This is a genomic window from Cellvibrio sp. (assembly GCF_039207905.1).
Taxonomy (GTDB): Bacteria; Pseudomonadota; Gammaproteobacteria; order Pseudomonadales; family Cellvibrionaceae; genus Cellvibrio.
Genome location: NZ_JBCECX010000002.1, coordinates 115344 through 173014, shown reverse-complemented (window position 1 = coordinate 173014; position 57671 = coordinate 115344). Strand labels below are relative to the sequence as shown.

54 protein-coding genes (2 of these 54 cut by a window edge) are annotated in these 57671 nt (G+C 49.7%); 28 read left to right on the top strand and 26 right to left on the bottom strand.

The window, feature by feature from the left end; translation table 11 throughout:
• The 7 genes from aroB to AAGC78_RS01735 form a co-directional block, all read right to left on the bottom strand.
• Positions 1 to 484 carry the 5' end (the start) of a 3-dehydroquinate synthase gene (gene aroB, locus AAGC78_RS01765; RefSeq protein ID WP_435782308.1) on the bottom strand. It extends 599 nt beyond the left edge of the window, so 484 of the gene's 1083 nt are visible here — the first part of the coding sequence; its start codon is at positions 482 to 484; its stop codon lies off the left edge, out of view.
• A 163-nt stretch (positions 485 to 647) separates the two neighbouring features.
• On the bottom strand, positions 648 to 1163 hold the full coding sequence (gene aroK / locus AAGC78_RS01760; protein ID WP_435782307.1) for a shikimate kinase AroK: 516 nt from the start codon (positions 1161 to 1163) through the stop codon (positions 648 to 650).
• A complete protein-coding gene (locus AAGC78_RS01755) occupies positions 1163 to 3316 on the bottom strand; it encodes a type IV pilus secretin PilQ (protein ID WP_435782306.1) in 2154 nt (717 codons plus the stop codon). Before AAGC78_RS01755 ends, aroK begins: the two co-directional genes overlap by 1 nt.
• A 36-nt stretch (positions 3317 to 3352) precedes the next feature.
• On the bottom strand, positions 3353 to 3877 hold the full coding sequence (locus AAGC78_RS01750; protein WP_435782305.1) for a pilus assembly protein PilP: 525 nt from the start codon (positions 3875 to 3877) through the stop codon (positions 3353 to 3355).
• Positions 3874 to 4494 (bottom strand): type 4a pilus biogenesis protein PilO, encoded by a 621-nt coding sequence (locus tag AAGC78_RS01745; RefSeq protein ID WP_435782304.1) that lies wholly within the window; start codon positions 4492 to 4494, stop codon positions 3874 to 3876. Before AAGC78_RS01745 ends, AAGC78_RS01750 begins: the two co-directional genes overlap by 4 nt.
• Positions 4495 to 5082 carry a PilN domain-containing protein gene (locus tag AAGC78_RS01740; RefSeq protein ID WP_435782303.1) on the bottom strand — a complete coding sequence of 196 codons (588 nt, stop codon included), beginning with the start codon at positions 5080 to 5082 and terminating at the stop codon, positions 4495 to 4497.
• Positions 5082 to 6149 (bottom strand): pilus assembly protein PilM, encoded by a 1068-nt coding sequence (locus AAGC78_RS01735; protein WP_435782302.1) that lies wholly within the window; start codon positions 6147 to 6149, stop codon positions 5082 to 5084. Before AAGC78_RS01735 ends, AAGC78_RS01740 begins: the two co-directional genes overlap by 1 nt.
• Before the next feature lie 155 nt (positions 6150 to 6304).
• Between AAGC78_RS01735 and AAGC78_RS01730 the strand changes: the two genes are divergently transcribed.
• Positions 6305 to 8719, top strand: coding sequence for a penicillin-binding protein 1A (locus AAGC78_RS01730; RefSeq protein ID WP_435782301.1), 2415 nt, complete (start codon positions 6305 to 6307; stop codon positions 8717 to 8719).
• A 5-nt stretch (positions 8720 to 8724) separates the two neighbouring features.
• Here the strand turns inward: AAGC78_RS01730 and AAGC78_RS01725 are convergent, their stop codons facing one another.
• Complete coding sequence (locus AAGC78_RS01725; protein ID WP_435782300.1) at positions 8725 to 9564, bottom strand: thermonuclease family protein; 840 nt, start codon at positions 9562 to 9564, stop codon at positions 8725 to 8727.
• Between the two features lie 5 nt (positions 9565 to 9569).
• On the bottom strand, positions 9570 to 9794 hold the full coding sequence (gene rpmE, locus AAGC78_RS01720) for a 50S ribosomal protein L31 (protein ID WP_435782299.1): 225 nt from the start codon (positions 9792 to 9794) through the stop codon (positions 9570 to 9572).
• 225 nt (positions 9795 to 10019) lie between these two features.
• Here rpmE and AAGC78_RS01715 point away from each other — a divergent pair, with 225 nt between their 5' ends.
• The 5 genes from AAGC78_RS01715 to AAGC78_RS01695 all read left to right on the top strand — a co-directional run bounded on the left by AAGC78_RS01715 (position 10020) and on the right by AAGC78_RS01695 (position 15319).
• The gene (locus tag AAGC78_RS01715; protein ID WP_435782298.1) at positions 10020 to 12257 is read left to right on the top strand and encodes a primosomal protein N'; all 2238 of its coding nucleotides are present in this window, start codon (positions 10020 to 10022) and stop codon (positions 12255 to 12257) included.
• Positions 12258 to 12366: 109 nt separating this feature from the next.
• Positions 12367 to 12921 (top strand): SPOR domain-containing protein, encoded by a 555-nt coding sequence (locus AAGC78_RS01710; protein WP_435782297.1) that lies wholly within the window; start codon positions 12367 to 12369, stop codon positions 12919 to 12921.
• Between the two features lie 89 nt (positions 12922 to 13010).
• Complete coding sequence (gene hslV, locus AAGC78_RS01705) at positions 13011 to 13535, top strand: ATP-dependent protease subunit HslV (RefSeq protein WP_435782296.1); 525 nt, start codon at positions 13011 to 13013, stop codon at positions 13533 to 13535.
• 63 nt (positions 13536 to 13598) lie between these two features.
• On the top strand, positions 13599 to 14921 hold the full coding sequence (gene hslU, locus AAGC78_RS01700) for an ATP-dependent protease ATPase subunit HslU (RefSeq protein WP_435782295.1): 1323 nt from the start codon (positions 13599 to 13601) through the stop codon (positions 14919 to 14921).
• Between the two features lie 17 nt (positions 14922 to 14938).
• Entirely contained in the window at positions 14939 to 15319 is a 381-nt protein-coding gene (locus tag AAGC78_RS01695; RefSeq protein WP_435782294.1) for a gamma-butyrobetaine hydroxylase-like domain-containing protein, read from the top strand.
• 63 nt (positions 15320 to 15382) lie between these two features.
• Here AAGC78_RS01695 and AAGC78_RS01690 read toward each other — a convergent pair whose 3' ends face one another.
• Positions 15383 to 16201, bottom strand: coding sequence for an undecaprenyl-diphosphate phosphatase (locus AAGC78_RS01690; protein WP_435782293.1), 819 nt, complete (start codon positions 16199 to 16201; stop codon positions 15383 to 15385).
• A 135-nt stretch (positions 16202 to 16336) separates the two neighbouring features.
• Between AAGC78_RS01690 and AAGC78_RS01685 the strand changes: the two genes are divergently transcribed.
• Complete coding sequence (locus AAGC78_RS01685) at positions 16337 to 16882, top strand: DUF4136 domain-containing protein (RefSeq protein WP_435782292.1); 546 nt, start codon at positions 16337 to 16339, stop codon at positions 16880 to 16882.
• A 160-nt stretch (positions 16883 to 17042) separates the two neighbouring features.
• Positions 17043 to 17849, top strand: coding sequence for a DMT family transporter (locus AAGC78_RS01680; RefSeq protein ID WP_435782291.1), 807 nt, complete (start codon positions 17043 to 17045; stop codon positions 17847 to 17849).
• On the opposite strand, the gene sfsA is transcribed toward AAGC78_RS01680, so the two are convergent.
• Entirely contained in the window at positions 17846 to 18568 is a 723-nt protein-coding gene (gene sfsA, locus AAGC78_RS01675; protein WP_435782290.1) for a DNA/RNA nuclease SfsA, read from the bottom strand. The two genes, AAGC78_RS01680 and sfsA, sit on opposite strands and share 4 nt — an antisense overlap.
• Positions 18569 to 18830: 262 nt before the next feature.
• On the opposite strand from sfsA, the gene dksA reads away from it, so the two are divergent.
• The 9 genes from dksA (at position 18831) to panB (ending at position 29398) form a co-directional block, all read left to right on the top strand.
• Entirely contained in the window at positions 18831 to 19274 is a 444-nt protein-coding gene (gene dksA / locus AAGC78_RS01670; RefSeq protein WP_007645291.1) for an RNA polymerase-binding protein DksA, read from the top strand.
• Between the two features lie 41 nt (positions 19275 to 19315).
• Entirely contained in the window at positions 19316 to 20266 is a 951-nt protein-coding gene (gene gluQRS / locus AAGC78_RS01665; protein ID WP_435782289.1) for a tRNA glutamyl-Q(34) synthetase GluQRS, read from the top strand.
• Between the two features lie 43 nt (positions 20267 to 20309).
• A complete protein-coding gene (locus tag AAGC78_RS01660) occupies positions 20310 to 20492 on the top strand; it encodes a hypothetical protein (protein WP_435782288.1) in 183 nt (60 codons plus the stop codon).
• 48 nt (positions 20493 to 20540) lie between these two features.
• The gene (locus tag AAGC78_RS01655) at positions 20541 to 23510 is read left to right on the top strand and encodes an ATP-binding protein (protein WP_435782287.1); all 2970 of its coding nucleotides are present in this window, start codon (positions 20541 to 20543) and stop codon (positions 23508 to 23510) included.
• A 117-nt stretch (positions 23511 to 23627) separates the two neighbouring features.
• Complete coding sequence (locus tag AAGC78_RS01650) at positions 23628 to 25043, top strand: sigma-54-dependent transcriptional regulator (protein ID WP_435782286.1); 1416 nt, start codon at positions 23628 to 23630, stop codon at positions 25041 to 25043.
• 888 nt (positions 25044 to 25931) lie between these two features.
• Complete coding sequence (gene pcnB, locus AAGC78_RS01645) at positions 25932 to 27320, top strand: polynucleotide adenylyltransferase PcnB (RefSeq protein WP_435782285.1); 1389 nt, start codon at positions 25932 to 25934, stop codon at positions 27318 to 27320.
• Positions 27321 to 27323: 3 nt separating this feature from the next.
• Positions 27324 to 27809: a 2-amino-4-hydroxy-6-hydroxymethyldihydropteridine diphosphokinase gene (folK, locus tag AAGC78_RS01640; protein ID WP_435782284.1), complete on the top strand. Its 486-nt coding sequence runs from the start codon at positions 27324 to 27326 to the stop codon at positions 27807 to 27809.
• A gap of 23 nt (positions 27810 to 27832) precedes the next feature.
• Complete coding sequence (locus AAGC78_RS01635) at positions 27833 to 28516, top strand: deoxynucleoside kinase (protein ID WP_435782283.1); 684 nt, start codon at positions 27833 to 27835, stop codon at positions 28514 to 28516.
• 42 nt (positions 28517 to 28558) lie between these two features.
• The gene (panB, locus tag AAGC78_RS01630) at positions 28559 to 29398 is read left to right on the top strand and encodes a 3-methyl-2-oxobutanoate hydroxymethyltransferase (protein ID WP_435782282.1); all 840 of its coding nucleotides are present in this window, start codon (positions 28559 to 28561) and stop codon (positions 29396 to 29398) included.
• A gap of 23 nt (positions 29399 to 29421) precedes the next feature.
• On the opposite strand, the gene AAGC78_RS01625 is transcribed toward panB, so the two are convergent.
• Both AAGC78_RS01625 and AAGC78_RS01620 read right to left on the bottom strand, forming a co-directional pair.
• Positions 29422 to 29871, bottom strand: a complete 450-nt coding sequence (locus tag AAGC78_RS01625; protein ID WP_435782281.1) for a nuclear transport factor 2 family protein — start codon at positions 29869 to 29871, stop codon at positions 29422 to 29424.
• A gap of 358 nt (positions 29872 to 30229) precedes the next feature.
• Complete coding sequence (locus tag AAGC78_RS01620) at positions 30230 to 30568, bottom strand: hypothetical protein (RefSeq protein ID WP_435782280.1); 339 nt, start codon at positions 30566 to 30568, stop codon at positions 30230 to 30232.
• A gap of 103 nt (positions 30569 to 30671) precedes the next feature.
• On the opposite strand from AAGC78_RS01620, the gene AAGC78_RS01615 reads away from it, so the two are divergent.
• The 4 genes from AAGC78_RS01615 to AAGC78_RS01600 all read left to right on the top strand — a co-directional run bounded on the left by AAGC78_RS01615 (position 30672) and on the right by AAGC78_RS01600 (position 34483).
• Positions 30672 to 31286, top strand: a complete 615-nt coding sequence (locus tag AAGC78_RS01615; RefSeq protein WP_435782279.1) for a LysE family translocator — start codon at positions 30672 to 30674, stop codon at positions 31284 to 31286.
• Between the two features lie 112 nt (positions 31287 to 31398).
• Positions 31399 to 32004 (top strand): RBBP9/YdeN family alpha/beta hydrolase, encoded by a 606-nt coding sequence (locus AAGC78_RS01610; RefSeq protein ID WP_435782278.1) that lies wholly within the window; start codon positions 31399 to 31401, stop codon positions 32002 to 32004.
• Positions 32005 to 32068: 64 nt separating this feature from the next.
• Positions 32069 to 32959: a substrate-binding periplasmic protein gene (locus AAGC78_RS01605; RefSeq protein WP_435782277.1), complete on the top strand. Its 891-nt coding sequence runs from the start codon at positions 32069 to 32071 to the stop codon at positions 32957 to 32959.
• Positions 32960 to 34483 (top strand): sensor histidine kinase, encoded by a 1524-nt coding sequence (locus AAGC78_RS01600; protein WP_435782276.1) that lies wholly within the window; start codon positions 32960 to 32962, stop codon positions 34481 to 34483. It begins immediately after the preceding gene.
• Between the two features lie 138 nt (positions 34484 to 34621).
• Here the strand turns inward: AAGC78_RS01600 and ahpF are convergent, their stop codons facing one another.
• The 4 genes from ahpF to AAGC78_RS01580 all read right to left on the bottom strand — a co-directional run bounded on the left by ahpF (position 34622) and on the right by AAGC78_RS01580 (position 38408).
• Positions 34622 to 36178, bottom strand: coding sequence for an alkyl hydroperoxide reductase subunit F (gene ahpF / locus AAGC78_RS01595; RefSeq protein ID WP_435782275.1), 1557 nt, complete (start codon positions 36176 to 36178; stop codon positions 34622 to 34624).
• 141 nt (positions 36179 to 36319) lie between these two features.
• Positions 36320 to 36883, bottom strand: coding sequence for an alkyl hydroperoxide reductase subunit C (gene ahpC / locus AAGC78_RS01590; protein WP_435782274.1), 564 nt, complete (start codon positions 36881 to 36883; stop codon positions 36320 to 36322).
• Positions 36884 to 37141: 258 nt separating this feature from the next.
• Positions 37142 to 37594, bottom strand: a complete 453-nt coding sequence (locus AAGC78_RS01585) for a tetratricopeptide repeat protein (protein ID WP_435782273.1) — start codon at positions 37592 to 37594, stop codon at positions 37142 to 37144.
• Between the two features lie 52 nt (positions 37595 to 37646).
• Complete coding sequence (locus AAGC78_RS01580; RefSeq protein ID WP_435782272.1) at positions 37647 to 38408, bottom strand: ParA family protein; 762 nt, start codon at positions 38406 to 38408, stop codon at positions 37647 to 37649.
• A gap of 221 nt (positions 38409 to 38629) precedes the next feature.
• Between AAGC78_RS01580 and AAGC78_RS01575 the strand changes: the two genes are divergently transcribed.
• The 4 genes from AAGC78_RS01575 to AAGC78_RS01560 all read left to right on the top strand — a co-directional run bounded on the left by AAGC78_RS01575 (position 38630) and on the right by AAGC78_RS01560 (position 42118).
• On the top strand, positions 38630 to 39613 hold the full coding sequence (locus tag AAGC78_RS01575) for a serine/threonine protein kinase (RefSeq protein ID WP_435782271.1): 984 nt from the start codon (positions 38630 to 38632) through the stop codon (positions 39611 to 39613).
• An 84-nt stretch (positions 39614 to 39697) separates the two neighbouring features.
• On the top strand, positions 39698 to 40495 hold the full coding sequence (cysE, locus tag AAGC78_RS01570; protein WP_435782270.1) for a serine O-acetyltransferase: 798 nt from the start codon (positions 39698 to 39700) through the stop codon (positions 40493 to 40495).
• Positions 40496 to 40667: 172 nt separating this feature from the next.
• Positions 40668 to 41084, top strand: coding sequence for a hypothetical protein (locus tag AAGC78_RS01565; protein WP_435782269.1), 417 nt, complete (start codon positions 40668 to 40670; stop codon positions 41082 to 41084).
• Between the two features lie 134 nt (positions 41085 to 41218).
• Positions 41219 to 42118, top strand: a complete 900-nt coding sequence (locus AAGC78_RS01560; RefSeq protein ID WP_435782268.1) for a hypothetical protein — start codon at positions 41219 to 41221, stop codon at positions 42116 to 42118.
• A 16-nt stretch (positions 42119 to 42134) separates the two neighbouring features.
• Here the strand turns inward: AAGC78_RS01560 and mscL are convergent, their stop codons facing one another.
• The 7 genes from mscL to AAGC78_RS01525 form a co-directional block, all read right to left on the bottom strand.
• Entirely contained in the window at positions 42135 to 42533 is a 399-nt protein-coding gene (gene mscL / locus AAGC78_RS01555; RefSeq protein WP_435782267.1) for a large-conductance mechanosensitive channel protein MscL, read from the bottom strand.
• Between the two features lie 102 nt (positions 42534 to 42635).
• Positions 42636 to 42833 (bottom strand): CPXCG motif-containing cysteine-rich protein, encoded by a 198-nt coding sequence (locus AAGC78_RS01550; RefSeq protein ID WP_435782266.1) that lies wholly within the window; start codon positions 42831 to 42833, stop codon positions 42636 to 42638.
• Between the two features lie 15 nt (positions 42834 to 42848).
• Complete coding sequence (gene ubiD, locus AAGC78_RS01545; protein WP_435782265.1) at positions 42849 to 44330, bottom strand: 4-hydroxy-3-polyprenylbenzoate decarboxylase; 1482 nt, start codon at positions 44328 to 44330, stop codon at positions 42849 to 42851.
• Between the two features lie 175 nt (positions 44331 to 44505).
• Positions 44506 to 45765, bottom strand: coding sequence for a transcription termination factor Rho (rho, locus tag AAGC78_RS01540; RefSeq protein ID WP_435782264.1), 1260 nt, complete (start codon positions 45763 to 45765; stop codon positions 44506 to 44508).
• Positions 45766 to 46182: 417 nt separating this feature from the next.
• Positions 46183 to 46512 carry a thioredoxin TrxA gene (trxA, locus tag AAGC78_RS01535; RefSeq protein WP_435782263.1) on the bottom strand — a complete coding sequence of 110 codons (330 nt, stop codon included), beginning with the start codon at positions 46510 to 46512 and terminating at the stop codon, positions 46183 to 46185.
• 152 nt (positions 46513 to 46664) lie between these two features.
• The gene (locus AAGC78_RS01530; protein WP_435782262.1) at positions 46665 to 49070 is read right to left on the bottom strand and encodes a response regulator; all 2406 of its coding nucleotides are present in this window, start codon (positions 49068 to 49070) and stop codon (positions 46665 to 46667) included.
• A 129-nt stretch (positions 49071 to 49199) separates the two neighbouring features.
• The gene (locus AAGC78_RS01525) at positions 49200 to 49493 is read right to left on the bottom strand and encodes a hypothetical protein (protein ID WP_435782261.1); all 294 of its coding nucleotides are present in this window, start codon (positions 49491 to 49493) and stop codon (positions 49200 to 49202) included.
• A 452-nt stretch (positions 49494 to 49945) separates the two neighbouring features.
• Between AAGC78_RS01525 and AAGC78_RS01520 the strand changes: the two genes are divergently transcribed.
• Together AAGC78_RS01520 and mdoH are read left to right on the top strand one after the other, a co-directional pair.
• Positions 49946 to 51574, top strand: a complete 1629-nt coding sequence (locus AAGC78_RS01520; RefSeq protein WP_435782260.1) for a glucan biosynthesis protein — start codon at positions 49946 to 49948, stop codon at positions 51572 to 51574.
• 1 nt (position 51575) lies between these two features.
• Entirely contained in the window at positions 51576 to 53525 is a 1950-nt protein-coding gene (gene mdoH / locus AAGC78_RS01515) for a glucans biosynthesis glucosyltransferase MdoH (protein ID WP_435782259.1), read from the top strand.
• An 83-nt stretch (positions 53526 to 53608) separates the two neighbouring features.
• Here mdoH and AAGC78_RS01510 read toward each other — a convergent pair whose 3' ends face one another.
• Positions 53609 to 55243: a glycosyl hydrolase family 18 protein gene (locus AAGC78_RS01510; RefSeq protein WP_435782258.1), complete on the bottom strand. Its 1635-nt coding sequence runs from the start codon at positions 55241 to 55243 to the stop codon at positions 53609 to 53611.
• Positions 55244 to 55817: 574 nt separating this feature from the next.
• Here AAGC78_RS01510 and AAGC78_RS01505 point away from each other — a divergent pair.
• On the top strand, positions 55818 to 56546 hold the full coding sequence (locus tag AAGC78_RS01505; RefSeq protein ID WP_435782257.1) for a PEP-CTERM sorting domain-containing protein: 729 nt from the start codon (positions 55818 to 55820) through the stop codon (positions 56544 to 56546).
• A gap of 40 nt (positions 56547 to 56586) precedes the next feature.
• Here the strand turns inward: AAGC78_RS01505 and AAGC78_RS01500 are convergent, their stop codons facing one another.
• Positions 56587 to 57671 carry the 3' portion of a DUF3570 domain-containing protein gene (locus AAGC78_RS01500; RefSeq protein ID WP_435782256.1) on the bottom strand. It continues 76 nt past the right edge of the window, so 1085 of the gene's 1161 nt are visible here — the last part of the coding sequence; its start codon lies off the right edge, out of view; the stop codon is at positions 56587 to 56589.

Genomic DNA, 57671 nt, shown 5'->3' with positions numbered 1-57671 from the left:
GCACACACTGCGGCTGATAAAAAGCGCCTATCATATTTTTGCCGAGCGGATGATTTACACCGGTTTTACCACCAACCGATGAGTCCACCATCGACAACAAGGTTGTCGGAATCTGGATAAAATCAACACCGCGCTGATAGCAGGCTGCAGCAAACCCTGTCATATCCCCCACAACACCACCACCTAATGCGATCAAGGTTGTGGTGCGGTTATGACGGGCACTGAGCAACTTGTCAAAAATACTGCCCCACACTTCCAGGGTCTTATAACTTTCGCCATCCGGCAATATCACGCTATCGACTTGATATTTGCTGAGCACATTACACAGCTTATCAAGATATAGCGGCGCTACAGTCTCATTGGTAACCACGCAAACTTGTCGACCGCGAATGTGCTGCCCAAGCAAATCCGGCTGGGACAATAATTGTTCGCCAATATAAATTGGATAACTGCGGTCATCCAGATTAACGGTTAAAACCTGCATAAAATGAGCCTTTTACGAAGACATACGAAATCAGCCGCACTTTATCACAAAGCACGAACTGATATCAGAGAGGAAGAGTTATGAGGTGTTATGCGCTCTTTAGCTACGCAATATGAACGAGGTAAAATTAGCGAATCACTAACTAAAGAATTAGCGCACTAGACTAGGCATCTTGCACCAAGGATGCAATTTCTTGAGCAACCGCCTTGGGTGAGCGACGATCAGTATTAACGACAAAATCAGCCGCATCTTGATAAAGGGGATCGCGCAGGGCAACTAGATCAATAATTTTTTGGCGCGGATTATCCACCTGCAGCAACGGGCGTTTTTTATCACGGGCAGTACGCTCGACCAACTGATCGATAGATGCTGTGAGATAACAAACAAAACCTGAAGCCTTCATTATTTCCCGGTTTTGCGGACGCAGTACAATTCCACCACCAGTCGCAATGACAGCATCACGCTCGTTGGCCAGCTCTGACAATACAGCAGTCTCTCGCTCACGAAAGCCCTCTTCACCTTCCATATCAAAGATCCACGGAATATCCGCCCCCGTGCGCTCTTCAATAACACGATCACTATCGCGAAAACTGAGATTTAATTCGGCAGCCAACAATCGGCCTATTGTAGATTTGCCGGCCCCCATGGGGCCGACAAGAAAGACATTGGGTTTACGCATTAGTTTGAAAGAGTTTCCGACATCAACTTGGGAGTAACAAAAATCAACAATTCAGTTTTGAATTGGCTATCTACAGTACGCTTGAAGAGACGACCGAGATAAGGAATATCACCTAACACAGGCACTTTAGTTTCGCCTTTTGTTCCCTCAAGAGAGAACACGCCACCGAGAACAACCGTTTGACCATTATTAACCAAAACCTTAGTCTCCAAGCGAGTAATATCTACCGTAGGAACACCCGTCTCCGTAACTTGACCGATAGAGTCTTTCCAAACGATCAAATCCATAATGATGCGATTATCTGGAGTGATTTGCGGGGTAACCTCTAACTTCAAAACCGCCTCACGGAAACCGGTTGTCGTGCCGCCGCTAGGAGCAGTTTCCTGATAGCCAATCTCTTTACCTGACTTAATTATCGCCAACTGCTTATCACTAGTAATAACTTTTGGCTGAGACACGATTTCAGCGTAACCCGATGTTTCCAGCGCACTCAACTCCAAATCAAGATAAGTGTTATCAGTAAGAATACCAATTGCAGCTGTAGCGGCATTAGTATTATTGACAGCAAAATCAACCGCATTATTTTCAGTGATATTTAGAGAATTATCAGTGTCGCCGGGTGCAGGATGCCACCATGAATATGGACTGGTTCCATCCTCATCATCCAAGCCTTCCTGAGAACCTGCAAAATCAATAATTCTATTATTGTTAGCATTAAAACCAACGCCACCCCACCGAACTCCGAGCTCTCGCTCAAAATCGGTATTGGCGATGACAATGCGTGCTTCAATCATCACTTGGCGAATTGGAATATCAATCTGATCAACCAATCGCTTAAACGCTTCAATACGCTCAGCTGTATCTGTAATAATGATTGAGTTAGTGCGTTCATCAACCACACCTTGTCCACGCTCAGACAGCACACTACCAGTAGCACGACTACCACCTTGCCCGCCACCTGTGCCGCCGCTACCGCCGTTACTTTCACCACGAAACAGTTCAAACATCTCTTTGGCATTGGCATAGCGAACACGAATGTATTCAGTTCTTAAGGGTGCCAGCTCTTCTAGTTGCTTTTTAGTGGTAATTTCCTGGCGCTCACGCTCTGCAATTTCTGCAGCAGGGGCGACCATTAACACATTACCTACCTGCCGCTTATCAAGCCCTTTGTTTTTAAGCACCATCTCCAACGCTTGATCCCAAGGGACATTTTGCAGCCTCAAAGTGATGCGCCCTTGAACAGTGTCACTAGCTACTAAATTCAGCTCAGTAAAGTCTGCAATAATTTGCAATACTGCGCGCACTTCAATGTCTTGGAAATCCAATGAAAGTTTTTCACCTGTATATTCGAAATCCTTTTTCTTCTCTTGCTTCTCCTGCTCCGTAAGTGGTTTGATACTTACTACATATTCATTATCAGTTTGATAAGCAAGGTAGTCGAAGTCCCCTCCTGCACTAATATTCAATACCGAGTTTTCACCCTCTTGAGTTGCACTTACCAAAGATACAGGCGTCGCAAAGTCGACCACATCAAGACGACGACGCAACTCCGGAGGTAGCCATGCATCTCTAAAGGATAATTTAACACCCGCACCAGTTCCCACCATGTCCGCACTAACTTTAGGGTTAGACAAAGTTACTATGACACGCCCTTCACCCGTAGTGCCACGCCGAAAATCAATGTTGGTAATTTTGGTCTGATTTCCGATAGCATCATGGTCTTTGAGAGGGGACTTGGTTGCAACCTCTACGGCTGGACGCATAGGGTGACTGCTATCGCCACCTTTGGCTGCACCCACCTCAACAATAAAACTGTTACCGTCTGTGCGAGTAGTGTAAGAGGCCAAATCATTAAGATTCAATATGAGACGAGTACGCCCTTCACTAGTCAAAACCATTGCACTCTGACCATTATCAACAGCCAGAGGAAAACGGCGCTCTTTCAATCCGCTTACTACCTCCGGAAAATCCAACACTATACGCGCCGGTTTTTCTATAGTGTATCCTTTGGGCTCAAGAGGCGGAGAATCAAATGCCATACGCACTTCAAAGCGCTCACCTGGCAATTGAAAAAAATTAATTTCTTTTAGCGTGCTGGCAGACGCTAAGGGCGACAAAACAAAACTGATCAATGCCACAACAAATTTACGCATATTCAACCCCGGAGTGAATAGAGCACGCATGTCCGCTTATTCCTTCTCTTCTAATTTAATAATTCTGGGACGTTCAACCCAACCATTGGAACCATCACCCACAATCTCCATCACTTCGATTTGAGATGAACTGGTAGATATGATTTTGCCGTGGTTCATCCCCAAGTAATTGCCAATCGTTGCAGGTACAACGCTATTCGCACCGTCATCAATAAGCGCCCACAACTGACCGCCTTTACTAATCGTACCGACCATTTTTAGTGAGGTAATATTAAATCCCTCAAGAAATTCTTTCTCTCTGGTTAAATCTGGCGCAACCGCTCGCCCCCCTTTTGCAGCGGACTCATCCGCTGGAATTGGTTTTTCAAATGGGCTACGCAATGTCATAGCACTGTATGTAAACGGCTGATATGGACTAAATGTCGGCAAAGGTTCAATTTGCCCCTTCGGACGACGCTTGGTCTCCTCCATAAAATTAACCAAATCCTGTTGTGATGACTGACCACAACCAACAAGCAGCAACATACAAATTAACTGTGAAATTAACAGTGACCGTTTCATTTTGTCGCGGCCTCCTGTGATTTATAGCGATACGTCTTAGCCAATATCTTCATACTTAATATTTTATTTTCTTTGGAAGATGTAATGGAAAAATCATGTAGAGTGACAATGCGAGGCATACCTGCCACTCCACTCACAAACCCACCCATATCGTGATAGCCACCTTCGGCGGAAATATTAATCGGGACCTCAATGTAATACTCTGCAACAACATCAGGCTGGAAATTTATATTAATATTAGTAAGGCCACTTTCACTCCCTCTGGTACCGATATCCTCCAACAACCCCGGCACCTCAGTCTTGGCAGGCAATCGAGACAACAAAGAATCAAAGGTAACTTTCATCTCTTCCATCTGAGCCTTGTATGCATCCAAGTTCGCAGCTTCAAAACTGCGTTTTTCAAAGGTTCCTCGAAGAGCTGTCTCCTCAGCGGTTACTGATTCCAACTCAAGATTCAAATCACTGATTTTAAAATAATAGGTTCCTGCAAAAACCAGAATAACAAGGAGCAGGCACACAAACACTTTGGCAGGCCAAGGCCAAACGCCGATTTTTTCAAAATCAATATTATTAACATCAAACTCTTTCAGCTGCTCAAGAGAGTCTTGTAATGACATTTATTTAGCCCCCGCTGCAGATTTTGCGGATTCAGCAGCCATATCAACTGGCGCAGATGTCTCAACTGTCATCTTGAATTTACTAGCATCCTCACCTTCTTCAGGCGCGGCATCAACTGATATTAAATTATGCGATGCATACCAATCAGAGGCCTCTAGATTACGCAAGAAACTCGCAATACGATTGTAAGATTCCGCAACGCCTTCAATAGTCACTATATTGCCTTTACGCTCCGCCAAATTAATCCAGACCCCATCAGGTATTGCTCTAGCCAACTCATCGAAATAGCGAACAATAACCGGACGAGTTCCTTCCAAATCAGTGATAACTTTAATTCGCGCTAGCAAATCATCACGTACTTTTTTAATTTCACTAATTTCTTTTACCTGGGCATCCAGCTTGGCAATTTCCTGTTTCAGCAACTGATTGCGCGCAGTCTGGTTTTCAATTGCAGATTGCACACTCGACACCCAAAGATATGCACCAAAAACAGCAACCAATCCAACACCGGCAATAATGCCGAGGAACTCACGTTTTTTCTCTTGCCGATAGGCCTCGCGCCAAGGCAATAAGTTAATCTTGGCCATTAATCAAAACTCCTCATCGCCAAACCGGTAACAATCATTAACGCGGGAGCATCATTGGCAAGCGACACCGCATTGACTCGTGATGAGACCGACATGCGCGCAAAGGGATTTGCAACTACCGTTTGGGTGCCCAACTTTTCTTCGATCAAACCAACCAATCCCTCTAATGAGGCGACACCGCCAGCGAGAATAATGTAATCAACATCATTGTATTGGCTGGCAGAAAAGAAGAATTGGAGCGAACGAGTAACCTGCTGAACCACAGCATCTTTAAAAGGTGTCAGCACTTCCATTTCGTAATCGTCTGGTAAGCCGCCCTGCTTCTTGGCAAGACCCGCTTCTTCGCGAGAAAGGCCATAGCGACGCTGGATTTCCTCGGTTAGCTGGCGACCACCAAATAATTGCTCACGGGTGTATACAGTTTTGCCATCCACCAGCACACTGAGAGTGGTCATGGTGGCGCCTATATCGATAATCGCTACCACTTGCCCTTCTTGATCCTCCAATTGCTCAGCGATCAACTCAAAGGCGCGCTCCATACAATAAGCTTCGATATCTACTTTTTCGGCGATTAAATCGGAATCTGCCAACACCTGCTGGCGAACCTCAACGTTTTCGCGGCGGCATGCGGCGAGCAGCACTTCAACCTGATCCGGATTACGCGGAGAAATGCCCTGCACTTCAAAGTCCAGCGCAACCTCTTCGAGGGGGAAGGGAATATATTGATCTGCTTCGGCAGCGATCTGGCTTTCCATGGCGTCGTCATTCAAGTCGATAGGCATGTCGATCATTTTGGTGATCACCGCCGAACCGGCAACAGCAACAGCGGCATGCTTCAACTTGGTCTTGGATTGCTTAACCATAGACTTAACGACCTCCGCCACGGCGACGGGGTCAGCAATGTTTTTTTCCACCACCGCGTTGGGCGGCAGGGCTTTTACGGTATAGGACTCAACACGATAGCGGTCGCCGCTACGGCTCAGTTCAAGCAATTTCACCGAGGTGGAGCTGATATCCAGCCCGACAACCGGCTTTGCCTTCTTTTCCAGGAAATTTAAAATGCCCATTTTTCTATCTATATCCGTAACTTAGACGTTGTTTATGTTATAGCACTTTAACTTAAGCCTGCAACAAACCGATGAATATGTAAACAGGCAAAAAGCCCGTATAATGCCCGCCACCTGCGGCGACCCGCGCTAACTCATTAATTCACATAGAAAAAATGTTCAGTAAAAAATCCTTCTTCGGCATTATTTTCTGGCTGTTACTGGCCGGCTTCAGCGTTACCTTGGTGACATTCGCCGGACTCTATCTTTATTTAAGCCCTAAGTTGCCATCAGTCGAATCATTAAGAGAGGTTAAATTACAGACCCCTTTGAGGGTTTATTCAAGCGACGGCAAGCTGATTGGTGAATTTGGAGAACAGCGTCGCACTCCGCTGACCTATAACCAGATACCGCCTCTTTATATAAAAGCACTCCTCTCCGCCGAAGATGCAGAGTTCTTCGAGCATCATGGAGTTTCTCTAAAAGGCATGTTGCGCGCCGCATCACAAATTCTGAAGTCAGGCGCCATCCAATCTGGCGGAAGTACTATCACTCAACAGTTGGCGCGTGATTTCTTTCTCACTCGCAAGCAAATCTTCTCACGCAAGTTTAACGAAATCCTCTTATCCCTTGAAATTGAAAGAAAATTCACCAAGGAAGAAATTCTTGAATTGTTCAACAACAAAATGTTCTTTGGCAACCGCGCCTACGGTCTCCAAGCGGCCGCACAAATCTATTACGGCAAGGACATCCATCAACTGAGTGTCGCCCAATACGCCATGATCGTCGGCGTGCTAAAAGCACCTTCTGCCTACAATCCGCTCGCCAACCTCAAGCGGGCGATGATTCGCCGCAACTGGATCATCGGGCGTATGTACGAGTTGCGCCATATCGACCAAGCAACCTACGAAGCGGCGATCAACGAACCCAACACCGCCAGCTACCACGGCACCACGCTGGATGTACAAGCACCTTATATTTCCGAGATGGCGCGTCAGGAAGTGCTTGATCGCTTTGGCGACAAGGCTTACACCGACGGCTACAAGGTGTACACCAGTGTTGATAGCGCCATGCAAGCAACCGCGCAGGCTGCGGTGTTAAAAGGTCTATTGAGTTATGACCAGCGGCACGGGTATCGCGGCCCCGAGTTACGCCTCAAACCTTCCGCTGATACCGACCTGCTCGATTGGCAAGATCAGCTACAAGACATCACCCCCTTAGGCGGGCAAGAGCCGGCAGCAGTGGTGGATGCGGGTGAAAAATCCCTGCGGGTGCTATTAAGTAATGGGGATTTTGTGGAGCTGGGCTGGGAGCAAGGTCTATCCAGTGTCCGCCCTTACATTACCGAAGACAGCCGCGGCGCAGCCTACAAGACAGTTAGCGAGTTTTTAAAGCCCGGTGATGTAGTGCGCATCACCAAAGATAACGACGACCAGTGGCACTTTAGCCAAGTACCGGCCATTCAGGCGGCACTGGTATCGCTTGATCCTATGGATGGCGCCATCCGCTCATTGGTTGGCGGACTGGACTTCAACCAAAGTCACTACAACCGCGCAACCCAAGGCTCGCGCCAGCCAGGTTCCAGCTTCAAGCCACTGATCTACACAGCTGCATTGGAGAATGGCTTTACACCGGCTTCTATTATTAATGATGCTCCGATCGTAATCGAAAACACCGGTACCGGCGTCGCTTGGCGACCAGAGAATGACGATGGCAAATTTACCGGCCCGATGCGCCTGCGCCAAGCGCTCTATCGCTCGCGAAATCTGGTATCGATTCGTCTGTTACGCAGCATCGGCATGCAAACGGCACTCGATAGCCTTGCCCGCTTTGGCTTCAATCCCAAGGAATTCCCACGCGACCTGACACTGGCGCTGGGCACCCATGCGCTCACCCCCATCCAAATGGCAACCGCATACGCCAGTTTTGCTAATGGCGGTTTCAAAGTTGACCCTTATTTGGTTACCCGCATTGAAGATGGTACAGGCAAGGTTGTTTATGAGGCCACTCCAAAACGGGTGTGCAAAGAGTGTGATAACAATCAGGTTCGCTACGCCGAAGATGGTTCCATCTTGCCATCAACTCCCAGTATGGACAGCAGCCAGCGTGCACCGCGCATTATCGACGCCCGTATCGCCTACTTAATCGACTCAATGCTGCGCGATGTTGTCGATAAAGGTACCGGACGCCTGGCAAAACAACTGGGACGCAACGATATCGCCGGTAAAACCGGTACCACCAACGGCCCGCGCGATAGCTGGTTCTCCGGCTATAACCCCAATATCGCCACCAGCGTATGGGTTGGCTTTGATGCGAACACCCTGTTGGGGCGCAAAGAATTCGGCAGCTCGGCGGCATTGCCAATGTGGATCGACTTTATGCGTATCGCGCTGGAAGGCGTGCCCGACCAACTCGCACGCCAGCCAGAGGGCATAGTGACGGTTCGCATCAATTCCGATACAGGCAAGCCAGCAATGCCGGGCGATCCGGATGCAATCTTTGAAGTGTTTTTAGGGGAAGATACCGGCCGCACATCTGCCGCCGGCAATGAAACAACTGAGCAGGCAACCCTGCCGGAAGAGCTGTTCTAAATCATTTAACGCGCGATCACGCTCATGGACGAGGGTGATCGCAGCTGCATTACCAGCGGTTTGAATTGTTGAGGTGCTTTTGAATTTGGCCGAGGCTTCGATTTTTGCGGCCTGATCCAACCGCGCAATTCCATCTCCCTACCCTTCAACGCCAGCCAATCGGATTTTTGATAGGCAAACGCCGACCAATCCTTCTTGGCAACTCGCGCTACCAGCTTGCCCTCAAACTCCAACCAGACAGCAGAATTGATACTCACTTTGGTGATGCGGCCGCGCACCAGACGAAAGCCGGTTTCATCATTACGCATAGACTTGGTCGGCAAAGGCTGCCAATAACTATTGCGCCACATGCCAGGTGATTGCTTGCGCGCAGCACGCTCAGCATCAGCCAAACATTGCGCCTGGGCAGCATTAGGTGGCACCGCGACCTGCATCGCCATACCAGAGCGCAACTGTGCTACCGCCAAACTACGTCCGCGCGCGTCATATACATGGGCCAATAGACGCCCGTAATGATCCTTAACTTCCCGTTCGAATCCCAAACGAACCCTTCCCTTACTCGCATCGACAAACGCTTGCGCCGCTGCACGCGATTCACGTCCAAGCGGCTGGCCAGCTTTACTGCCGTGGGTAATCTCGGGCGCATTGATACCCAGCACCCGCACCGAGCGACCATCTTGCAACTTCAAGGTATCGCCATCTGACACTCGCGCAACCGTAAAAAGTTCGCCCGCAGGGATACCGCATTCAGCAAATACAGGATGCGCAAATAACAGGCATAAAAAAACGCCGGAAATTTTCATTCCCGGCGTTTTTACTAGCGATGCTAGCAGAGGGCGAAGCAAGAAAATTAGTCTTTCTTGGCGCCACCGATGCGGCTGCCGAAACGCTTGGTGAAGCGATCGATACGGCCACCGGTATCAACAACTTTTTGCTTGCCAGTGTAGAACGGGTGGCAAGCACCGCATACGTCAACGTGCAGGGCTTTGCCCAAAGTTGAACGGGTAGAGAAGTTGTTGCCGCAGCTGCAGGTTACTGCTACGTCAACGTAATTTGGATGAATATCTGCTTTCATGATGAATGCCTTGTGTGAGCTGCGCCGCCACCCGGTCAGTTGCCGAGCACCGCACATAGGTTTAAAAACGGCTGTTTTTGGGAGCGGCGATACTACCAGAAAACCATAGGCACGCAACTGAAAAGCGCCATTTCGCCCAAAAAATCATCACCTTCATGGCAATTTTATGCGAACCGCAGAGCGATTGCGTTATGCTGCCCGCCTCGTTAGACGATTGCCGACTCCATGAACCACAGCCTACCAACCGATAACATGCTGCTCGAAATCGCACTGCCAGTGCCCTTGCGTCGCAGCTTCGACTACTTACCTCCTATTAATATGCCCTCCGGAATCAGCCCGGCAGACCTGCAACCGGGCGTATTGGTACGCGTGCCATTTGGGCGGCAAGAATTAATTGGCGTACTGATCAGAGCCAAAAGCGAATCCCCGCAAGAACCCGGAAAATTACGCGCAGCACTGGAGATTATCGACCCGCGCCCGGCATTGGATAGTGAGTTGCTCGATCTGTGCCTCTGGGCCGCCGATTATTATCAATGCGCCCCCGGCGAGGCGCTGCAAACCGCACTGCCAGTATTGTTGCGCCAGGGCGAACCCGCGCAATTGCGCGGCGAACCTATGTTCCGCCTCACCACCGAAGGCAAGGGCTTACCCGAGGGCGCACTCAAGCGGTCACCCAAACAAGCTGCGCTGCTCGCCGCGCTGCAAAACCGCCACCAGCTCAACCGTGGCGATCTCGACCAACTGGAGATCCCACGCACCATCGCCAAAAGTCTGATCGATAAAGGATTAGTCACGGTTGTAGAAGTTGCGCCCAGCGCCAACACCTTGCCCACACAACTGTTACGCGAACAACCACTGAGCTTGAGCGATGAACAGCAAGCGGCATTTGCACAGATCGATTACCACCAGTTCAAGACTTATCTGCTCGATGGCGCAACCGGCAGCGGCAAGACTGAAATCTATCTGCAAGCCATCGAACAAACGCTCAAACAAGGCAAGCAGGCGCTGGTGCTGGTGCCGGAAATTGGCCTCACTCCGCAAACCTTGCAGCGCTTCCAGCGCCGCTTCAACTTGCCGATTGTAGCCCTGCATTCCGGGCTGAATGACCGTGAGCGGCTGGATGCCTGGTTGCAAGCGCGCGACGGCATAGCGCAGATTATTATCGGCACCCGCTCGGCGCTGTTTACTCCGCTAAAAGAACCGGGCATTTTGATTATCGATGAAGAGCACGATGGTTCATTTAAGCAGCAGGACGGATTTCGTTACTCCGCGCGCGATCTCGCCGCCGTGCGCGCCCATCGTCTCGGGATTCCACTGATCCTCGGCTCGGCAACCCCATCACTGGAAACCCTGCACAACGCGCTGCAAGGTCGCTATCAATATTTGCGCTTGAAGGCGCGCGCTGGCAATGCCAAACCGCCGGAGATTCAACTGCTCGATATTCGCGGCGAAATCCTGCACGAAGGTTTTGCGCAAGCCAGTATTGATGCCATCGGCGATACCCTCGGCAAAGGCAATCAGGTGCTGGTGTTCCTCAATCGCCGCGGCTACGCCCCCACCTTGGAATGCCACGATTGCGGCTGGCTTGCCAACTGCAACCACTGCGATGCACGCATGACCGTGCACCAAACGCCGCGCCATTTACACTGCCATCATTGCGATCACCAGCGCGGCATTCCCAAGCGCTGCCCGAACTGCAACAGCAGCCGAATCCAGCCGATTGGCCAGGGCACCGAGCGCAGCGAAGTGGTGTTGCAACAATTATTTCCCGCGCACAAAGTCATCCGCGTGGATCGCGATTCAACACGCAATAAAAATGCAATGCAGAAATTATTGGTCGATGTACATTCCGGTGAACCCTGCATCCTCGTGGGAACCCAAATGCTCGCCAAAGGCCACCATTTTGCCGACGTCACATTGGTGGTGATTATCGATGCCGACGCCGGTTTATTCAGCACCGATTTTCGCGGCGCTGAACGAATGGGACAGTTACTGCTACAAGTGGCTGGCCGCGCTGGCCGCGAAGAAAAAAATGGTCGGGTGATTTTGCAGAGCCATCACACCGATCACCCGCTGGTACAAACATTAGTGCAGCAGGGTTATCACGCACTGGCCGAGTTAATTCTGCACGAGCGCCAGATCACGCAATTACCGCCCTATCGCCATTTAGCGCTCGTTCGCGCCGAGAGCAAACAGGCCATTGCAGCGGTGGATTTCCTGCAAACTGCGCGCAAAATGGCAGAGCAAATGCAGGCACCGCAGCCGCATTTTAATTATCTCGGGCCACTGCCGGCGATGATGGAAAAACGCGGCGACCGCTTTCGCTATCAATTGCAAATCAACAGCGCGCAACGCAAACCATTGCAACTAATGCTCACCGAATTAGCGCTGCAACTGGAGGCATCGCCGCTCGCCAAACGGGTGCGCTGGTCGATTGATGTCGATCCGCAAGAAATGGGTTAACCCTGAGTGACCTACACCACAGACCGGAGCGCAAATTGCAGGTTTAGTGACTCGACCGCGCAATCCCTTTACAATCGCGCCCTTAATTCACACCAGATATACAGATTCCATGAGTAGAGATTTCGCCAAAAAAGGCCGCGCACCCGCGCGCCGCACTTCATCATCCAGCAATAGCTCAACTCCGGCATGGCTCTGGTTTGTCGCCGGTTTGGTACTGGGAGCCTTTGCCGCCAGCTTCTACTTCATCAAGAATCCGGTCACCGTAGAAGCACCGAAAGAAGAGCCGAAGCCCAAAGCGAAAGTGACAGAAAACAAAACCCCGAAACCGCGTTTTGATTTCTATAAATTGCTGCAGGAAAGCGAAACCATAGTCCCTGCGAGCGAGACGATGGAAGAGCAAAAACCAGCGCAGGAACAAACGACCGAATACATCCTGCAAGTGGGTTCATTCCCCAACGAGTACGACGCCGATAAATTGCGCGCGCAATTAATTCTGCTCAATCTGGATGCGCGCATCGAAAAAGTGGAAATCCGCAAAGGCGAAATCTGGCATCGCGTAGTAGTCGGCCCTTTTGCCACCCAAACTGCACTGACTACCGCACGCACCCAATTGGTAAACAACCAATACAATGCGCTGGTGTTGAAGCGCGCCAAAACCAAGTAATCCCCAGCCTTAGCGGAAGATGCGCCTTGAAAAAGGTGCATCCGCTCCCCATTTCCTGACTTCCGCAACGTAAATTTATAGGAAGTCCAGTGACTACAATTCTCTCTGTTCGCCGCGATGGGCAAGTGGTTATCGGTGGCGACGGCCAGGTTTCCCTTGGTAATACCGTGATGAAAGGCAATGCGCGCAAAGTGCGCCGCCTTTACAAGAATCAGGTGATTGCCGGATTTGCCGGCGGCACCGCCGATGCATTCACACTCTTCGAACGCTTTGAGGCCAAACTCGAAGCACACAACGGCCAACTCACCCGCGCCGCCGTAGAACTCGCCAAAGATTGGCGCAGCGACCGCAACCTGCGACGACTGGAAGCACTGCTGGCAGTAGCCGATAAAGAAGCCTCACTGATCATCACCGGCAACGGCGATGTTATCCAACCGGAAGATGATCTGATCGCAATCGGCTCAGGTGGAAATTACGCCCAAGCCGCCGCCCGAGCGCTACTCGAAAACACCCAACTGGATGCGCGCACCATTGTTGAAAAAGGACTGAAGATTGCGGGCGATATTTGCGTCTTCACTAACCACACACACACTATCGAAACACTCGAATATTAATTTTCCTTGATTGGAAATTAATCCGTGTATGCAAAATTTACTTTATTTCCTTAAGAGCTTTTTATGTCCTCAATGACTCCGCGCGAAATCGTGCACGAATTGGATAAACATATTGTCGGCCAGGCTGATGCCAAACGCGCTGTGGCGATTGCGCTGCGTAACCGCTGGCGCCGCATGCAAGTGCCCGCCGATATGCGCAACGAAATTACCCCGAAAAATATTTTGATGATTGGCCCAACCGGTGTTGGTAAAACGGAAATTGCCCGCCGCTTGGCAAAACTTGCCAACGCGCCTTTTATCAAAGTGGAAGCGACCAAATTCACCGAGGTTGGTTATGTCGGCCGCGATGTAGAATCGATCATTCGCGATCTCGTCGACGTCGCCATTAAAATGCGCCGCGAGCAAGCGACCAAATCAGTGCAACATCGCGCAGCAGAAGCAGCAGAAGAGCGCATCCTCGATGTGCTTTTGCCACCAGCACGCAGCCTGTCTGATGAAGAGAGCAAACACGAATCCGGCACTCGCCAAATCTTCCGCAAAAAATTGCGCGAAGGTGAACTGGACGATAAAGAAATTGAGATTGATATAGCGGCGACCAACGTCGGCGTTGAGATCATGGCGCCACCGGGCATGGAAGACATGACCAATCAATTGCAAAGCATGTTTTCGTCGCTCGGGCGCGACAAAACCAAAAAAGCCAAAATGACGGTAAAAAAAGCCTTCAAACAATTGCAGGACGAAGAAGCTGCAAAACTGGTAAGCGATGACGACATCAAAGCGCAAGCCATCGAAGCAACCGAGCAAAACGGCATTGTCTTTATCGATGAGATCGATAAGGTTGCACGTAAAGGTAATGTGAGCGGCGCCGATGTATCACGCGAAGGTGTACAGCGCGATTTGCTACCACTGATTGAAGGCTGCACAGTCTCCACCAAACACGGCACCATCAAAACTGACCACATTTTATTTATCACCTCCGGTGCATTCCACCTGAGTAAACCCTCGGATTTAATTCCCGAGCTGCAAGGTCGTTTGCCAATTCGCGTAGAGTTGAGCGCGTTAACACCGGACGATTTCGAGCGCATCCTCACCGAGCCAAAAGCATCGCTGACTGAACAACAAGAAGCACTGCTGAAAACCGAAGGGGTGAATATCAAATTTACCAAAGACGGTATTCGCCGCATCGCCGAGACTGCGTTTGAAGTGAACGAGCGCACCGAAAATATCGGCGCGCGCCGCCTTCATACAATTCTGGAGCGCTTGCTGGAAGGTGTTTCATTTGAAGCGGGCGATAGCAAAACCGATGTGGAGATCAACGCTGCTTATGTTGAGTCCCATTTGGGTGAGCTGGCGAAGAACGAAGATCTAAGCCGTTTTATTTTGTAATTGATTGCAGAACAACCATGAGCGCGATTCCCAGCAAGATCCAGTTCCACAAACAATCGCAACAACTTGAGCTGCATTTTGGCGGCGAGCGATTTTTATTGCCCGCCGAGTTTTTGCGTGTGTACTCCCCCAGCGCCGAAGTCAAAGGCCACGGGCCGGGGCAGGCAGTATTACAGCACGGAAAAAAAGATGTCGGCATTAGCAAAATTGAGCGCGCAGGCAACTATGCACTCAAATTAATTTTTGATGATGGCCATGACAGCGGCATTTTTACCTGGGACTATTTTTACGAAATCGGTAAAAATCAGGAGAAGATGTGGCAGCAATATTTGGAAGATTTACACAAGGCTGGTAAAAGTCGCGAAAAGGACACCAGTGTAGTGAAGTTTATTCATTGATGCTTTCATTAAGAATGTCAGCCGCCGGGTTAACCGGCGGCGCCGTTTTTTCATCAACCAATTTTACATAGACCAAGTGATCCAACCGGTATAAGCGCTGATAAAAATAAACAAGCCAAACGCAATCCGGTACCAGGCAAAAATTTCATAGCTGTGATTCGCCACAAACCGCACCAATGTCCGCACCGCAATCCAGGCACTGATAAACGCAGTAATAAAACCCGCCGCAAACATCGGGAAATCACCCATATCCAATACATCGCGATGCTTGTAGATATCATAAAAAGTGGCTGCAAACATGGTCGGTACCGCGAGGAAGAACGAAAACTCAGCAGCAACTTTGCGATCCAACCCGATAAATAAACCACCGATAATGGTCGCACCCGAGCGCGATGTGCCCGGAATCATCGACACTACCTGAAATAAGCCCACTTTTAACGCATCTTTCCAACTCATATCATCCACATTGGTGACACGAGTTTCATGTGTGCGCCGCTCGGCCCACAAAATCACCAAGCCACCAAGGATCAACATGGTCGCGACACTCAGGGCATTAAACAAATAGGTTTTGATAATCGAGATGAACAACACACCCACAATGGCGGCGGGCAAAAATGCAATAAACAAATTTAAAATAAATCGCTGGGATTGGGAGTCATTAAACATTCCCAATGCGACGCGGGTAAACTTTTGGCGATATTCAACTACTACCGCGAGGATAGCGCCCAACTGAATTGCAATTTCAAAGACGCGCCCGTCGTTGTGAAAATTAATTAAATCGCCAACAACGATCAAATGGCCAGTACTGGAAATAGGTAAAAACTCGGTCAATCCTTCAACAAGCCCCATAATGATGGCTTTAAAAATCAGCAGTAAATCCACGAAAGCTCCTTGATCGATATTAATTTAACGGGCGCAAGTCTGCGATAATTACACCCTGTTTGCAAACTCTGTGCCCAACCGGGTGTCAATGACTAGGTTATAATTGCAATTACAAACCCTAACGAGGATGAAGCAATGCGCAACTACTATTCCACAGCCCTGGTGACGGCATTGTTACTGCTGCTCAGCGCCTGCACCAACATCCACTACGCCAATGACTTCAAAGCGGGCACCGATTTCAATGGTTTAAAAACCTACAGCTGGCGTGCAGTTTCAGTGGACATTGGTGGAATTGACCAAACCTTTTTACAAAATCTCGCCGATGCACAATTGCAATCACAGGGATTCACCAAAGTTACATCCAACAGCGACCTGCTGATAGACATGCAAGTATTTTCACGCGTTAGCAGTGGCGGCAATACCAGTATCGGCATTGGCATCGGCTTACCCGTTGGTCGTCACGGCAGTGTGGGATTAGGCACAGGACAAACGGTAGGCAAAGGTAAACAAGTCGGTGTGATTGTGTTCGACATCACCCAGACCAGTAGCAATACCTTGATCTGGCGCGGCAACGCTGAAGATATACCGCTAATTAATTTCTCGCTTAAAGCCGAAACCAAATTACGCGAAAGCTTTGCCAAACTACTGAGCCCATTCCCACCGCAAGCGACGGCAAAATAATCCCGTCATCTGATACCGGATTGGATAATGAGTTCCAATCCGGCCGCCTGTTTTTTCTTTTTCTGATTTTTCTTTTCTGACGCAATCACAACGTCTTTCCACCGAAGGCATTTTACTGCTCGCGGGCATGGCTATTGGCTGGGGTTTTAATTGGCCGATTATGAAATTTATTATCGGTGAAATACCGCCGCTGACATTTCGTGGTTTTTGTTTATTTTTTGGTGGGTTGGGAATTTTAGGTTTGGCGCGCGCATCGGGAATAGCGCTGCAAATTCCTGCCGGTTATTGGAAAAAAATCCTGTGGATTTGCTTATTGAATATAGTCGCGTGGAATGTGATGGCGACTTACGGACTCAGTATGCTACCCGCCGGGCGCTCAGCATTGTTAGGTTACACCATGCCGATCTGGGCGGTGCTGCTATCGGTGTGGGTGTTGCAGGATAAATTTACATTGCGCATTAGCATCGCTGGCGTATTAGTGTTGATGAGCGAGGCATTAATTAACATGGCCAGCGCGCCAGTTAGTGCGCAATTAATTACCGGGGCAATATTAATGGTCGCCGCCGCGTGGTGCTGGGCTGCGGGCACGGTGCTAATGAAACGCTGGCAAGTGCCGCTCAATACAGTTGCATTAACCGGATGGTTATTATTGCTCGCCAGTGTGCCCATTATTATCGCCGCGATTTTTGTCGATGGCTCACTGGAAAAAACCCCATCCACACTCGCACTCTGGGGCGTGGTCTACAACGTGTTATTTGCATTTATGTTTTGCTATTGGGCCTGGGTAAGATTGGTGACACTGGTACCGGTGAGCGTTTCATCGCTCTCGTCATTAATAACGCCGCTAATTGGAGTTATCTCCGGTATTTTTTTATTGGGTGAGACTCCGGGTTGGCCAGAATACAGCGCGACGGTTTTAATTTTAGGCGCTGTTGCCGTAGTGAATTTCAACAGCGCCAAAAACTAAATCAATACCGGCAGAGAGCGATCCAGCACTATGCTGTGCTGCTCCGGTTTGATCGACGCTGCGTAAGCGATTATCTCCACACCTGCTGCGCGCGCTGCCGCTAAAGTTGAAGCATATACTTGATCGATATGTGCTGCTGCGCGCACCGATTGAATGCCAGTGTGTTGCACACAAAATAATAAAACAGCGCGATGGCCTTGCTGCACCATCGCCATTAATTCGCGCAAATGTTTACTGCCGCGCTCGCTAACCGCATCGGGAAAAAAGCCCTCGCCCTCTGCTTCCATTAGTGTCACGTTTTTTACTTCCAGATAACATAAACGCGAATCGGAATTTTCATTCGTCACTTTATCTCTCAACAAAAAATCAATGCGCGATTTTTCGCTGCCATAAACCACTTCGCGCCGCAAAGTTTGGTAATCGCGCAATTCGTTAATCACCTGCGCGCGCAATGCAGTTTCCACCAACAGGTTAGTGCGCGCAGTATTAATTCCTGCAAGATGACCTCCGGGTGTTGTAACCAATTCCAATGTTTGGGGATATTTGCGTGTTTGGCTCTGGCTGATGGAATACCAACAGGGGCTTTCCGGCAGGACACAATTTTTCATCGACCCGGTATTGGGGCAATGAATAGTCAGCTCGCTGCCATCAGGCAGGCGCACATCGGCCAGAAAACGTTTGTAGCGTCTGAGCAATATCGCAGGATGAAAAAAGGACATAATTCGCGGTCAATTCGGTAAGTGGTCAGTTGGCGGCAAATTGAAGCACAAATGCGCTAATTTGGGGCTATAGTTTTTGTTTGTGACCCCCAACTGAAACGGGATTGGAGTGTGGATTTACGGGATGGCGACCGTCAGACTGCCAGTGCGCGAAAAAAGCTAGCACTCGCATTTGTTATCTGATAGCTTGCTCCCCCTTCTAATTCTGCCCACTTGCTGGTGCAGATTATTGCTGATCCAGGAAGTCTTGCGAGGCGCTACTATGGCGAAAAAATCACCCTCTACTGAAACATTTGCACTGCGCCCTTTTACTCCTTATGTGGAGAAGAAAGGCGAAGAGTACATGAACGATAACCAGAAGCTGCACTTCAGACAGTTGCTGCTCAACTGGCGTTCAGAGCTGATGGAAGAAGTAGACCGCACCGTAAGCCACATGAAAGACGAAGCGGCTAACTTCCCCGATCCGGCCGACCGCGCCAGCCAGGAAGAAGAGTTCAGCCTTGAGCTGCGCACCCGCGACCGCGAGCGCAAGCTGATCAAGAAAATCGACAGCACCCTTGAGCTGATCGAGAACAATGATTACGGCTACTGCGATGCCTGCGGCGTTGAAATCGGTATCCGTCGCCTTGAAGCTCGCCCGACTGCCACTCTCTGCGTGGATTGCAAAACCCTCGCGGAAATCAAAGAAAAACAAATCGGCGGCTAATGCCGGTTTGATCGAGGCGAGCCAAGCTCGCCTCAATCGCCATGCCAGTAACACCTCTTTCGCTTACCCCCTCCCGCATTCACAGCACTGAAATCTCAGGCTATATCGGCCGCTTTGCCCCATCACCCAGCGGACCCTTGCATTTCGGCTCACTTGTCAGCGCACTTGCCAGTTATCTGGATGCCAAAGCCAATGACGGTCAATGGTTGGTACGCATGGAGGATCTCGATCCCCCGCGCGAACAGCCCGGCGCAGCCAGTCTAATCCTACACAGCCTGGAAGATCATGGATTGCATTGGGATGGAGAGGTTATCTACCAAAGCCAGCGCCATCATGCCTATCAACAATGCCTTGATGCCCTGCTCAATGCCGGATTTGCCTACCCTTGCGCCTGTTCACGCCAAGCGTTAACCAGCATGGGCGGAATTTACAATGGCCATTGCCGCACGCACCAACCGGCGATCGATCAAATCTGCTCTCTGCGCCTGAAGCTTTACGATTTACCCGACAGAATCACTAGCGATGAAATCCAATTCGACGATGTCATTCAGGGCGTGCAAATCCAAAACTTGCGCACTGGCGCGGGCGATCAAATCCTGAAACGCCGTGACGGTTTTTTTGCCTATCAGCTGGCCGTAGTGGTTGATGATATCGCCCAAGGAATTACCCACATCATCCGCGGTAGCGACCTGCTTGAGGTAACCGGCCGCCAGCTATTTCTGTTTGATCTATTAAGTGCACCACTGCCGCAGTTTGGCCATGTGCCACTGGCGATGCAGGCTAACGGCCAGAAACTCAGCAAACAGAACCACGCAAAAGCGATAGACGGCAAACTCGCAAGCAGGAATCTGTGGCGTGGGCTAGAGTTTTTAGGGCAAAATCCTCCCGCCGCTTTGGCGGATAGTTCTACCACCGAATTATTGGACTGGGGTTTGCATCATTGGCAACGAACAGCCATCTCCGGCCTCGGACACCTGTATCAAGAAGAATAAGAGCCATTAACCCACCTCGCCTCGCGCAAGGGAAGATTACGCTATGAACAATCAACGTCTGGTTATCCTGCTACTGCTAGTGGCCTACATCTTCTCGCCCAGCTTATTTAACTGGATTATCAACACCGAAGGCGCTTGGTATCGCCCCTATATCGTATGGGTAGTGGTGATTGTGATCGCGTTTATCATGCAGATCAGACGCAAGAAATATCACGACTTCGATTAACAGCACCAATCAACCTCAGCCTCAAAACTGATAAGAACATAAACGAACATGACTTTTGATCTCAGCCAGGTAGCACTCATCGGCATCGGTTATTTACTGCTGCTATTTGGCATTGCTTACATTACCGAACGCGGTTGGATTCCTGAGGCGGTGACCTCGCACCCGATCACCTACATTTTGTCGTTAGGGATTTTCGCCAGTGCCTGGGCGTTTTACGGAGTTATCGATCTCGCCTTCCAATACGGTTATGGTGCACTCGCTTATTACCTCGGCACCGGCGCGCTCTTCCTGTTTGCACCGGTTGCATTGGCGCCGCTGGCAGAACTCGCACGGCGCCACCAAGTGCACTCGCTCGCCGACTTATTGGTATTCCGCTACCACAGCCACAGCGTGGGCGCGCTCACTACACTCTGTATGTTGTGTGGGATCTTGCCGCTGCTGGCGCTGCAAATCCAAGCAATCGCCGACACCATGCATATCCTCACCGTAAGCGGCAATCCATCGCTGCCACTGGCAGGAACCGGCCTGACATTTAAAGACATTATGGCGCTCTGCTACTGCGCGATTCTCGCCTTTTTCACCATCTCCTTCGGCGCCAACCGCGAGCAGCACAAAGGCTTAATTACCGCGATGGCATTTGAATCGCTGCTAAAAGTCTGCGCCCTCTGCGCTGTCGGTTTGGTTGCAGTATTTGGAGTATTCGACGGCCTTGAAGGACTCGACCAATGGCTACTGGATCACCCCGAAAACCTCGCGCTACTGCACACCCCCATCCACTCGGATTCCGCCCATACCCTCTTGCTGGTGTTTGTAGCAACCGCCGTTACCATGCCCCACATCTTCCATTTGGGCTTGGCGGAAAACCCGCTGATGCGCAATTCCCACACAGTGACCTGGGCATTCCCGCTGTTTTTATTATTGATGGCATTGCCGATTTTCCCAATCCTCTGGGCGGGCACCGAATTGAGCGTGCCGCTACCACCGCAGTACTACACCCTGGGCATCCCGATCTTATTCAACTCACCCGGCCTGACCCTACTGGCATTCCTCGGCGGACTCTCTGCAGCAACCGGGGCGATGGTGATTATCTCGCTCGCACTTGCCACTATGGTGATGAACCACTGGCTGTTACCCAGCCTGAAATTACAGACCCGTACCGACCTCTACAGCCAACTGCTCTGGCTACGGCGGGTGCTGATCGCCGCCATTTTTGGTGGCGGCTATCTCTTCTATTGGGTACTGGATAACAGTTTCAGTTTGGCGCACCTCGCCATGACCGCATTTATCGAAACCCTACAATTCCTGCCCGGTACTTTTGCGATCGTGTTCTGGAGCAAAGGTAATAGACGCGGCCTGATCGCCGGCTTGTCGGTAGGCACCACTATTTGGGCACTCGGCCTGCTGTTACCGATCCTGACCGGCATCGAATACATCAACCTGCCTATCGCCAATATCAATATTCCTATCGGCATCGAATACTGGAGCCAGGTAACACTTATTTCGCTCGGGCTGAATACCTTCTTCTTTGTGGTTATATCGCTGCTGACCCAGCAAACCGAAGACGAACTTTACAGCGCCAACCTCTGCGCCGCCGACGAACTCAGCCACCCGGTGCGTCAGGCGCTGGATGTGCACTCAGCCTCCGAGTTCAAACATCGCCTCGCTAAACCACTGGGCAAAGTGACCGCCAGCCGCGAAGTGGATATCGCCCTGAAAGAGTTGGATCTTAGTATCGACGAGCGCCGCCCCTATGCCCTGCGCCGTTTGCGCGACCAGATCGAAGGTAACCTCTCCAGCCTGATGGGGATTCACGTTGCCAGCGAAATCATGGACAAATACATCCCCCACTCGACGGCGGAAGCCCAGAGCACAGTGGATATCAACCTGATCGAAAACCGCCTCGCCCAATACCGCGACCACCTCACTGGTATGGCGGCGGAATTGAATACCCTGCGCCTCTATCACCGTAAAACCCTTGAAGAGCTGCCGATGGCGGTCTGCTCATTGGGGCGCGATATGGAAGTATTGATGTGGAACCGCGCCATGGCGGAGCTGACGCAAACGCCGAGCGAAGATGTTACCGGCTCTTATCTGGAAGACATCCCCGAGCCTTGGTGCAGCCTGCTGATCGACTTCAGCCAAAGCAAAGAGCCGCATTTTTATCGCCGCGAAATCGAGCTGAACAACCGCCCGCACTGGATCAGCCTGCACAAAGCCAATATCGAAGGGCCAATTACCGCCGGTGTTTACGATCAGGTAATGCTGTTAGAAGATGTTACCGAGACCCAATTGCTGGAGCAGGAACTGGTGCACTCCGAGCGTTTGGCGTCGGTTGGCCGCCTCGCTGCAGGTGTTGCCCACGAAATCGGCAACCCGATTACCGGCATCGCCTGCCTCGCGCAAAACCTCAAATACGATTCCACCGATCCCGCTGAAGTATTGGAAACCGCCGAGCAGATCCTCAGTCAGACCGATCGTGTCGGACGTATCGTGCAGTCGCTGGTGAGCTTCTCCCACGCTGGCCACGCCAGTAAAACCGAGTTTGAGGCAGTATCTATCCGTGATTGCGCCAATGAGGCGATCCACTTGCTCTCCCTTCAAAAGGAGAAAACCCAGGTGCTGTTCTGCAATGACATCCCCAAAACAGCGATAGTCGCTGGTGACGCGCAACGCATGATTCAGGTTTTTATAAATCTTTTATCTAACGCGCGGGATGCCAGCCCGGAGCAAGGGCGTGTTATGCTTGAAAGTAACGAAGATGAGGATTCGGTAACAGTTTCTGTTACCGATGAGGGGCATGGTATCCCTCCGGAACTGATTGAGCGGATTCTCGAACCTTTCTTTACCACTAAAGAACCTGGTGAAGGAACAGGTTTGGGCTTGGCGATGGTGTACAGCATCATTGAAGACCACAGCGGCCATATGGACATCATTAGCCCTGCCGATACAGTCCACAATCGCGGAGCGAGCTTTGTTATCACCTTGCCTCGCCATCTGGATTCCTTCATGGATACCTGATAGTTCTTTTTATATACAACGATAAAATAAGAAGCACAGTTAGTGCGCACCAGACAGCGACTGGCAGCCAGCTGCCAGTTATTGACCAGTAACACTTAACGCAAGACCCGGATAGCTATGAGTAAGATTCTGATTGTTGAAGACGAAACCATCATCCGTAACGCCCTGCGCAAGCTACTTGAGCGCAACCAGTACGAGGTCAGTGAAGCCCCGTCGGTAAAAGAGGCAACGTCCAAATTCCAGCTCAAGGATTTTGACCTGATCGTCAGCGACCTGCGCCTGCCAGGCGCCCCGGGTACTGACCTGATCAAGCTGGCGGGAGATACACCGGTACTCATCATGACCAGCTATGCGAGCTTGCGCTCGGCGGTAGACTCCATGCGCATGGGCGCAGTGGATTACATCGCCAAACCCTTCGACCACGACGAAATGGTCAACGCCGTTAAACGCGTGATCGGCAAAGCCAAAGCCGCCAACAAAGCCAGCGGAGGCTCGATCCCGGCCAGCACCGCCATCGCCGGTATGATTGGCTCAAGCGACGTCATGCAGGACCTTTATAATCGCATCCATAAAGTTGCCCCAACCAATGCAACTGTGCTGATTCACGGCGAAACCGGCACCGGTAAAGAACTGGTTGCCCGCGCTCTGCACGAGGAAAGCAGCCGTAACAACCACTTGATGATCTCGGTAAACTGCGCCGCGATTCCCGACACCCTGATTGAATCAGAACTCTTCGGTTACGAAAAAGGCGCCTTTACCGGCGCGGCCACCAACCGCGAAGGCCTGGTTGCAGCAGCTGATGGTGGCACCCTCTTCCTCGATGAAATCGGCGAACTGCCACTGGAAGCACAAGCTCGACTGCTGCGCGTATTGCAGGAGGGAGAAGTGCGACCTTTAGGTGCAGTTGAATCGCGCAAAGTCGATGTTCGTCTTGTCGCTGCAACCCACCGCGACCTGCGCAAGCTCTCCAAAGAAGGCAAATTCCGCGAAGACCTTTATTTCCGCATCAACGTCGTCCAGTTAGAACTGCCACCACTGCGCGAGCGCGGCCGCGATATCATCAACATCGCAGAATCACTGCTACAGCGCTACTGCGCCCAATTCGGCAAACCCCAACTCAAGCTTTCGTCCAGCGCGATGGATGCCATCATGAGCTACGGCTGGCCGGGTAACGTGCGCGAATTGGAAAACGCCATGCAACGCGCGGTAATCCTGTGTGAAGACAGCACCGAAATCGGCGGTCACTTGCTGTCTATCGATATGGATAACAGCGACCTTGACGACAATACTGGCAGCTCCGTATTTGAACCTGCCCGCCTTGCCAGTCGTACTGGAGGCGTTGCGCCAGCGGCATCAGAAGATTTGTCACTGGAAGACTACTTCCAGCGCTTTGTACTGGAGCATCAGGACAGCATGAGCGAAACAGAGCTTGCGCGTAAGCTGGGTGTAAGCCGTAAATGCTTATGGGAACGCCGCCAACGCCTTGGCATCCCGCGCACCAAATCTTCGGGGGCACTCAGTAGCGCCAAATAACCATCCCGGTAACATTTACCACTTAAAAATCCCCAGCTGCCCTCCAGCACTGGGGATTTTTCATATCCAGTGACAGTTTTTTTGATAAATACGCCAACATTGTTGTTACCAACGCCAAATTGTTACCCCCAACCACGAGAGTGTTACCGTAAAAATACTGTTACCTTTTATTTGTCTGACGTAACAAAGAAGTGACAAACATGTAACCTATCGAAATAACAAAAAGAAATAAGAAGCCCGCCAAAAAACCTAACCATTTGATTTAATTATGAATTTCAAATCTGGCACAAGTACTGCTTTTAGAGCGCCATAACAAAAACAAACAATAAGAATTAAATGTGAAAATCTAATAACAACAACAAATAATAAAAAGCGTGAATAACTTAAAAATAACAACAATAGACAATAAGAAACTGAACTAAATGAATAACAACAAGAAACAATAAAAAATGAATGAAAAAGAACATAACAACAAGAAATAATAACAACAGAAATTAAATAAAAATAACGAAAACAATAACTTAGATACACCACGCTAGAAGACAAAAGCAATAAGACAGTAAAATAAAGCGGATACTGACTAGGCACGGGATGGGATAGCACGCGAGATTGGATATGGGCACGGAAGCACCCCATTGAATGCCGATTAAAGCACTCCGGTGCTCCCTCCTACGGGAAAGCGAAAGCTTTCCCGTTTTGCTTTCCGGAGATTAATTTTTTAGCCGTTCGCGTAAACGACGCGAACTCATACCCGATTATTGCCAGCAAACATGGGGCTGCGCTTGAATTCGAACCTGGTCGAGAGGCAGGATTGTCGTAAAAAACTCCGTGCTTCTGCTAAACTCGCCGCTCTTGTGCAACTGACTGCCTAAACACCAGCGAGACAACATGCTCAAACGCTTGCTAAACCTGCTCACCTCCGGCGCAAAGGATTCCAGTAAGGCATCCGCAATCCGCACCAGCGACGGCGCCATTCTGATTCCGCGCGACCAGCATAATATTTCCCGCAAGAACATCAGCCCTGCTGCCATCAAGATCATCAAGCAATTGGAAGATGCCGGCTATGCAGCCTATTTGGTGGGCGGCGGTGTACGCGATTTGTTACTCGGCAACCACCCTAAAGATTTTGATGTTGCCACTAACGCCAAACCCGAAGAAGTTAAACGCCTGTTCCGCAGTGCGCGCATTGTCGGTCGCCGTTTCCAGATCGTCCATGTACGCATGGGACGCGAGATAATCGAAGTGACCACCTTCCGCGGCCACCATGAGGAATCCTCATCACACGCCCGCAGTGAAGATGGCATGCTGCTGCGCGATAATGTGTATGGCACCCTTGAAACCGATGCCATGCGTCGCGACTTCACCGTGAATGCGCTCTACTACACGCTCAAGGACTTTTCCGTCATTGACTACTGCAATGGCATGGAAGACCTTAAAAACCGCACCCTGCGCATTATTGGCGACCCGGCAACACGCTACAAAGAAGATCCAGTACGCATCCTGCGCGCCCTGCGCTTCGCAGCGAAACTGGGTTTCAGCCTGGAGCCAAAAACTTCCAAGCCGATTCGCGAATTAAGCGGCCTGCTGTTGAATGTGTCCGATGCGCGCCTGTTTGAAGAGGTGCTCAAACTGTTTTTGGGTGGATCAGCAACCGCCACCTTCAATTTGATGCGCGAGTACGACCTGCTAACCCATCTATTCCCCGGCACCGACAAAGCACTTAAAGCAGGCGACGAGCTTGGCGCCAACCTGATCGAACAGTGCATGATCAATACTGACAAACGCATTCGGGCCGAGAAAACCGTTACCCCCGCGTTTATCTACGCCGCCCTGCTCTGGCCCGGCCTGCAGCAGCAGTTCAAACAACTGAGCGGACAAATGACGCCAACCCAAGCCTGGGCACAAGCATCGCAAAACGTCATCAACCAACAACTCACGCGCACAGCAGTACCCAAGCGCTTCCTGATCCCGATGCGCGAGATCTGGGACTTGCAGCAACGCCTGCCCAGCCGCTTGGGAATGCGCGCGCTGCGTACACTGGATCACCCACGTTTCCGCGCTGCTTACGACTTCCTGTTGATGCGCGAAGCGGCCGGTGAAGCACTCGATGGTTTGGGCGTTTGGTGGACGAATTACCAAAGCGCCAACGATGAAGAGCGCGAGCAAATGGTTAAAGATGTGGGCAGACAGCCCGGCGGCAAATCGGCCAGCAAACCGCGCCGTCGCCGTGGTCCACGCAAGCCCAAAACCGATGCCGCACCCGGCGGGAACGAATAATCCATGGCGCTGGCCTACATAGGTCTCGGCAGCAATCTGGAAGATCCACTCGCGCAGGTAACGCGCGCCTTCGACGAACTGGGTGCTATCGCCCAAACGGTTCTGGTGGCGCGCTCCGCCATTTACTCCAGCCATGCAGTTGGCCCCGAGCAGCCTGATTACATCAATGCCGTTGCCTTGCTGGACACCCAGCTCACCCCTCTCGCACTGCTGGACGCCCTGCAAGCGATTGAACAAGCCCACCAACGCGTGCGCATCCAACATTGGGGGCCACGCACACTGGATCTGGACCTGCTCCTTTACGCAGATCACACTATCCAGCATGAGCGCCTTACCGTGCCTCACCCCTATTTGACCCAGCGCAGCTTTGTGCTTTATCCGCTCGCGGACATTACCCCGGATTTACAGTTGCCCGATGGCACCTCGCTTGTCGATCTGCTCAGCCGTTGCCCTGCCGACGGACTGGTTCGCCTGCCATCGCCCGCTTAACGAATTAGTTTCAAGGAGTTACCGTGGACGTTGTTTTTGAAGAACTCGGATTGGATTTAACCAACACCTCGCTGCCGCGCTATATCGCTGTAGAAGGTTGTATCGGTGTCGGCAAAACGACGCTTGCCCGCAACATCGCGCAGTTGTTTAATTACGATATGCTGCTGGAGCAGCCGGAAGAAAATCCATTTTTGGAACGTTTCTATCGCGATCCAAAATCTACCGCCCTGCCAACACAACTATTCTTTTTATTCCAGCGTGCTAACCAATTACAAAGCCTGCGTCAGGACGATATTTTTGAACCGGTGCGCGTCGCCGACTTCCTGATCGAAAAGGATCAGCTTTTTGCGCGCGTCACCCTGGACGACGATGAATTAAATATTTATCGCCAGGTGTACGACAAGCTCGTCATCAACGCACCGCGCCCGGATTTGGTTATTTATTTGCAGGCACCGCTGGATGTGCTGCTTGAGCGTATCCGCCAACGGGGCATCAGCGCCGAACAACACATCAATGCCGATTATTTAAAAGTACTCAACGACGCCTATACAGAATTTTTTCATTTCTATGATGGTGCACCGCTGCTGATTGTGAATGCGAAAGATTTAAACCTGGCGAAAAACCGCGATCACTTTAAACAGCTGGTGGAATATATTCTCACCATCAAAAGCGGCCGCCACTATTACAACCCGGTGCCCGCACTTTAGCCCGAACCATCCTGAGTTTTATTTTTTGTAGCGAGAATTGCCATGCCTTATTCAACGATCAACAGCACCTCAACGGCGAATACCGCGCTTACCAAAAATGTCACGATTAACACGCTGAATAAATTAAAAAACAGCGGTGAAAAATTTGTCGTTATCTCATTGTATGACGCACACATGGCCAACATGGCGCAACGCTGCGGCGTAGAAGTGGTATTGGTGGGCGACTCACTGGGCATGACCGTGTTGGGTTATGACAGCACAATTCCAGTGACTATGGAGCAAATGATTTATCACGTAGAAGCTGTTGCACGCGGCAATAAAAAATCGCTCATTATCGGCGACTTACCCTTCATGACTTATGCCACGCCCGATGAAGCCATGCGCAACTGCACGCGTATCATGCAAGCCGGTGCACAGATGGTGAAACTTGAGGGTGGCGCCTGGCTCGCAGAAACAGTCAACATGCTCGCAGAACGCGGCGTACCTGTGTGCGCGCATTTAGGTTTAACACCGCAATCGGTCAACAAATTTGGCGGCTTCCGCGTGCAGGGCCGCGATGATGCTGGCGCAGAAAAAATTCTTGCCGATGCAAAATTACTCGCCGATGCAGGCGCTGATTTATTAGTGTTGGAATGTGTTCCCGCTGAACTGGGTGCACGTATTACCCGTGAAATTGCCATCCCGGTTATTGGCATTGGCGCAGGGCGCGATACAGACGCACAAGTGCTGGTAATTAACGATATCCTCGGGCTCACCGAGCAGCCACCGAAATTCTCCAAAAACTTTTTGCTGGAAGCAAATGATATTCCCGGCGCTATGCAAAAATACGTCGCCGATGTTAAATCCGGAGCCTTCCCTGGCGACGACAATATTTTTAATTAATAAAACTGGCAGGCGTAAGCCTGCTAGTTGCCATCGCTCGACCACACTTTCATTGTCTGCACTGCCAACAATTTGCATTCACCCTTGTCTTCCACATAAGTGCGCATAAATTGATAGCGCGAAGTGCGAAACGTTTTACCATCTGCATTCAATTTATCCACACTGCTCAAGCCTTGTACCACGACTGTGTTTCCTAACCGCTGCTGGGTAGTGTCATGGGAGCGGCGCTCTTTTGCTTGCTCTTCCGGCTTTTGCACACGCGCCAATAGCTCAGATTTTTTCTCCTTCATGCTGGCAAGGTTGTGTACCCAATAAAATTCCGGGGCGAGCAATTTTTCTAAGAATTTCACATCGCCGACTTGCAGGGCTTTTTCATATTGAGCATCCAAAGCAACCACACTTTTTTCACTCAAACAGGTTTCCGCTTGTGCAGAAAATGCCGCTAACGAACTTAATAGGATTGGTATAACCATTATTTTTTTCATCACTAACTCTCGCTTATTTTTCACTGGTTCTCGTTACATGAACACAAATCCTACACTACAAAAATAAAAAAAGCCGACACCATAAAGATGCCGGCCAAGACCATACTAGATTACAAATAAAGGGGAGTTCCAAACTGGGCCCAATAAACCCGCGGTAACCGCACAACCTTCCTAAATCGATGAGCCAACCAAAACACGAATGCCGTTGTACTCACAGGAAGAAACCGTTACCGGTAGTTTTAGTATTGTTCACTTTTCCGCCGTTGCCAGTTTTTTTAGCGCAACATTTAAAATATTTGGTGATAACCATATTCACTTCATTATGAAAGGCTATAAACCATCACATTCAGGTCGCGTTGCGTCCCATCAGCACCATGGATTCGTTGATCAAATGTTCCAAGCGTGCGGCAGTTGTTGATCGTAATGCGAAGTCGTCGACCAATTTGCGCAACCGGCTCAATTTGGGACGCACCGCACGAAACTCTTCCGTCACCGGCTCGTAATCCAGATCGTGGTCTTGCACGCTGAGCTTACCCAACTCAGACAATTCCGCATGGAGCGCACCAATCAAGTCATAGAAAAAATCTTTGCGATCCAAGCTATTAGCTTCCCAATAGGCCTGATCCAACCCGCCCAACAAATCCTCCAGCACATTGATGGCTTTGGAAATACTGCTATTCGACATAACACACCTTTCATCACGTAATGATTAACGGATTGAGTATAGAAGACTTTAACGACGCTGCCGGATGCTCTGCTAAACTGCGCGCTCGCTGCAGGAAATCCCTATGTCGCTCGAACAACTCTGGCTGTTTACTACCATCACGCTTGTGCTCTCCGCCAGCCCCGGCCCGGTGATGCTCGCCTGCATGATTGATGCGGGCCGTTACGGTTTTGCCAAATCCACATTCACCATGCTGGGCGCCAGCGCCGGTAATTTAATCCTGATGTTGTTATCCGCATTCGGCTTGGGTTTGTTAGTCGAACAAGCCGAATGGATATTCCACACCATTAAATGGATCGGCGCCGCTTACTTAAGCTATCTGGGAATAAAACTGGTGCTCGCGCCACCGCTGAGCATGGATATGGAAGCGCGCCAAATTCGCAGCAGCCAGTTATTTCGTAAAGCGTTTATTGTCGCTGTGACCAATCCCAAAGGGCTGATTTATTTCGGCGCATTAATGCCGCCATTTATCGATGTGCAAAAATCCATGCCACCGCAATTTGCATTGCTCACGATTATTTTTCTGGCGATGGATTTTATCTGGATGGCGATCTACGCCGTCGGCGGGCAGAGCATTATGCGCTGGCTCAAGTCACCCGAGCATCAGCGCTGGTTTAACTGGATTTCCGGCGGCGCGCTCATTGCGGCTGGCGGGTTACTTGCCTTCACCAAACTGTGATTGTCCAATTTTCTGATTACACAATTTGGGTATAAGCAAAGAAAAAACGATTCTTTTTCATTCGCCCAATAAATCCTTAAGCTGCACCTCATACATTTTTGGAGGCAGCACAATGTCGCTCAATCAATCCGGTTTACCCAAATCCTTGCTCGACCAACCAGTCTTGATCGTTCCCGGCCTGCGCAATAGCGATGAGCAACATTGGCAGAGCCTGTGGGAAAACCAATTGCCCAACAGCAAGCGCATCCATGTTGATGATTGGAACACGGCGGATCTGGATAAATGGAAAGCCGGAATTCGCGCTGAATTAGCACGGGCGGAAAAACCGGTAGTGATTATCGCCCATAGCTTCGGCACACTCGCGAGCGCCAGTATTGCTGAGGAATTTCCCGATAAGATTGCAGCACTTTTTTTGGTGGCACCGGCCGATCCGGATAAATTCCAGATTGCTAAACGTCTGCCGCAAAACCTGCTGCCAGTGCCCGCCAAAATCATCGCCAGCAGTAATGACCCTTGGCTCACCGAGAGCAAAGCCGCCTACTGGGCGCTGCAGTGGGGTACGGATTTTCTGCGTCTGAAAAATGTGGGCCACATCAATAGCGCATCCAATTTAGGTTTGTGGGCAGAGGGCATCCAGTTGCTACAACAACTGCTGCGCAAAGCCAAAACCCAAGCAGGTTCTACACATCGCGCCCCCAGGCTCAATCGCGCGGCATAAAACGCGCAATTGCCCGCCACAGGCTATACTCTAGGCAGAACTATACTTACTTTGCCTAAAACCAATGACGATAACATCCAATGGCGCACTGAAACTGCGCCTATCCGCTTTATGGATATTGCTCCTATATTGGCTATCCAACCCGACTCTGGCGGCAGAACCGGTAATTTACGCGTGGGCAGAGCCCATGGCGGCCGACAAACGCGGCCACTACCCCATCGAACTACTGAAACTGGCCTTGGCCAAATCCGGCAAGGATTACATCGCCAAACCCAGCAAATTTGACCAACCCCAGTGGCGCACACTGCGACACCTGCAAATGGGCAAAGATATGGATGTTGTCTGGACGCTCAGCTCGCCCGAGCGCGAACACGAGCTACTGCCGATCCGAATCCCGATTGATCGCGGCCTGATTGGCTGGCGCTTGCTGCTGATCTCGGACACAGACACCCAGCGCTTTGCTGACATCGACACCGAAGAACAGCTCAAGGCCATACGCTCCGGCCAGGGGCATGACTGGCCCGATTACCCCATCCTGCTCGACAACGGCTTCAAGGTTACGCCCAGCTCCAGCTATGAAGGCCTGTTTCATATGCTCAAGCGCGACCGCATTGGCTACTTCCCGCGCTCGCTCACCGAAATACAGCCAGAGCTGGACGCCCGACCGACCATGGGGTTGGTGATTGCCCCGAAATGGGTGCTCTATTATCCTGCTCCGCTCTACTTCTTTGTTCGCAGGGATAACACCCAGCTTGCCCATGCCATCGAGCAAGGGCTTGAAACGGCTATTCGCGATGGCAGCATGCGCCAACTATTTGAGCAGCACTTTAACCAGGACATAGCACGAGCCCAGTTGCAACAACGCAAGGTAGTGCGCCTGCACAATCCGTTACTCACGCCCGAAACACCGCTAACACGCAGCGAGTTATGGTTCTCGCCCGAACAAGGTTTTTAGATGTCGATGTCCTCAAGCAACACTACACCAACACATATCCGCCGCATCGGATTACGCATGGTCGGCGCCGTCATTGCATTTACATTTTGCGTTGCCGTATTGGTATCCAGCATTCAAATCTACAGCGCGTATCGCACCGAATTAGTCGATGCACAAAAGCATTTTGTTGATATCGAAAAAAGTTATTTGCCCAGCCTTGCGGCCGGTATGTGGTCGGTCGATCAAGAGCGAGTCGATGCATTACTCGACGGTATGGCGCAATTGCCGGATGTAGGTTTTATTGAATTGCGCGATGAACTGCAGCAGCGCTGGACTCGTCGCCACGACAAATACGAAAGCGACTTATTAAGCCGCAGTTTTAGTATTGTTCATCGCGAAGGCGACGAAGAATTTCATCTGGGCGAACTCACCGTTTCGCTGATGTCCGCCGACATTGATGCACGCACACTTCACACCGCCAAAAGCGTTGCTATCACCACCTGTATCACACTGTTTTCCACGGTTTTTTTCGTACTGTTTATAGTGCGCCGCTGGATCACTCGCCACTTGGAGACGATGGCAGATTATGCACAGACATTGGATCTAAATAATCTCGATAAACCCCTGGAGCTGACCCGCGCCCATTCCGAACACCCCGACGAATTGGGATTGGTGGTTAACGCGATTAATAAAATGCGCCTCAGCATTAAAAATGATTTAAACAAACGCAATCATTTGTATCAGGAGTTGAGTGTTTATCGCAATCAACTTGAGCGACTGGTAACCGAGCGCACGATTGATTTGGAATACAAAAGCCAGCAACTGGAATTAAAATCACTCGAACTGATTGAGCAAAATAATGAGCTGGATGCTTACGCGCACACAGTTGCACACGATTTAAAACAACCCATCAGTACACTGCTGGGCGCATCCAGTTTATTGAGCAATGAGGAGCTGCATCTCTCAGCAGAAAAAAATCGCGCGCTGGTCGATAGCATCCAGCGCTCTGCGCACAAAATGCGCTCCATTATTGATTCATTGCTACTGCTGTCCAGCATCCGAAAATGTGAGCACATCGCGCTCGTCGATGTTGACACTCAACAGACCGCGAACGAGTCCTGCAACCGCCTGCAACAATTAATCGACCAGCAACATGCAAAAATTGTAATGGGCGAAAGCTGGCCAAAAGTGCAAGGGCATGAACAATGGATTGAAGAGATTTGGGTAAACTATTTATCCAATGCATTAAAATACGGCGGCGCAAATCCCACCATTGAATTGGGCACTGAAACACTGGCAAGTGGCTTGGTGAAATGTTGGGTAAAAGATTCCGGCCCCGGTTTAAATGAAAAGCAACAACACGAAATTTTCGATAAATTCGTCCGCTTCGACCCCACCGCTGCCGATGGCCACGGACTTGGGTTATCAATTGTAAAACGCATAACCCTGCGCTTGGGTGGCGAAGTTGGCTACGAACCTGCCCCCGGTGGTGGCAGTATTTTTTGGTTTAGCCTGAAAGTTACCGATAAAAAAATATCACCTTGATCAAAACAAGATCCAATAAAAAACGCGCAATCTTTCGATTGCGCGTTTTTTATTACTTCGACTATCCACGGTGCTTTTTTACTACAATTTTTTTGCTAAACCTTTTTTACTGCAACTTCTTACAACAATTTATTGCGCTTAAACTGCCGGCGCACTGGTGCGAATCAGGTGATCAAATGCACCGAGCGATGCGGTAGCGCCGGCTCCCATTGCAATGATAATTTGCTTGTAGGGCACATTGGTGCAATCGCCTGCGGCAAACACACCGGGTACTGATGTTTCGCCGCGCGCATTGATTTCAATTTCACCGCGATTGGTAAGCTGTACAGTTCCTTTCAGGAAATCGGTGTTTGGCAACAGACCGATCTGTACAAAAATCCCCTCTAACTCTACCGTTGCGATTTCATCAGTATTGCGGCTTTTGTATTTCAATGCAGTGACTTTCTCACCGTTGCCGACAACTTCAGTCGTAAGTGCTTCGGTAATTACTGTCACATTCGGCAAGCTGAATAGTTTGCGTTGCAATACTGCATCGGCACGCAATTTTGAATCAAATTCAATTAGCGTTACCTGCGCAACAATACCAGCCAAATCAATCGCGGCTTCTACACCAGAATTGCCACCGCCGATAACCGCAACGCGCTTGCCTTTAAATAAAGGGCCATCACAGTGTGGGCAGTAAGCAACGCCTTTGCCGCGATACTCTTTTTCACCCGGCACATTCATTTCTCTCCAGCGCGCGCCGGTTGCGAGAATGATACTTTTGCTTTTCAAACTGGCACCACTCACCAGTTTTACTTCCACCAGATCGCCAGGAATAACTTCTGTAGCACGCTGCAGGTTGATAACATCAACCGCATATTCTTTAACGTGTTGCTCCAATGCCATTGCCAGTTTTGGACCTTCGGTTTCCTTTACCGAAATAAAATTTTCAATCGCCACTGTATCCAGCACTTGGCCACCAAAACGCTCAGCGACCACACCGGTGCGAATACCTTTGCGCGCAGAATAAATCGCCGCTGCTGCGCCAGCTGGGCCACCGCCAATAACCAATACATCGTAAGGATCGCGTTCACTTAATGCGGCAGCATCGCGCTCAGCTGCGCCAGTATCAACCTTGGCGATAATTTCTTCGAGCGTCATACGCCCTTGGCCAAAATGTTCGCCATTGAGATAAACACTCGGCACCGCCATGACTTTGCGCTGCTCGACTTCGTTTTGAAACAGAGCACCGTCAATCATAGTGGCAGTAATATTGGGATTTAATGCCGCCATTAAATTTACGGCTTGCACTACATCCGGACAGTTGTGACAGGAAAGAGATACAAATACTTCAAAATGCAATTTGCTATTCAGCGCTTTAATTTGCGCGATGGTTTTTTCATCCACTTTTGGAGGATGCCCACCGGTTTGCAACAATGCCAGCACCAGCGACGTAAACTCATGCCCCATTGGAATTCCCGCAAATTCAATGCGCCCTGCTTCACCTTGTGAAGCAACAGAAAATGACGGGCGATATTGTGAATTGCCTTGCTCGCTGATGCTGACTTTATCAGACAGGGTCGCAATATCTTGCAGCAGGCTTTTTAATTCCTGCGCCTTTGCACTCGCATCCAAACTGGCTACCAGTTCGATCGGGCGTTGCAGTTTTTCCAAATAAGCTTTGAGTTGGCTTTTGATCGCGGCATCTAACATGATGTACTCCAAAGATTTTAATCTCCCCCAGCCCCTCTTTTTCAAAGAGGGGAGCCCTGCATTTCTCGACTAATTAGGAGAGTCAAGCTCCTCCCTTTTGCAAAGGGAGGTTGGGAGGGATTTGATTACGCAGAAATGAAGTTAAATTTTTCCAACCAGATCAAGTGATGGAGCCAAAGTCGCTTCACCTTCTTTCCATTTGGCTGGGCAAACTTCGCCAGGATGCGCAGCAACGTATTGTGCTGCTTTTACTTTGCGCAACAGTTCAGAGGCATCGCGACCAATACCGCCAGCGTTTACCTCAATAATTTGGATCTTGCCCTCTGGGTCGATCACAAAAGTGCCGCGCTCAGCCAGACCTTCAGATTCGATCATCACTCCAAAATTGCGGGTGATGGTGCCAGTTGGATCACCAATCATCGGGTACTGGATTTTGCCGATAGTTTCGGAGCTGTCGTGCCAGGCTTTGTGGGTGAAGTGGGTGTCGGTTGATACCGAGTAAATTTCTACGCCCATGCTTTGGAATTCAGCGTAGTTATCGGCCAGATCGCCCAATTCGGTGGGACACACAAAGGTGAAGTCAGCCGGGTAGAAGAACACTACTGACCACTTACCTTTAAGGTCAGCATCGCTTACCGGCACGAATTTGCCCTGGTGATATGCTTGGGTGTTGAAAGGTTTGATTTCTGAATTGATAGTTGCCATGAGTAAAACTCCTAAGGTCTGTGTGGGTGATAAATCGGTTTAAGTGATTCGACAGGCACAGATTAGGGAGTTGAACGCCAAGCGGCTAATTGAATGTCGCCATGCTTTTAATATTAAAAAACTATCGTTTATTTTTAATCGATTTTAAATAGCTATCGAAAGACCTACAAAAAAGCCACGCATCTGAAGGAGAAGCATGGCTTTATAAGAAGCGCGTGGCTTTTGATCGCGTGAAATAGCTCTATAAACGACCAGAGGCTATTTCACATTGTTTTGCAGGCTCAGCAAGCTGTTGGCAGTCTCTGATCCCTGCGGCGCGAAACGCAGGCCTTGCTGCACAAACATCTTCGCCTTTTCCGGCAATGCCAGCTGCAAATAGCTCTGCGCTAGCACCAAGTACAAATCAGCCGCCCGGCGCTCGATGCGCAAACCGCGCTCGGCTGTGGCAATCGCCCCTTGATAATCACGCGCCTGATACTGGCTGCGCGCCTGTCGCGCCAAACTCTGTACCGCTGGATTAGGCGGAGCCACCACCGGCGCTGGCTTTGGCGCTACCGCTGGCGGAGGCACCACAACCGCAGGTTCGGCTGGAGGAGTCTCAACTGGTGGCTCTTCCACGGGAGGCAATGGTGTTGATGGGGTATGGGTGGCGCAACCGACAAACGAAAACACGCCTGCAAGCAGGAAACTGCGGAACAATAATTTACTCATTGGTTTTTTGCTCAATCAAGGAATCAACGACTCGCCACGCAATGGTTATTTGCTACTCGCCATCTTTCGCCGCCGCTTTCAACAGGCGTGCAATTTCTTTCCACATATCGATGTAAGCGAGTGCGGCGCGACTGCGCTGATTGTAACTGGTTAATGGCGCGCGACGCAGCCCCATTTGTTCGACAGCTGAGTCGTTGGGGATGTAAGTCTTGAGCATGGGGACCGGCATCTTTTTGCTATTTTCAACGGCTTCGTGATGCAAACGGCGGCGCATATCGACCTGATTAAAAAAGCCGACAATGCGCTCCGGCGCCGATTTTTTACCTTTCAGGAATTCGACTACCTGCTCCATCGCACGGATGGATAACGGGCTGGGAATCATCGGAATTAGTAAAATATCCACTTCCATCAATAACTGTTCAACGCTGGGCGACAATGTCGGCGGGCAGTCAAAAATCAATATGTCTGCTTTTTCGCTTAAAGGTTTGAGCAGCTGCTTGAAGAATTTTTTGTCTTTGCTCAGCTCGTCAAATTCATTGTCCAGACTGCGCAAACTGAGGTCGGCAGGGATGAGCATCAAGCGTGGGTAGGGACTGTACAGCTCCATCTCGCAAATGGATTTGCCTTTGCTGAACAATTTAATCGCCTTGGCGGAGTCCGGCTCTTGCTGGCAAAACCAACTGGCGGCGGCTTGCGGGTCAAGATCCCAGAGGATCACATTCTTTTTGGCCGCAGCAGCCATGTAGGCCATGTTCACTGCAGTTGTGGTTTTACCCACGCCACCTTTCAGGTTGTAGAAAGCGATTTTAATCATGACAGTCCTATGCGTGTGATGGAGCCTGTTTTTATTGGGATACAAATCAACCAGCTAGTGAGTATTAACTTGTAGCATTTTTATGCGAATCCTTCAAAATTTATACGCCGTTGTTTGCGGAAAGCACGACTGATTGTGATCGACAATGCGACGACACGCTTATCCGAGCGCGAATGGCTGGCGAGAGGTACAATCACCGCTCACTTCAGCGAGCAGCGGTTATGAGCCAACCCCATCCCTACGAACTCCTCACGCCCGATATGGTGTTGGATGCAATTGATAGCACCGGTTTCCTGACCGATGCCCGCATTCTTGCGCTTAATAGCTACGAAAATCGCGTTTACCAGGTCGGGATTGAAGGGGCGAGTCCGCTGATCGCCAAGTTTTATCGCCCCGAGCGTTGGAGCGATGCGCAGATTCTGGAGGAGCATGAGTTCACCCAGGCGCTGAAGGATTTGGAAATTTCCGTGGTGCCACCGTTGGCCGATGACGAAGGCAAGACACTGCGCGAATTCCAGAGCTTCCGCTTTGCGCTCTATCCGCGTCAGGGCGGCCATGCGCCCAACCTCGACGATTTTGATGCGCTGTTAAGCCTCGGCCGCACCCTCGGGCGTATGCATGCGCTGGGCAAGGCGCGCGCTTTTACTCATCGCCCCGCACTCGACATCCAAACCTTTGGTCGCGACAGCTACGACTTTTTGCTCGGCAATGATTTTATCCCCTCCAGCTTGCGCGAGTCCTATCGCACCCTCGGTGCCGACTTACTCGCCCGTTGCGAAACCCTGTTTAGCCGAGTGGATTACACGCCGATCCGCCTGCATGGTGACTGCCACCCAGGCAATATTTTGTGGCGCGAGGATGTACCGCATTTCGTCGACTTCGACGATGCGCGCATGGGTCCGGCAATCCAGGATTTGTGGATGCTGCTATCCGGCGAGCGCGAGCAGCAGACGTTACAGCTAGCGGAAGTGTTGGAAGGCTATCGCGAATTTTGCGATTTCGATTTGGCCGAGCTGCCGCTGATCGAAGCACTGCGCAGCCTGCGGATCATGCACTACAGCGCTTGGCTGGCACGGCGCTGGACAGATCCGGCCTTCCCCCGTCATTTCCCCTGGTTCAATACCGAGCGCTACTGGGGCGAGCATATCCTCGAATTGCGCGAGCAGCTGGCCGCGCTCAATGAACCGCCGCTGGTCATTTATTAAGGCCTGCCTGTTGGAAATTCAGCAACAACACCCAATAATGGGTTGCTTACTCTTTGTTAACCGTTTTTGTTTAAGGACTTGGCCATGAATGCCACCGCTCCCGCCCTTGTTGTCGACAGCTTATGGGAATCCATTCGCCTGCAAACCCGCAAGCAAGCGGAAAGCGAGCCGGTGCTCGCCAGTTTTCTGTACTCCACCATCCTCAATCACGATCGGCTTGAGGCCGCGCTCAGTTTTCATCTGGCCAATAAACTGGATAGCCCGGCGCTGCCTGCCATGTTGATCCGCGAAGTGATTGAAGAAGCTCTGGCGAAAGATCCTGCGATCGCCGAAGCCGTCCGCGCCGATTTAACTGCTGTGAGCGAGCGCGACTCCGCTTGCTGCTCACTGGTTACCCCACTGCTCTACTTCAAAGGCTTTCACGCCCTGCAGGCCTACCGCGTCGCCCATTGGTTATGGAATCAAGGGCGCAACTCGCTCGCGTTGTTTCTGCAAAATCGCATCTCGGCGGTGTTTGCGGTGGATATTCACCCGGCGGCGCGCATCGGCAAAGGTATTATGTTCGACCACGCCACCGGTATTGTGATTGGCGAAACGGCAGTTATTGAAGATATGGTGTCGATCATGCAATCCGTCACCCTCGGTGGCACAGGCAAAGTGGCGGGCGACCGTCACCCCAAAGTGAGCAAAGGCGTGCTGATTGGTGCTGGCGCCAAGATTCTTGGCAATATCACTGTGGGCGAATGCGCCAAAATTGGCGCAGGCAGCGTGGTACTTAAAGATGTGCCTGCGCGCGCGACTGTCGCTGGCGTACCGGCGCAGATTATCGGTGAAACCCTGTGCAACCAACCTTCGCGCGAGATGGATCATTTGATCCGCTAACTCCGGCCAAACCGGCGCTTTGCATCGCAAAGCGCCCCAAAATAAAACCTCCGCACCAAAAGAATCCCTCTTAGTTGTTTTACTTGCCTACAAAACTCCCGTTTATAACCATTATTCCGCCCTTGGTCTGATAATTGCTCAACTAGTCTCTCAAGACCCTGGAGAACGAAGCATGCAATACACTAAACCTATGATTGATTTGGTGTACGAAATTCGCCGACGCGTAGACGCCAATATGAAGCCGAGCGTAAAAATGGCGAACCCTGATGTATTAAAGGAGTTAGCGGAATACCATCACCACACCAAGGACAACATCACTAAAACACTAATCAAAGAACTCTTGTTTTTGGCCGGCCCAACCTGGGCGGCCCTGCTCGAACCAACCAAAAGTAGCAACGAAAAACCATCCGACCATCCGAAACAAGTCGTTAAGGTTTATCGCGGCCAAACCACGTTGGTAGAAGCACCACATCATGCTGACGACAATCCTGCGGGTGGAAATACGGTTGTCCGTAACGAAATGCTGACAAAAGATGCGCTGCCACCCAAGCCGGTACGACTGTATCGAGGTAACCCGATCATAGGTTAAATAAGGTTTATCGCGCCGCTTTCACTGGACGGACAGGTTATTCGCACCCAGAATTAGACATCACAACAATCAGCAGCAGCGACCTCAGCGGGCGCTGCTGCTGAGATAATTAGCTCATCAATAAGAGCCCTGCGATGTACGTGTTGCGTTTTACCAAGCTGTCTGTTTTTGTGGGTATGGTTTTACTCGCGTTCAGCATATTTCCTGCCTCAGGGCAGACCTTAAGCGAAGCCCACATCGCCGTACATCGCGATGTGCATGCGGACTACAATTTATTTTTGGGTGACCGCGATCCAAATAGCGTGACCTATTTCGGTGGCAATTACGCGCGTCGCGATGTGATTGAACTTATCCTGATGCAACAAGCGCTAAAACTGGGTGGCTTCACCCACCCCCTGCATCTTGTCGATCAGGAAAATTATTCCCGCGGTCTGCGCAATTTACTGGAAGGAAAAATCCTCGCTACCAGCAACAGTATTTGGTACGAAGATTTAGCCGGGCAACGCGACAAGTTGCATATATCGCCGCCGCTGGTACGCGAAGGGGAATTTATTGCCGGCATTTACACCTCCCCGAAAAACCAACGCGCCCAAGCGAGCAAAACCCTCGAACAACTCAGCCAGTTGCGTGCAGTCACCAGCCGCCAGTGGAAGCCCGATGTGACCACACTCCAACATTTGGGTATCTCTGAAATTATGTACACGCCGCGCTGGATCAATATGGCACGCATGGTTAATGCCGGACGAGTTGACCTAACCCTTTCACAATTTGCAATGACGCCTGATAAGGAAATTATGGTTGATGGTATTCGGCTAGTTCCGATTGAAGGAATCAAGATTGCCATCGACGGCAGCCGTCATTGGCCGGTCAGCAAACAGCATCCACTCGGTGATGAGTTTTATACTGCATTGGTGAAAGGGATTGAAGAGTTGCGCAAGGCGGGAACTATTGAGCGCGCGTATCAGGAGTGCGGGTTTTTCCACCCCGATCTGGCAGGGTGGAAATTGTTAAACCCGACGAAAAATAATCATTGATTAACCAGCGACAAAACTATTTTTGCTGCTCTTTTAACAGATCGCGAATTTCAGTTAACAATACTTCTTGCGCGGTAGGTGCGGCTGGTGCCGGTGGTGTTTTAGCCTTAACGCGGTTAATCACTTTAACCAGCATAAAAATTGCGAAGGCGATAATCGTGAAATCGATAATGGTTTGAATAAATTTACCAATCGAAATTACCACAGCAGGCGCTGCGCCTTCTGCCGCTTTCAAAGTGATGACCAGATCACTGAAGTCAACACCACCAATCAGCAAACCAATTGGTGGCATGATCACATCAGCTACCACCGAGCTTACGATTTTTCCGAAGGCTGCACCGATGATAATACCTACCGCCAAATCCACTACATTGCCTTTTACCGCAAAATCTCTAAATTCTTTTAGTACGCTCATTTGATTCCCCTTCGTTGAGTTAATGTAACCAAGTGTGGGCGATCACACTGGAAAGTTTTATAACGCATAAACCGCCTAAAACCAAGATAAAAACAGGATGAGTTAGTAAGCCTCGTCCTCGCGCTGGGCATATACATCCGGCACGCCGTCTTCATCGACACTGACATGCACCACCATCGGCTGACAACAAACCTGGCAATCCTCAACATAGCTTTGCTGCTCGCACGAACAATCGACCAATACGCTAATCGGTTCACCGCAATAGGGACAATCGAGAAAACATTCTTCTTGCAGGTTCATCGCCAACTCCTGTGATTAGTATGCGGTAGGGGAATCGATTCCCAATTCATCCCACAATGCATCAACTCGCTCTTTTACCGCTTGATCCATCACAATCGGAGTACCCCATTCGCGCGTGGTTTCACCCGGCCATTTATTGGTTGCATCAAAACCAATTTTGGAGCCGAGGCCGGAAACCGGCGACGCAAAATCGAGATAATCAATCGGCGTGTTTTCCACCATCACTGTATCGCGCGCCGGATCCATACGCGTGGTCATCGCCCCGATTACATCGTTCCAATCGCGCGCATTTACATCATCGTCAGTGACTATGACAAATTTGGTGTACATAAACTGCCGCAGGAAACTCCACACCCCCATCATCACGCGCTTGGCGTGACCGGGATACTGTTTTTTCATGGTGACGACGGCCATGCGATAAGAACAGCCTTCGGGCGGTAAATAAAAATCCACAATTTCCGGAAATTGTTTTTGCAAAATCGGCACAAACACTTCGTTAAGCGCAACACCGAGAATGGCAGGTTCATCCGGCGGACGTCCGGTGTAAGTGCTGTGATAAATCGGATCGCGCCTGTGGGTAATTCGCTCGACGGTAAACACTGGAAAATTATCGACTTCATTGTAGTAACCGGTGTGGTCGCCGAAGGGACCTTCGGGTGCCATATCATTGGGCGCGATATAACCTTCCAAAATAAATTCTGCTGAAGCCGGCACTTGTAAATCACTGTCAATGCAATTCACCACTTCGGTTTTATCGCCGCGCAACAATCCGGCAAAACCGTATTCCGAAAGCGTGTCAGGTACTGGCGTTACCGCACCGAGAATCGTTGCAGGGTCAGCGCCCAACGCCACAGCAACAGGGAAATTTTTACCGGGATTCTGAATTTGGAATTCACGGAAATCCAACGCGCCGCCGCGATGGGAAAGCCAGCGCATAATCAATCGGTTTTTACCGATTTTTTGCATCCGATAGATACCAAGATTTTGCCGCTCTTTGTGCGGACCGCGCGTGACCACTAACGGCCAAGTCACCAGCGGACCAACATCACCCGGCCAGCAGGTTTGGATTGGCAACACATCCAAATTTACCGCATCACCTTCCAGAACAACTTCCTGGCATTGCGCTTTACTCAGCACCTTAGGAGCCAAATTCAAAACCTGTTTGAAGATCGGCAATTTATCCCAGGCATCTTTAAATCCTTTGGGCGGCTCCGGTTCTTTTAAAAACGCGAGCAACTTGCCCACTTCGCGCAGCGCTTCAACCGATTCCTGCCCCATGCCCAACGCCACACGCTCGGTGGTACCAAATAAATTGGCGAGCACGGGAATCGAATATCCTTTGGGATTTTCAAACAATAACGCAGGACCACCGGCACGCAGGGTGCGGTCGCAAATTTCGGTCATTTCAAGGTTGGGATCAATTTCCTGTTTGATACGCTTTAATAAACCGCGGGCTTCAAGCAGGGCGATAAAATCGCGCAGGTCTTTATATTTCATTATATAAAATCGATGTTGTAGAAAAGAGAAAACCCGTATGGAGCGCAGCGTATTACGGGTTTTTAATTCCCCGCATTGCGCTGCGCTCCATACGGGCTACAAGCTTATTTCAATCTCTCACACCTGAACTCCTCCCTTTGAAACGGGGCGCGTAGCTAAGGGAGGTTGGGAGGGATTACTTACGTTTCATCGACTGGAAGAATTCGTCGTTGGTTTTGAAGTCTTTCAATTTATCGAGCAAGAATTCTGTTGCGGCAACGTCTTCCATGTCGTTCAACAAACGACGCAGAATCCACGCGCGTTGCAACTCATCTTCACGCATCAATAATTCTTCGCGGCGAGTACCGGAGCGACGCACGTTGATTGCAGGATAAATACGCTTTTCAGCAATTTTGCGATCAAGATGCAATTCGAGGTTACCTGTACCTTTAAATTCTTCGTAAATTACTTCGTCCATTTTGGAACCGGTATCTACGAGCGCAGTAGCAATAATACTCAAGCTGCCGCCTTCCTCAATGTTACGTGCTGCACCAAAGAAACGCTTTGGACGTTCAAGTGCGTGGGCATCCACACCACCGGTCAATACTTTACCGGATGAAGGAATTACGGTGTTGTATGCACGCGCCAAACGAGTGATAGAGTCGAGCAGAATCACTACGTCTTTTTTGTGCTCAACCAAACGCTTAGCCTTTTCGATCACCATATCGGCCACTTGTACGTGACGTGCTGGCGGTTCATCAAACGTTGAAGCAACAACTTCGCCGCGCACTGAGCGCTGCATTTCCGTTACTTCTTCCGGGCGCTCATCGATCAGCAATACAATCAAATGACACTCAGGATTATTGCGCGTAATCGCCTGCGCAATATTTTGCATCATGATGGTTTTACCAGCTTTTGGTGGTGCAACGATCAAACCGCGTTGACCTTTACCGATTGGCGCGATCAAATCGATGATACGACCAGTGAGGTCTTCAGTAGAACCATTACCAGCTTCGAGCGGAAGGCGAACATTGGGGAAAAGCGGTGTGAGGTTTTCAAACAGAATTTTATTGCGGGAGTTTTCTGGCTTATCAAAGTTAATGTCATTAACTTTTAACAGTGCAAAATAGCGCTCGCCTTCTTTTGGTGGGCGAATTTTACCGGAGATGGTATCGCCTGTGCGTAAGTTGAAGCGGCGGATCTGACTGGGTGAAACATAAATGTCATCTGGACCGGCGAGGTACGAACTGTCTGCTGAACGCAAAAATCCGAATCCATCCACCAAAATTTCCAATACACCGTCACCGTAAATATCTTCTCCGCCTTTTGCGTGACGCTTGAGGATATTAAAAATAATGTCCTGTTTGCGCGAGCGGGCGATATTTTCCAATCCCATTTCATGGGCGATATCAATTAATTCTTCAATCGGTTTCTTTTTAAGGTCGGTTAAATTCATAGGAAAGACTTTATGGATGGATGTGAGTTATTGCAGATGTTCGCCGGAGGCGATGCGTTGGTTAAGAAAAATGATCGCGTATTTTCGCTGTTATTAGGCCGCTGAGTCAGGTTTCGGTTCCGTTGGAGCTGCCGGGAAAGAAACTAGCGCGTTAAGTAAGACTGCCAGTCTGGGGATTACAGTTCAATCACATTATCAATTCTTTCGATAATTTCAATTGACTGGCTGAGTGGCTTATCGGGCTATATCAGATACCGAGGCAAAAACAACAGCAGGGAATTGGGTTTGTTCGTCTGGTTATAAGGGAATCGGGAAGGTGATTCTAAGGAGGAACAAACATCAGATGCATCGGAGTATAGCGGCAAAAATCACCAAGTGCAAAAACAAATTGGGCCATCTTGCGATGGCCCTGCGCACTTAGAGAGAACTATTAATGAAATCAACTAACTGCGGCTTGCTAACTGCGCCCACTTTAGTGGCATGTGCAGCGCCGTTTTTGAAGATAATCAGGGTTGGAATACCGCGAATACCGAATTTTGCCGGAGTGTCTTTGTTGGCATCAACATCCACTTTGGCGATTTTGATTTTGCCTTCAAATTGCTCGGCCAAATCATCGAGAATTGGAGCAATCATTTTGCATGGACCACACCATGCAGCCCAAAAATCAACCAGAACCGGCAAATCAGAGCCCAGAACTTCTTGCTCAAAGCTGGCATCACTTACGTGAACAATTGCATCACTACTCATAACAAACTCCAAACCTGACGGTTATTTAGTGGTGGAGGGAACCCTATTAATTAAGGGAGGAACCCAATTAGTTGCAGCCATCATAAGGATTGACCCCAGCCCAAGCAAGGGGAAAAAACCAATCATTGCCATAGGGGAACACTATGCGCAATTCATACCTGCTCGCTCTCAACCAAACCTGCGGTTTCAAATGCCGAATATAAATTATTGAAGGTAATTGGCTTGGAAAGATAATAATTCATGCCGCTCGCGAATACGGCATCGCGATGCTCCTGTAACGCGTGCGCTGTGAGCGCAATAATGGGCGTCGCCGACAAACCTTCGCGCCGCTCATAATCGCGAATGCAGCGAGTTGCCTCAAATCCATCCATTTCCGGCATTTCACAATCCATCAAAATCAAATTAAATCGCTCACTTGCACCCTGCACTGCATCGCAGGCCTCTGCTCCATTTTCAGCAAAAGTGGGCTGGATATTCAGTTTCCCGAGCAGCCCTTTAATTACCATTCGATTGACCGGATTATCTTCAGCAACCAACACTCGCAGATGCGCGAATTTTTCCAGATCCTGCTTTTTGCGCTCAACCACCACTACCGGTGCCGATGCGTGCCCAAGCAACGCAATTAATTCCTGTCGCAACAATTTCATCGAGATGGGTTTACGCAATACCGAATGAATGGCGAGACTGCGCATTTGTCCCTGATCGTGATAAACATCGCCACCGCTAAACATAAACAACGGTAATTCGCGAAATTCCGGTAATTCGCGCAAGGATTGCGCCAGGTCAAAACCACTGGCATCCGCCAAAATGTAATCAAAGCCAACAAAATCGTAGGGTTCGCCGGAATGCACCGCATGCTTTAATTGCGTTAATGCCGTTTTAGCCGAAGGTGCGGAATCAACCGCAACACCCCATGCACTGCTGTGATGATTAATGAAGTCAGCCAGATTGGTATTGGGCGAAACAAACAGCAATTTTTTACCGCGCAACAAATCATTGTTGGTTTCAATTGGCTCGGCATTCAAGTCACACACATCCTCTTGTGTTAGTCGGGCAGTAAACCAAAATGTCGAGCCGCGCCCTTTGACGCTCTCAACACCGATGTCACCTTCCATCAATTGCGCAAGGCTTTTGCAAATCGCCAACCCCAAACCTGTGCCACCATATTTGCGCGTGGTGGATGCATCGGCCTGATTAAACGAATCAAACAAATCACTGGTGTTATCCAGATCTATACCTATACCGCTGTCTTGCACCACAAAACGCAATTCCACTTTATCGTCGGGCAAGGACGCGACCTGGATTACACGCAGCGACACAAAACCTTCGGTTGTAAATTTAAATGCGTTGCCCAATAAATTGATGATGATTTGGCGCAAGCGCGTCGGATCGCCTTTAACCCATTTAGGCGCCGCAGGATCCAACCCACCAAACAACTCAATTTGCCGCTTGTTTGCGGTTGCGCCGAACAGTTGCACGCAATTTTCAATTAATTCATCCAACTCAAAGATCGTCTCTTCAAGCTGCATTTTTCCCGCTTCAATTTTGGAATAATCGAGAATATCGTTAATGATGGTGAGCAGGGTTTCGCCCGAGCGATGGATAACTTCGATGTAATGTTTCTGGTTGTCATCAAGCGGGGTATCGCGCAACATTTCCAGCATGCCGATAACACCGTTCATCGGCGTGCGGATTTCGTGACTCATAGTCGCAAGAAACTGACTCTTCGCGCGGCTTGCATCTTCCGCTGCATTTTTTTGGCGACGGGTTTCCAGCTTCTCTTCCTTCTCACTCAACAATGCCATTTCAATCGCGTGGCGCTGTTCGATATCGTCAAGCAAGGTTTCACGCATGTGGTTAATTGCATTGACCACATTATCCAATTCATCGGATTTTGAATTTACTTTTAATCGTTTGAGTTTGAGCGGCTTGGTCAATGTTTCCAGATTGAGGTTACGTGCGTAATTGGCGATGGTTTTCATGTGCCGGGTTAACAGCGTATGCACCAACCAGACAATAAATAATGCGATAACAAGCGTTTTGGTGCCCTGCACCAGCGCAGTAAAAAACGCGCGCTCCCACAACTTGTCATAAATGCTGCTGAGACTTGCAGTGACCGTCAACATACCCAACTGTTGCTCGGGTGTACTTGCATCGACATAAATCAGCGGATAACTACGCACCAAAAATTGGCTGCGTTTATTTTCCAGATCTTTAGGGTCGTAGGCGTGATTACTCGCCACCAACGTTTGTTCAGTGTTGTTCCAGTCGTGCCACACCACTTTGACCTGCACTACGTCATCCACAGCGAGCACACTATTGATCTGGATATTTAATTGCTCCTGATCAAAACCCCACAGGCTTTTAGTAATACTCGCCAGAGTACTGATACGCACCTGGTCCAGTCGTTTTTCAAGCGCGGCAATGTCGTCATTAAAACTGCTGTGCAATTGCAACAAAATGGCGACCAAAGTGACTATCGAACTGCTGATAATAATTAACCCCAATAGCCGTGCCGCTATGGGATTCTCGCGCATGTAAGCTCTTATGTTGGGCATCTCAACCAACCGCAGTAAGACAATTTCAAGAAGGGATGCCTTGAGTGTAGCAGTAAAAAAACAGATCCCCTACGGCTAACCGCAGGGTTGATGAGAATGGTTAACGCGGGATAACCGGGCAGCTAAAAATCAGCTCACGTAACCTGATTGAAGATGTAATAGCATACGCTCGGCACGCTCAGTAAATTCAGTGCGCACCTGCGGATCATCCAGCTGGGTGCCAAGGGAATAAACATAACGGCGCAATCCAGATGGCCCTGTCTTACCGGCTCTGATCCACTGCTTGAAAACTTCGTGCGCGAGACTGTTACCCTGCTTGCCGAAATATCCGACAAATAACTGATCCAACTGTTCAATTACACGTCTGACAACAGGCAATAGTTTGGGTTGGGACGGTTGAGTTAACACGGCGGCATTTAGCATATGAACCTCCTTGGCTACTCTTTTGAGTTAAGTTCAAGCTACTCCAATCGCAAAGACTGATTGGTAATAACCTGCGTTTTTGAAACAGCCGGGGCATTCAGTCAGGCTTTGCAAAGATTCGTTAAAAAAAGCCTGCGTCAGAGGCACCTGACACCCTATTTTTCAGTAGCAGATGGTTTACAATGCGCGCCGATTCCTGTGCATATCAGTCGTCATACTCCCACAGGATCAGTGCCCCGCCCGCATGCTCCCACCCACCGTCTATAGTATTGAAGCCGCTATCAGGTGCGTTGTATGTGCAGTAACACACAAGGGAGCGCTTGGTTAGGCACTAATTCAGGGAACCGAACTTACACTACGAGCAAAACCTGTTATAACGAACCCCGTTATCAGTAAGACTCGATGAATTTAACTTTGATTGATCCCAATAATCCGACGCGGAGAAAGAGTGGATGAGCATGTTGTTTAACAACAAAAAAGCCGGTAAAAAAATATTTACCTGCACCAGCATCGCCGCCCTGGCTATGAGCTGTGTATTAAGTACTGGCTTTGCCAATGCGCAGCAATCACAACCAGCGGTCGCAGTAGCACCGGCCGCCGCAACCGACATTGCCCAGCCCGCACTGTTTGATGCAATCGCTTCGCGCGCAAAATTACTTGCCCGCCGTGAATTCAAGCCAATCCAGGCCAATATTCCCGAAGCGCTCGCCAATATGGATTACGATCAATATCGCTCCATTCGCTTCCGCCCTGAATCATCTTTGTGGCACAACGAAGCCTTGTTTGAGCTGCAATTATTCCACCCCGGATTCCTCTATCGCGAACCCGTAACCCTGCACATGGCCACCGATGGTCCTGATGCATTCGTGCAATTCAAGCAGGAATATTTTAATTACGACGGCCCCGCCGCACCTTTGGCTGGCGTTGCACCGGGCAATATCGGCTTCGCCGGTTTCCGCATTCACTACCCGCTCAACAGCAACGAATACAAAGATGAGTTTGTAGTATTCCAGGGCGCATCCTATTTCCGCATGGTTGGCCCCGGCCTGGCTTACGGTTTGTCAGCGCGCGGTTTGGCAATCGATACAGCTGAACCTAAAGGTGAAGAATTCCCGGTATTCCGCGAATTCTGGCTGGTTAAACCTGGCCCGACCGATACCCGCATGGTGATGTACGCCTTGCTCGATAGCCCATCAATCACCGGCGCTTACCGTTTTGAAATCATTCCCGGTGCTCCAACCGAGATGGCCGTTGAAGCACGTATTTTTGCGCGTAAAGATATTCTTAAAGTTGGTGTAGCACCACTCACCAGTATGTATATGTGGGGCGAGAACCACACTCGCTTCGTTGATGATTTCCGTCCGGAAGTGCATGACTCTGATGGTTTGTTAATGGCAGCCTCAAATGGCGAGTGGATCTGGCGCCCGATCAGCAACCATCGCAGCCTGCGCGTTTCGTCCATGTTGGATGAAAATCCACGCGGTTTTGGTTTGCTGCAACGCGACCGCGATTTCGATCACTACATGGATATGGAATCGCGCTACGAAAAACGTCCAAGCATGTGGGTAATTCCTGAAGGCAATTGGGGCAAAGGCCGCGCCGAATTGGTTGAGATCCCAAGCGATAGCGAGACCAACGATAACGTAGTTGCTTATTGGGTGCCGTCCAAATCAATGAAGGCTGGCTCAAGTGCAACTTACAAATATCGCCTGCGCACCTTCGATGATCATTTGCCGGAAAACACCACAGCGAAAATTATCCGTACCCGTATTGGCTGGGGTTCAAACCCGGGTCAAGCCAATCCACCGCCATTGAGCAAACGCAAGTTTATTATCGATTTCCGTGGCGGAGAGTTGGATAACCTTTCTACCGATGCACCATTGGTTGCCGAGATGCAAAAATCCGCTGGCACTATCAGCGAATTGTCTGTACGCCAATTGCCGGATGGCCGCACCTGGCGCGCGTCGTTCAAGCTGGAACCAGAGGGCAATAAAGTGGCGGACATGCGCGTATTCCTGAAATTGCGAGACCAACGCTTGAGCGAAGTCTGGAGTTATGTCTGGTATCCGGACGCCATCTAATATGACGCATATGCAACCACCGTTACCTCCGGTCAGCCGCTCAGTGGCTGACCTTACCAGCGCTCCCGCCGATGCTATTCGTATCCCGGCCAAGTCCCTGCGCCGATATATCTATGTCATCCTGAGCGTGCTGACCGCGATAAGCGGTGTTTACATCATGTTTGATATCTTGCGTGCGAATGACCTGACTACGCTCGAAACCGTTATTCTGGTACTGTTCGGCATCAGTTTTACCTGGTTAAGCCTCGCTTTCTGGAGCGGACTTTTTGGTTTCTTTTTGCAGCTGTTCCGCATTGATCCGCTCACACTAAAATCTACTCGCCATTTGCTGGAAGACACATCACCCATCACCACGCGCACGGCAGTGGTGATGCCGGTGTATAACGAAGACACCCACAGAGTCATCGCTGGTTTTGAAGCGACGCTGCGCTCGCTGGAAAAAACCGGTGAGCTGGCGCACTTCGATTTCTTTTTGCTGAGCGATACCACCAACCTTACCATCGCCCAAGCTGAACGCGACCACTGGCAACAATTGCAGGAACGTTTGGGTGATTTGGGCAAGCAGGTTTTTTATCGTCGCCGCGAAAAAAATATCGGCCGCAAAGTCGGCAACCTCGCCGAATTTTGCCAGCGCTGGGGCGCAAATTACGAGCACATGCTAGTGCTCGATGCCGACTCCATTATGACCGGCGATTGCATCGTAAAAATGGTGCGCGCCATGCAGGTAAATCCGCGCACCGGATTAATCCAGACGATTCCAATCCCGGTGCGTCAAACCACTTTTTTCGGTCGCTTCGTACAATTTGCGGCAGTGTTATACAGCCCAATGCTCGCCACCGGAATTGCTTTTTGGCAAACGGATGCAGCTAACTATTGGGGTCACAATGCAATTATCCGCATGCGTGCCTTTATGGACCATTGCGGCTTGCCAACCCTGCCTGGCAACGCGCCTTTCGGTGGCGATATCCTCAGTCACGATTTCGTAGAAGCGGCGATGCTGCGACGCGCAGGCTGGAATGTATTTTTGCTCTCGGATCTTGAAGGCAGCTACGAAGAAGTACCCTGCAATATTATCGATTACGCCAAGCGCGACCGTCGCTGGGTGCAAGGTAATATCCAACACTTGGGCATTTTGAATTTGCGCGGATTACACCCCATTAGCCGCATGCACTTTTTACTTGGTGCCACTGCGTACATCACCTCACTTATTTGGCTGTTGATGTTGGCATTAAGTACTGCAGACGCCGTTGTACGTGCGATTAATTCCAATGTGTATTTCACCGAAGTCTATCAGCTCTACCCCAACTGGCCGATTGCCAAAACGGAATTAATCATTGCGTTGATTTTGCTCACCACAGCGTTATTGATGGGGCCTAAATTTCTCGGTGTCATTATCGCGTTAGTTCATCGCCGCAAACAATTTGGCGGTAGCTTCGCAATAATCAAAGGTGCAATTGTTGAAACTGTTTTTGCAGTATTAATCGCACCGATCATGATGGTATATCACGCCTACTTTGTTATCTCGGTATTCCTTGGATTCAAAGTGAACTGGGATTCGCAAGATCGCGAAGGTCGCTTACTACCCTGGGGCGAGTGTTTTGCACGCACCTCCAAGATGACGATTGCGGCAATCATTTGGGGTACGGTAACTTACATTTATGCACCAGTATTTTTCTGGTGGCTGATCCCGGTAATCACTGGTTTGATTCTCGCTTCGGCGCTGGTGCGTTACTCGTCCAGTCTTGATCTTGGACGTAGTACTCGCGAGCACAAAATATTGCTCTGCCCAAGTGAAGCAATTGAAGATCCGGTACTGGTTCATCTCGACGAGTTATTAGCTGTTGAGCATCCAACGCTGGAATCACCTGCCCCCATTCCCGCATTACCACACGACAACTGGTTAGATATGCCGCACGGCGATATGAATGAGTATCGTCACGTCACTCGCTAAAATCTAAACAGTGCAAAAAAACAGGGCGCTTAGGCGCCCTGTTTTTTTCGATCTAAATTAGCTATCAGAATTAAATAATCCGATCACGGTAGCTGATCCAGATAACGGCGATGGTTAATGGAAAATTCAGAGTTATTGAATTTATCCCAATTGATTGACCAGGTCATCACACCGCGCAAATTAGGCCATGCTTGTGCTGGCTGATATGAAGTACAACCCTGTGTTTTGATCAAACAATTCAGCGCTGTGTGCACATCTGCCACACTGGTAAATCCGCCACCGGCATTCACGTTTGCTGGTAAACCAATTAGCACCTGATCCTGACGCAATGCAGGGAAGGTTAAATTAGTTCCCGCCACTTTAAACCCGGTTAACAACATATCAACCAGCGCGATGTGGAAATCAGCTCCGCCCATGGTGTGATATTTATTGTCGGTACCAGTAATTGCACCCGAGTTATAATTTTGCACCTGCAGCCAATCAAGCTGATCACGCAATGCATAAATCACGGGCAAATAGGCACCGGCACGATTATCACAACTAATACAGGTCCCACCGTAGAAGCTGTAACCCAATTGCACAAAGAAAGTCTCCGGAGCCATGGTGAGCACAAATTTATCACCGTAATGGCTGGTCAAATCTTTCAATGCACCGATCAAATTCACAACCACCGGCGTAGTTGGATTGCGGAAATCATTATCGCCAGAATTCAAAAATAATGAATGCCCTTCAAAGTCGACATCGAGGCCATCAAAACCGTATTCATCAATAATCGCTTTCATCGAATTAACAAAATTCGCGCGCGCTGCAGCCGTTGGTAACTGCACCTGACCATTGGCACCACCAATACTGATGATGACTTTTTTGCCTGCCGCTTGTTTGGCTTTAATCGCTGCTTTGAATGACGCCATATTAAATGCAGGATCAAGCACAAAGGCTATCTCACCCGCCGCACGGCCAGTTGGTTCAGCAAATGAAATATTAATTGCATCGTAGGCATCCGAAACCTGATCCAACGGAATCACACCCGAACCATTATTAAAGTTATGCCAGTAACCGGAAATAATGCGATAGCGACCGGCGCCAACACTTGACGATGTGGAGCTTGCAGATGAGCGCGATGAACTGGAGATCGAGCTTGGAGTAGAACTCGCTGATGATGTAACGCCACAGCTACGCACCAACTCCCATGCCATTTGCCAATGAGCGCCTGAACCCGGAGCATATGCCCACTCAGCGCTCGAACTGCACCAACCCGCTACAGTACAGCGATATTCATTGCCCGCATTTTTAACCAATTGTCCAAGCGAATATGCGGTGCCCGCAACGTATTGCACTGAACCGCAATTGCCACTAACCGATGAACTTGATGGCGCAGTGGAACTGGATGAACGCGAAGAATTACTCGAAGGCGCAACACTCGATGGCTGTGTTGACGAACGGGAAGATGATGAAGGTGTAATTGAGCTTGAAGAAGCCGCACCATCGCAGTTCCCCAGCAGAGTCCACTCCTGCCACTGGCCGGAATAATTTGTCGGGTTGTGCCCCTGCGACCACCAATTGGCTTTATAGGCTTTACCTGATTCCTGCACTTGTGCGCCGCTTGAATAAGCCGATGCGCTATTCCATTGCGCGATGCCCGCACAGCTCAATGCCATGCTATCGAAGGATGCCGCAGCAAGGCATAAACCCGCCACGGTAATTATTGGATGTTTCATTAGACGTTCCTCTGTGTTTTTTAGGCAAAGCAATACCGGCAGAAGTATTTGCAACTTCTGGAGGATTGAATTGTTTGAATGTTTTACTTTGCAACTAACAACAGCTCAGCGTTATCGCCCCATGCATTGAAATACAACAGGCTTCACAACTGCGTCGCTGTTTGTTCTCTAGAGAAAACGAATCCATTTTATTGTTTGGACTCAACACGCCGATATTATTGTTATTGGCACAACCGCTTCGGTATTGTTGGTATCGATAGGGGCAAAATAGCGCCCACTCCCTTATGACAACATTGTCATTTATAGCGTGCTCACTTTATGTCCACAATCTATGTTATAAACAAAGTACCTCTCACATACCCACCTTTCACCACACAACATCAAGAAATAAAAATAAAGTTGATAATTACAACTTAATATAACGCTAGATATGTGAGGCAACGAACAACTTTTGGCGCCGATATGGATCAAGATTTCGCGAGAAATACATATCGAATAGTGACACATCAGCTACTCATCATTGACAATATTGTAGTTAGACGTCGCATCGAAAATAACGGGAAGGGAACGCAGAATGAGAAACAAAGTAGCTATTACATTTCTATTAAACATGCTGGCACTGAATGCATCAGCAGGCCTCATCACCGCGAACAAATTTGAAGTGGGCACAAATATTAGCAAGATTGATCCGAACGTCACTATGTCTATCGTCATTAGCGATCAAGTAGGTTCTGCATTTGTTCCAAAATTCTACGATGCTTTAGTGTTATCAAATCCTGCAGGCTCCGCGCTGTCAGCAATAGGATGTACAGACAGTGGTGCAACACAAAATGGAAGATTGATGACTGAAGGTGGAGGGAGCCCCGGAATGACGCTTGATGACAGACTGACGCAGAAAGACAGTTTTAACGGTGGGCGTTCAGCAATGATGTTAATAAGTTACGTTGAACCTACAAGAAAGCTGTCCTATCAAGCAGTCGACTGGTACGGTGACGGAGTGATTGCATTGGCTTTTGATAAAGATAAAAACTTTATTGGTGAGTACAGTGGTACAAATTATATTGATGATTATGAGTCACACTGGGGTGAATCCGTACCGGTTCGTCGCTTCAACCAAACAAATCATTTCACTTCTGATGTCTACTATATTTTGCTTGGTGGATATTACTCTTCAGCCTATATCACAGGAATTGACACATCTACATCAGTGCCCGAACCAAAATCTTTGGCACTAATTTTCATCGGGATATTGGGATTGTTTTTTAAACATAAAAACGTTAGGGCAAAATTAAAAAGGCGCTAATTTGCGCCTTTTTAACAATGTATTTATCACGCAGTCATTACTAAAACCAGAAGGATAAGTAAAAGCGGAATACATCTGCCTGCAAGTTGTAGAGAGGCTCGTCACCTGCAGCAAATTCGGTGGGCGATACGCGTGCATCGCGGAAATCATCGTAGTCGATATCAAACCTGTCCCAATATAAATTCGCAGTGCTCTTTTCGAACCAGGGAATGACACCAGCGGGAATTTTATAAGTTACCCCCAAACCAACGGTGGTAGATGAGAAGGGGCTCAATTCTTTATCGCGCGCCAGAAAATTTTGCGCATCGCGGTAGGGAAACAAATCCGCATAAAAATCCGCACCGCTTTGGCTGTAGATGCGATATTTAACTTCAATCAACCATTGCTCACCATATGGGTGCAAATAGCGCAGTTCGATATTGTCGGCGTCGATTCCCCAGCTATCGGAAAACTGCCGGGCTTCAACTCGCACTGACGCGCGATAGGGAAGATAATAAATTGCACGTAAACCCAAGGCATCACTATTGCGCGTATGCGGATAACGCTCACCTTGATAAAGGTAGCCACCAGTCCCCGTTAAATAGCGCACCGAGCGATAAGGGTTGTTCAAACAACTTTGATCTTGAGTGAGGTTCAGGCATTGGTCAGTCGCGCTATCAAAACTTAGCGATGCTAATAAATTTTTGGTTACGATTTGCGATGCATTAATACTGTACTTACGACGTTGTAAATCCCGTTTGTATGTTGGATCGGTATTTTGCCCGACCACATCCTCGCCAAAACTCACACCGAATCCCACGGTAGTCAAATCACCAAAAAAACTTTGGTCGACACCGAAACTGTAGGTCGATGCATCGTAGTCATTTTCTTTACTACTGGTGTAACCCAATTTGATCGTAGAGCGGTCAATCAAATACTGGCCACTGAAGCCCTGCTCTTTGCGTTCTTCACTGTAGGGACTCGCGGTTGCTTGCACATCAATTGAGGCGCTACTCACCATATCCACATAATAATTGGCGGCAACCGATACCGATGCTCCAATATTTTTGCGCACCAGAATCGACGGGCCATCAATCTGTGCACCGCCGCCATCGTAACCGTGATAAAGCAAATCGATTCGCTCAT

Coding starts and splice junctions, on each gene's coding strand:
- panB (WP_435782282.1), top strand. CDS start 28,559: ATGCCTTATTCAACGATCAACAGCACCTCAACGGCGAATACCGCGCTT.
- pcnB (WP_435782285.1), top strand. CDS start 25,932: ATGCTCAAACGCTTGCTAAACCTGCTCACCTCCGGCGCAAAGGATTCC.
- AAGC78_RS01580 (WP_435782272.1), bottom strand. CDS start 38,408: ATGATTAAAATCGCTTTCTACAACCTGAAAGGTGGCGTGGGTAAAACC.
- AAGC78_RS01560 (WP_435782268.1), top strand. CDS start 41,219: ATGTACGTGTTGCGTTTTACCAAGCTGTCTGTTTTTGTGGGTATGGTT.
- mdoH (WP_435782259.1), top strand. CDS start 51,576: ATGACGCATATGCAACCACCGTTACCTCCGGTCAGCCGCTCAGTGGCT.
- gluQRS (WP_435782289.1), top strand. CDS start 19,316: ATGCCAGTAACACCTCTTTCGCTTACCCCCTCCCGCATTCACAGCACT.
- AAGC78_RS01505 (WP_435782257.1), top strand. CDS start 55,818: ATGAGAAACAAAGTAGCTATTACATTTCTATTAAACATGCTGGCACTG.
- mscL (WP_435782267.1), bottom strand. CDS start 42,533: ATGAGCGTACTAAAAGAATTTAGAGATTTTGCGGTAAAAGGCAATGTA.
- AAGC78_RS01735 (WP_435782302.1), bottom strand. CDS start 6,149: ATGGGCATTTTAAATTTCCTGGAAAAGAAGGCAAAGCCGGTTGTCGGG.
- dksA (WP_007645291.1), top strand. CDS start 18,831: ATGGCGAAAAAATCACCCTCTACTGAAACATTTGCACTGCGCCCTTTT.
- AAGC78_RS01520 (WP_435782260.1), top strand. CDS start 49,946: ATGAGCATGTTGTTTAACAACAAAAAAGCCGGTAAAAAAATATTTACC.
- AAGC78_RS01755 (WP_435782306.1), bottom strand. CDS start 3,316: ATGCGTAAATTTGTTGTGGCATTGATCAGTTTTGTTTTGTCGCCCTTA.
- AAGC78_RS01750 (WP_435782305.1), bottom strand. CDS start 3,877: ATGAAACGGTCACTGTTAATTTCACAGTTAATTTGTATGTTGCTGCTT.
- AAGC78_RS01710 (WP_435782297.1), top strand. CDS start 12,367: ATGAGTAGAGATTTCGCCAAAAAAGGCCGCGCACCCGCGCGCCGCACT.
- sfsA (WP_435782290.1), bottom strand. CDS start 18,568: ATGTCCTTTTTTCATCCTGCGATATTGCTCAGACGCTACAAACGTTTT.
- aroK (WP_435782307.1), bottom strand. CDS start 1,163: ATGCGTAAACCCAATGTCTTTCTTGTCGGCCCCATGGGGGCCGGCAAA.
- AAGC78_RS01715 (WP_435782298.1), top strand. CDS start 10,020: ATGAACCACAGCCTACCAACCGATAACATGCTGCTCGAAATCGCACTG.
- AAGC78_RS01585 (WP_435782273.1), bottom strand. CDS start 37,594: ATGAGTAAATTATTGTTCCGCAGTTTCCTGCTTGCAGGCGTGTTTTCG.
- AAGC78_RS01605 (WP_435782277.1), top strand. CDS start 32,069: ATGACGATAACATCCAATGGCGCACTGAAACTGCGCCTATCCGCTTTA.
- AAGC78_RS01655 (WP_435782287.1), top strand. CDS start 20,541: ATGACTTTTGATCTCAGCCAGGTAGCACTCATCGGCATCGGTTATTTA.
- trxA (WP_435782263.1), bottom strand. CDS start 46,512: ATGAGTAGTGATGCAATTGTTCACGTAAGTGATGCCAGCTTTGAGCAA.
- AAGC78_RS01680 (WP_435782291.1), top strand. CDS start 17,043: ATGAAATTTATTATCGGTGAAATACCGCCGCTGACATTTCGTGGTTTT.
- AAGC78_RS01610 (WP_435782278.1), top strand. CDS start 31,399: ATGTCGCTCAATCAATCCGGTTTACCCAAATCCTTGCTCGACCAACCA.
- cysE (WP_435782270.1), top strand. CDS start 39,698: ATGAATGCCACCGCTCCCGCCCTTGTTGTCGACAGCTTATGGGAATCC.
- ahpC (WP_435782274.1), bottom strand. CDS start 36,883: ATGGCAACTATCAATTCAGAAATCAAACCTTTCAACACCCAAGCATAT.
- AAGC78_RS01730 (WP_435782301.1), top strand. CDS start 6,305: ATGTTCAGTAAAAAATCCTTCTTCGGCATTATTTTCTGGCTGTTACTG.
- AAGC78_RS01510 (WP_435782258.1), bottom strand. CDS start 55,243: ATGAAACATCCAATAATTACCGTGGCGGGTTTATGCCTTGCTGCGGCA.
- AAGC78_RS01740 (WP_435782303.1), bottom strand. CDS start 5,082: ATGGCCAAGATTAACTTATTGCCTTGGCGCGAGGCCTATCGGCAAGAG.
- AAGC78_RS01660 (WP_435782288.1), top strand. CDS start 20,310: ATGAACAATCAACGTCTGGTTATCCTGCTACTGCTAGTGGCCTACATC.
- hslU (WP_435782295.1), top strand. CDS start 13,599: ATGTCCTCAATGACTCCGCGCGAAATCGTGCACGAATTGGATAAACAT.
- ubiD (WP_435782265.1), bottom strand. CDS start 44,330: ATGAAATATAAAGACCTGCGCGATTTTATCGCCCTGCTTGAAGCCCGC.
- folK (WP_435782284.1), top strand. CDS start 27,324: ATGGCGCTGGCCTACATAGGTCTCGGCAGCAATCTGGAAGATCCACTC.
- AAGC78_RS01575 (WP_435782271.1), top strand. CDS start 38,630: ATGAGCCAACCCCATCCCTACGAACTCCTCACGCCCGATATGGTGTTG.
- AAGC78_RS01620 (WP_435782280.1), bottom strand. CDS start 30,568: ATGTCGAATAGCAGTATTTCCAAAGCCATCAATGTGCTGGAGGATTTG.
- AAGC78_RS01695 (WP_435782294.1), top strand. CDS start 14,939: ATGAGCGCGATTCCCAGCAAGATCCAGTTCCACAAACAATCGCAACAA.
- AAGC78_RS01685 (WP_435782292.1), top strand. CDS start 16,337: ATGCGCAACTACTATTCCACAGCCCTGGTGACGGCATTGTTACTGCTG.
- AAGC78_RS01650 (WP_435782286.1), top strand. CDS start 23,628: ATGAGTAAGATTCTGATTGTTGAAGACGAAACCATCATCCGTAACGCC.
- rpmE (WP_435782299.1), bottom strand. CDS start 9,794: ATGAAAGCAGATATTCATCCAAATTACGTTGACGTAGCAGTAACCTGC.
- AAGC78_RS01550 (WP_435782266.1), bottom strand. CDS start 42,833: ATGAACCTGCAAGAAGAATGTTTTCTCGATTGTCCCTATTGCGGTGAA.
- AAGC78_RS01745 (WP_435782304.1), bottom strand. CDS start 4,494: ATGTCATTACAAGACTCTCTTGAGCAGCTGAAAGAGTTTGATGTTAAT.
- AAGC78_RS01565 (WP_435782269.1), top strand. CDS start 40,668: ATGCAATACACTAAACCTATGATTGATTTGGTGTACGAAATTCGCCGA.
- AAGC78_RS01525 (WP_435782261.1), bottom strand. CDS start 49,493: ATGCTAAATGCCGCCGTGTTAACTCAACCGTCCCAACCCAAACTATTG.
- AAGC78_RS01615 (WP_435782279.1), top strand. CDS start 30,672: ATGTCGCTCGAACAACTCTGGCTGTTTACTACCATCACGCTTGTGCTC.
- ahpF (WP_435782275.1), bottom strand. CDS start 36,178: ATGTTAGATGCCGCGATCAAAAGCCAACTCAAAGCTTATTTGGAAAAA.
- AAGC78_RS01530 (WP_435782262.1), bottom strand. CDS start 49,070: ATGCCCAACATAAGAGCTTACATGCGCGAGAATCCCATAGCGGCACGG.
- AAGC78_RS01600 (WP_435782276.1), top strand. CDS start 32,960: ATGTCGATGTCCTCAAGCAACACTACACCAACACATATCCGCCGCATC.
- rho (WP_435782264.1), bottom strand. CDS start 45,765: ATGAATTTAACCGACCTTAAAAAGAAACCGATTGAAGAATTAATTGAT.
- AAGC78_RS01625 (WP_435782281.1), bottom strand. CDS start 29,871: ATGGTTATACCAATCCTATTAAGTTCGTTAGCGGCATTTTCTGCACAA.